Below are 55,565 nucleotides of genomic sequence, written 5' to 3'. Positions count from 1 at the left end.
GCCCAACTGCCCGCTGGTGCCCACGCGCCCGCCGGGAGTGCAACCAGCGACCCAGTCCCCGGCTGCCGTCGGGTCGTAGGTGAGCAGGCAGTCGCCTTCCTCCCCGGCCACGAGGTAGAACTCGGCGCCCTCGTGGATGGCCAGCAACCGAGAGCTGTCGGCATCCCAGCCGTACTCCGCGGCATCGATCTCCGCGGGAAGCGTGTCGTCCTCGGTCTGCTCGCCGGCGTACAGGTCGACCGAGTCCTGCGAGCAACCAGCGACGACGAGAGCGATCGTCACCGCCGGCATCGCGCGCGTGCACCGGGTCATCATCTGCTGCTCCTTCGCTTCACCGACACAAGCCTCCGATGCCTTCGACCGTCTCACGGAGGGCGCGTCGAGGGGCTGAGGCCACGCCCGGTAGGGCAGGTGTCTCCGCCCCGGTGTTCGAGCACGAAATGCTCGCCTGCTCGCGGCCCTCAGGTCGTGCGGGTCGGCCGCGGTAGCGGAGGTGTGACGGGTGTCGAGGTGGATGGGGAGTACTGCTTCGAGACCGGAAGGTTGCTGGTGCTGGAGATCCGGGCCACGGGCCGCGTCGCGGTGAACGTCCCCGGTCCCACCCGCTTCGCCGCCGAGGCGAAGATGCTCTCCGTGATGGACCCGCTGCCGCTGGGCCGGCTCGGTTCCGACCTGGACAGCGAGGTTTGCCGTTGGCCGGTGGGCCCTGATGACTTCAACGCCGAGGACGCGCTGAAGGTCCGCGCCTCCTAGGGGGCCGGAAGCGTTTCGAGGACATCTCTCGAGCAATCCTTCGGCTCGAGCGGCGAACGCGGCCAGACGCTTACCGGCTCTTGAAGGCTCGTTGTCGCCGTCGGGACGACTGCTACGGTGCGACCAGCAGGCACCGGGCGAACACGTCGCTCACCGCCTCCGACTCCCCGAGGAGCACCGCGCGATGAGCACCCCCACCTGGCAGAACCCTGAGATCCTCGCCGCCGCGGCCGGTCCCCAGGGCCCGCAGGTCCATGCCGTCTTCGAGAAGGCTGCGGACATCGGCCTCGAGCAGTCGCAGGCGCTGCGCAAGGCCGCCGAGCTCCACCGGAAGTTCGTCACCGACAACACCCCCGTCGAGGTGGACTACGACGCGCTCGGTCAGGCTGCCGTGAAGCTGGCGGTCGGCGCCGCGGCCGCCGCCGGGCGCCAGGACGCCCTGGACCTGATCCTCGGGTCGTGGCGGAGCCTGTCGCAGGCGATCGCCACCGACTTGTTCCTCCTGATGCACCGGCACACCCGCCCCGACTCCGCTCCCCCGTCCGGAGACGCCCTGGAGCGCGCCGCCGAAGCCACCGCCACCAGCTTTCAGATGCCCGTGGCCCACGCCCTGATCGCCCTCGCCGCCCGGGACCTGATCGACGCCGACGGCTTCCCGCAGGACGCCTACGACTTCCTGACCACCCCGTGGAACTGGGCCTTCGGCGCCGCCCACCCCGACGACGACACCGGGCAGACGGTGAAGAGCTCATGAGCGAGGACCTGGCCGCCTGGGCACAGTCCCGCCCGCAGTCGCTGCCCGCGGTGCAGTCGCCGGCCGACGGGCGGATGACGCCGATCGAGCTGAAGGTCGTGCGCGAGGACGTGGAACGGATCGAGGCGTACACCGCCGAGGTCGCAGATCACCTGGCCGCCCACCTGCTCGAGCACACCGGGCCCGACCCGGTCTTCGAGGTCTACGACCGCGACGCCGACATGCCGGCCCTCGATCTGCCGGGCGCACCGTTGCCGCTCACGGCCAGGTGGTGGCGGGCCGTCGCCTACCAAGTCGCCGAGGATGTTCCGGGCCTGCGGATCGTCGAGGCGCCGAAGTAGTCCAGGCAATCGGCGTCGCAGCACCACATGCTTGTGCACAGAAGTGGGGCTGCCGGGGTGCGGTCAGGCTCTCTAAGCTGAAGCTGTCGGTGAGCAGCTCACGAGCGGCCCGACACAGCGCAGGCCACGTCGGGGGGCGTGGCCGCGCAGCACGCAACGCCCCTGTCGGCGCGCGCCGCCCGTGGCGAAGGCGATCAGTCCCCGGACATCAGGAAGCCGCCGGCGGCCAGGAACAGCGCGGCCGAGACGGCGAGCAGCACCGGGTAGCAATGCTCGGCCAGAATGACCTCATGGTGGAAATCGTCGGCGTCGAGCCTCGCGTCGAGCCTGGTGGAGTGCTTTTTGGACTGCCAGTCGGATGGCGACCGCAGAACGCGCTCCCACCGGACCTCGAGCCGCCTCTGGTGCAGATTCCATGTCGAAAATGGAGGCCAAATGGCGAATCGGCCCCAAGTGACGGTGAGCAACTCCGCTAGTCTGGGCGGATTGCCAACGATTCTTCGTGCCCCCAGTCAGACTCGAACTGACACTGAGCGGATTTTAAGTCCGCTGCCTCTGCCGATTGGGCTATGGGGGCCGGTCCCGGACGCGTCGCAGGGACGCCGCCCACCCTATCGCCTCGTCCCGCTCCCACCACCAGGACGGGCCGGGGCCGCGGCCGGGAGCCGCGCCTGTCGGCCGGGCGCAGGATCCAGTACGCTGGCACGGTGGTCGAGCAGCCGGCCGCGATGTCGTCGCATCCGCAGGAGGCTGCTCCCGTGCACCACCCCGCTCTCCCGTCCCACCGGTTCCTGCCGGGATCCGGACGTCCCCCCGTCCCCGCCCCGTGCGGGTGCACCCCGATGCCGTTCCGGACGACCGCGGCATGAGCGAGGTCGTCGCCCGGCCCACCGGCAGGACCTACCTGGCGCCGGAGGACGCGTTCCCCGCCGACCTGACCGAGCTGTCCCTGGCCGAGCTGCACGTCCTGCACAGCAGGGTCGGCCGGCAGCTCGACCTCGAGTACCTCGGCAGCGCGTCCGGCGCCCACCCGGTCACGCTCGAGCGCCACCAGGAGCTGAGCGTGGAACTGGACGCCCGCGAGATCGCCCACCCCCGGAACACCCACTGACGGACGGGCGGCCTGACGGCCCCGGGGCAGGCGCCACGGGGGCCGGGCCGGGGGCGTCACGGCCCCGTGGAACGGCTCGACCCCGCCGCGGCACGTGGCCGGGACGGGGTCGAGCGGTGGACGGATCGGATCAGAGGTTGGCCTTGCGCGGGGCAGGGGCCTTGCCGGCAGCGGTCTGGAACCGCGTGCGCGGGTCCCGCTCGTGGCGCAGCGTGGTGGTGTCCCGGCCGAACACGAAGTTCAGGGCCCACTCGGTGAAGACGCGGGCCTTGCGGTCCACGGTGGGGATCGCGTAGCCGTGGTAGAGCCGGTGCATCGCCCACGCGGCGACGCCGGAGAACTCCAGGCCCTTCGCCGGCAGACCGGGGAGGCCCTTGATGCTGGCCACGCCCTTGTAGAGGCCGAGCCCGGCGACCGCGCCGAGGTTCTCGTGGTAGTAGTCCTCGAGCGGCTTGCCCGCGCGGGCGGCCATGATGTTCTTGGCCATCGTGTGCGCCTGGCGCACCGCGTGCTGGGCGTTGGGGACGCAGAACCCGCCGACTCCCCCACCGGTGAGGTCCGGGACGGCGGAGACGTCGCCGGCGGCCCAGGCACCCTCGAGGGGCCCGTCGTCGCCGGTGATCCGCAGGTCGGCCCCGGCACGGACGCGGCCGCGCTCGTCGAGCGGGAAGTCCGTGCTCATGACCAGCGGGTTCGCCTGCACCCCGGCGGTCCAGATCAGGGTGTCGGTGCCGAACTCGCCGGCCGGGGACTTGTCCTGCATGTTGACGAGCTTCAGGTGCTTGTCCACCGCGGAGGCGAGCGACGTGTTGAGCAGCACCTCGATGCCGCGGCTGCGCAGGTGCGCCACGACCTTCTCCGCGCGCTCCTCGGAGACCTCGGGCATGATCCGGCCCATGGCCTCGATGAGCACGAAGCGCAGGTCGGAGACCGTGAGCCGCTCGTTGCGCTCGACGGCGCTGCGGGCCATGTCCTCGATCTCGGCGATCGTCTCGGTGCCGGCGTAGCCGCCGCCGACCACCACGAAGGTCAGCGCCCGGCGCTTGGCCTCCTCGTCGGTGGTGAGGGAGGCGACCTCGATGCGCTCGAGCACCCAGTTGCGCACCGCCACGGCCTCCTCGATGGTCTTGAGGCCGATGCCGTTCTCGGCGAGGCCCTCGATCGGGAAGGCGCGGGTCACGGAGCCGCCGGCGATGACGACCTCGTCGTAGGTCAGCTCGAAGGTCTCGCCCTCGTCGATGCCCTTGACGGTCGCGGTGCGGTTCGCGTGGTCGACGCCGAGCACGTGCCCGGTGACGATCTCGCAGTCCTTGAGGTGCTGCCGGTGGGGCACCACCGCGCTGCGGGCGGAGACGTTGCCGCCGGCCACCTCGGGCAGGAAGGGGAGGTACATCATGTACGGGTTGGGATCCACCACGGTCACGACTCCGCCGGAGTCCTTGATCCGCTTCTGCAGTTCCTGCGCCACGGTGAAGCCGACGTAGCCGCCGCCGACGATCAGAAGGCGCGGACGGTCCTTGGCCAGTTGAGTGAAAGACATGCCCCCGAGTCTACTCAGAACGCTGTCGATATCGGTTCTCGTCCGGGGCCTCCGCGCCGTGTTCCGGCGCACGCCTCAGGGACGGCCGCCCGGGCCCCCGTCCGGGTCGGCGGCCACGATGCGGCGGATGTGCACCACGGCACCCGCCGTGAGGCCCAGCACGAGCAGCCCGAACCCGGCGAGCACCACGACGGGCAGCAGCCCGGTCTCGTCGATCGGGGCGACGGGCTCGGGCGGGGCGACCTCCGCCTCGACCTCCTCCGTGACGGGCGCCGAGCTCTCGGCCGGGCCCGCCGTGGGGGTCGCCGCGGCGCTGCGGCGGTGCACCCGCACCCACTGCTCCATGCTGCCCAGGGGACTGCGGTCGACCTCGGGGACGTCCTCCGTGAGCGCGGCCTCGACGTCCAGCACCCCGTACCCGTAGAGCGGGTCCTTGCCCGGCGAGCCGGTGTCCCGGGCGGTGGAGACGATGCGGTTGGCGATCTGGGCGGAGCTCATCTCCGGCCACTTCGCCTTGATCAGCGCGGCGGTGCCGGCCACCACCGGGGCGGACGCGGACGTCCCGGCCCACGAGGCGTAGCGGTCGCCGGGGATGGCGCCCACCATGTCCTCGGACGGGCCGGCCACGGCGATCGAGATCCCCTGCGAGGAGGACTCCCAGCTCGCCTCTCCCGTGCGGCCCACGCCGCCCACCGTCAGCACGCCGGGGATGGTGGCGGGGGCGCCGACCTGGACGAGCCCCGACCCCCGGTTGCCCGCGGAGGCGACGACGAGCACGTCCTTCTCCTCGGCGTAGAGGAAGGCCTCGTCCCAGCTCTCGGGCCACGAGGTGGCGTTGGAGCCCACCGACATGTTGATGACGTCCGCCCCGTTGTCCACGGCCCACCGGACGGCGTCCGGGAGCTGCTCGTCGACGCTGCGGACCTCCGGGCTCTCGTCGCCCAGCCAGGTGGACACGGCGAGCACCTCGGCGTCCGGGGCCACGCCCACGATGCCGGCGGGCCGGCCCGGGGCGTCGTCGTCCCGACCGCCCGGGGGCACGTGGCCGCGGCCCGCGGCCACGGACGCCACGAGGGTCCCGTGCTCGGGCTCGGTGCCGAGACCCTCCTGGCCGTCGGCGGAGCCGCCGCCCGAGACGTCGGTGCCGGCCACCACGGCGCCCTCCAGGTCCTGGTGCGAGCCGTCCACCCCGGTGTCGATGACGGCGATGCGCACGCCCTCCCCCGTGGACTCCGCCCAGGCCTCCCGCACGCCGTACTCGTCCAGCCAGTACTGCAGCGGACGGATCCCGTCCTCGGCGATGCGGGAGGTGTCCGGGGCGGGGGTGGCGCCGTCACCGGGTGGGGGTGCCACGCTGACGGGGTCCTCGAGCGGGATGCTGGGGGCGGGGCCGGGCTCCGGGGGCCGGGCCTGCGCCGGCCCCGCCCCGGGCAGGACCAGCGCGCCGGCGCCGACCACGGCCGAGGCCGCCCCCACCGCGCCCCACCGGGTGAGGGCGCGGTGGCGCGGGGGGCGGGGGCGGGGTGCGCTGGAAGACATGTGTCCTTCCGGGTCGGGGGGTCCGGGCGGGTCAGCCGACCTGGGACAGGGCGATCCCGTCCAAAATATCGTGCTCGCTCGCGATCGCCGAGTCCACCCGCCCACCGGTGGCGGCGCCCACCCGCTCGACGATCCGCCGCCACACGAGGGCGCCGCCGCCGATGACGTCGACACGGCCCTCGTGCATGTAGGGCAGCGCGGCGCGCTCCGCGCGGGTCATGGCCGTGAGCTCCCGGCACGCCTGCGCGATCCGCTCGGCGGGCAGCTCGGCGCCGTCGATGGCCGCGGGGTCGTAGGCGGACAGCCCGAGGGCGTGCGCCGTGACGGTCGTGATGGTGCCCGCGACGCCCACGAGGTGGGTGGCCTCCGTGAGGGGCACGGTCTGCAGGACCACGTCCACGGCGTGGTCGACGTCGCGCAGCACGGCCTCCTGCTGGGCGGCGGTGGGCGGGTTGGAGCCGAGGTGGCGCTCGGTCAGGCGGACGCAGCCGATGTCCACGCTGCGCTCCGCGCGCACCCCCTGGGCATTGCCCAGCACGAACTCGGTCGACCCGCCGCCGAGGTCGATCACCAGGACCCGGTCCTCCGGATCCGCGCCGCCCACGGCGGCCGCGGCGCCGCGGAAGGACAGCTCGGCCTCCTCGTCGCCGCTGATGACCTCGGGGGTCACGCCGAGGCGCTCGCGGATCCCGGCGAGGAAGACGTCCCGGTTGCCGGCGTCGCGGGTGGCGCTCGTGGCCACGAAGCGCAGCTGCTCCACCCCGTGCTCCGCCAGCAGCCGGGCGTACTCGTCCGTGGCCGCGAACGTGCGCTCGAGCGCCGCCTCTGCCAGCCACCCGGTGGCGTCCACGCCCTGGCCGAGCCGGACCACGCGCATCTCGCGCACCACGTCGTCGAGCACCGTGCGGCCCTGCTCCTCCCGGGTGTCGGCGATGAGCAGTCGGATGGAGTTCGTGCCGCAGTCGATGGCGCCTGTGCGCATGGGGAGTCCTCGGGGGTGTCGGGGGCGGGTGGGTCTCAGGCCTCGCGCCAGGCGGGGTCGCAGTGGCAGGCGTCGGGGGTCCACCACTCGGCGATGGCGGCGAGGGTCTCGTCGCCGAGCGAGTTCACGCCGGGCCCGGCCGCGAGCGCGTGGCCGGCGAGCACGTGCAGGCACTTGACCCGCACGGGCATGCCGCCGGCGGAGATGCCCTCGATCTCGGGTACGGGTCCGGTGCCGGCCGCGGCACCGATCCGGGCGCGCTCGGCGAGGTAGTCCTCGTGCGCGGCCCGGTGGGCTGCGGCCAGCGCCTCGTCCTCGGCGATGCGGTCCGTCATCGTGTACATCAGGCCGGCGGCCTCGAGCCGGGACACCGCCGCGGTGATCACGGGGTGGGCCAGGTAGAACACCGTGGGGAACGGGGTGCCGTTGGCCAGCCGCGGCGCGGTGGCCGCCACGAGCGGGTTCCCGCACGTGCAGCGGGCCGGGATCTCGACGACGTCGCGCACGGGACGCCCGAGCTGCCGGGAGAGCACCTGGAGGTCCAGGGCCGTGGGCTCGACCGTCGCGGCCGTCACGCCGAGTCCCCGGGGTGCGGGGGCCGGCCGGTCGCCGGGCTCGTGTCCGTGCTGGGGGTTCACGCCGTTCCTCACTCCGCGGCGCTGCCGCGGCTGTCCGTCGCCGCGTCCTGCGGCGCGCCGGCCCCGTCCGCCGGGGCGGCCGGGACGCTCTGCTCTGTCTGCTCTGCCTGCTCGGTGGTGCCGGGGTCCTGGCCCGCGCCGGGCTCGTCCGTGGTGCCCGGCTGTCCGGGGGCCGCGGGCTCGTCGGTGCCGCCCGGCTCGGCGTCGGTGCCCGCGTCCTCGGCGGTGTCCGCGTCCTCGCTGCCGGCCGGTTCCCCGCCGGCGTCCGCGTCCCCGGCGGCGTCCGTGTCCCCGGCGTCTCCGGTGCCCGCCGCGGGACGGGCGTCCTCGTAGGCGGAGGCCACCACGGACTGCCAGAGGGCGTCCACCCAGGCGGGCTTCTCGGCCTCGACCTGCGCCGCCGAGGAGTCCACCACGGCGCCGTCCATCTCCTCGGCGCCCACCACGAGGTAGGACCGCTCCCCCGGCATCACGTAGAGGAGCCGGTCCCGGGCCTGCTGCTTGACGTAGGTCTCGTCCGACCACTGGTCCACCTGGTCCTCCAGGGAGGCCTGCTGGGCCTCCATGGCGGCGATGGCGCGCTCGAGCTGGGCGATCTCCGCCCGCTGCTCGAGGAAGATCTTGGTGGTCGGCGCCGCCAGGAACACGATGAGCACGGCCACGAGGGTGAGGATCAGGAACCGCCCGCTGAAGGTGCGGGCGGGGACCGGCGACCCCACGGCGCTGGACCCGCCGCCCGGCCCGTGGCCCGGGCCGCCGCCCGTCCCGCCGTCGCGCCCGCGGGTGCCCGGCGCGGCGTCGCGCCCGCCGAGCAGGCGGGTGGTGCGCGGGCGGGGAGCGGGCATGGCGACCTCACGGGGGAAGGGCGGGGACGGGGACCAGTGTAGCGCTCACGGGGGGAGCGGCCGCCGGGAACGGCCGCTCCCCCCGCACGACGACGGACCGGCGGGGCCGGTCAGCCGCCGGTGGTCACTTCGCGGTGTAGCGCGGGAACGCGGAGGCCCCCGCGTAGCGCGCGGCGTCCCCGAGCTCCTCCTCGATGCGCAGCAGCTGGTTGTACTTGGCCACGCGCTCGGAGCGGGCCGGCGCCCCGGTCTTGATCTGCCCGGCGTTGGTGGCCACCGCGATGTCCGCGATCGTGGTGTCCTCGGTCTCGCCCGAGCGGTGGGAGATCATGCAGTGGAACATGTGCCGCTGGGCCAGGGAGATGGCGTCGAAGGTCTCCGTGAGGGAGCCGATCTGGTTGACCTTCACCAGCAGGGCGTTGCCGGCGCCCTCGTCGATGCCGCGGGCCAGCCGCTCCGGGTTGGTGACGAACAGGTCGTCGCCCACGATCTGGACCTGGGTGCCCACGGACGCGGTGAGGGCCTGCCAGCCCGCCCAGTCGTCCTCGTCCAGCGGGTCCTCGATGGACACGATCGGGTAGTCGCGCACGAGCTCCTCGTAGTAGGAGGTCATCTCCGCGGCGCTGAGCTGCTTGCCCTCGAAGCTGTACTTGCCGTTCTCGAAGAACTCGGAGGAGGCCACGTCCAGGGCGAGCGCCACGTCGGTGCCCACGGTGTACCCGGCCTTCTCGATCGCCTCGGAGATGAGGTCGAGGGCGGCACGGTTGGACTCGAGGTTCGGGGCGAAGCCGCCCTCGTCGCCCAGCCCGGTGGCCAGGCCGCGCTCCTTGAGCACGCCCTTGAGGGAGTGGTAGACCTCCACGCCGGTGCGCAGGGCCTCGGAGAACGTCGCGGCGCCGATCGGGGCGATCATGAACTCCTGGATGTCCACGTTCGAGTCGGCGTGGGAGCCGCCGTTGAGGATGTTCATCATGGGCACCGGGAGGACGTGGGCGTTGGGCCCGCCCAGGTACTTGTAGAGCTCGAGGTCGGAGGCGTTGGCGGCGGCGCGGGCCACGGCCAGGGAGACGCCCAGGATGGCGTTGGCGCCGAGGCTGCCCTTGTTGTCCGTGCCGTCGAGGTCGAGCATGGTGCGGTCGACCAGCCGCTGGTCGGTCGCGTCGAGACCGATCACGGCCTCGGCGATCTCCTCGTCGACGGCCTTCACGGCGTCAAGGACGCCCTTGCCGAGGTAGACCTTCTTATCGCCGTCACGGCGCTCGACGGCCTCGAAGGCACCGGTGGAGGCGCCCGAGGGCACCGCCGCCCGGCCGTAGCTGCCGTCCTCCAGCAGCACCTCGACCTCCACGGTCGGGTTGCCGCGGGAGTCGAGGATCTGGCGGGCGTGCACTGCGGTGATCATGGCCATGGGTTGCTCCTGACGTTGGTGCTGAGCTTGTCGCTGACGTGGGTGGAACGTGTGTGGTGGGGCGGTCGGGGCCCCCGTGCGGGGCACCGGCCGAGGGTCCGCACCGGCGGGGCCGGGCGCCCCCGGCGGCTCCAGCCTAGCGACTCGGCGCCGGTGGCGGCCGCGGGGGCGGCCCGTGACGGGATCAGTCCCCGTTCCGGGCGGCGGCGTACGCGCGGGCGGCCCCGCGCAGGGCCCGCTCTGCGTCCAGCCCGCGGGCGGAGGCGGAGCGCACGAGCGCGAACAGCGCCTCGCCCAGCTCCTCCTCGGTGCGCGGGCCGCCGGGCTCCTCCGCGGCGGGGACCGCGGGCTCGAGGTCGTGCTTGCGGGCCCGCGCGAGGGTCTTCTCCGCGAGGGCCAGGGCCGGCAGGTGCGGCGGGATGCCGTCGAAGGGCCCGGTCCGCTCGGGCTTCTCGGCCCGCTTGAGGTCCTCCCAGCGGGAGTGCAGCTGCTCGAGGGTCTGCTCCCCCGCGACGTCCCCGGTGGCGCCGGCGCCGAAGACGTGGGGGTGGCGGCGGACCAGCTTGGCGGTGATGGCCTCGAGCACGTCGGCCACGTCGAAGCCGCCCTCGGCGCGCGGGCGCTCCTGGGCGACCCGGGAGTGGAAGACCACCTGCAGCAGGACGTCCCCGAGCTCCTCGACGAGCAGCCCGGCGTGGGCCGCCGGCCCGCCCTCGGCCTCCACGGCCTCGACGACCTCGTAGGCCTCCTCCACGAGGTAGCGCACGAGGGACTCGTGGGTCTGCTGCCCGTCCCACGCGCACCCGCCCGGGGAACGCAGCCGGTCCATGACCGCCACGAGCTCCGCGAAGCGCTGCCCGGTCCGCTCCGGGACGCCGAGCCCCGCCGCGACGTCGTCGGTGCCGTGCCCCTGGCTCATGCGTGCATCCCCTCGAAGCCGTCGGTGATCATCCCGTCCAGGGCGGTGCGGTCCTCGAGCGGGAGGAAGGCGGCGGCCGCGGCGTTGCGCTGCAGCCGCTCCAGGTCCTCGAGCCCGTAGCCGAAGTGCTTCACGAGCAGGGCCAGCTCGTCCGTGACCGTGGTCCCGCTCATCAGCCGGTTGTCCGGGGAGATGGTCACCGTGAAGCCGGTCCGGTAGAGCATGTCCACCGGGTGCCGCTCGGGACCGCCGCCGAACGCCGCCACGGCCCCGGTCTGGAGATTGGACGTGGGGCACACCTCGAGGGCGATGCCCCGGTCCCGGACCCACTCGGCCGTGCGGCCGAGGTCGACGACGGCGACGTCCTCCAGGTAGTCGATGTCGATGTCCTCCGCGATGCGCACCCCGTGGCCCAGGCGCAAGGCGCGGCCCGTGGCCAGCGCGTCCCGGATCGACTCGATGCCGGCGGCCTCCCCGGCGTGGAGGGTGACGGGCACCAGCTCGTCCGCGAGCAGCTCGAGGGCGGCCCGGTGGCGGGCGGGCGGGTAGCCGTCCTCGGGTCCCGCGAGGTCGAAGGCCACCACGCCGCGGTCCCGGTTGTCCACCACGAGGCGGGCGACCTCGAGGGAGCGCTCGGCGTGGCGCATGGCGCAGAGGATCTGGGTGACGGACACGATGTGGCCCGCGTCCTCCGCGGCCAGCACGCCCTCCGAGAGCCCGAGCCGGACGGCCTCGACGGCCTCCGCCATCGACAGGCCGCCGGCGGTGTGCTGCTCCGGGGCCCAGCGCACCTCGGCGTGGACCACCCCGTCCGCCACGAGGTCCTCGACGTACTCCCGGGCGCAGCGCACGAGCGCCTCGGGGGTCTGCATCACGGCGACCGTGTGCTCGAAGGTCGCCAGGTAGCGCAGCAGCGAGCCGGAGTCGGCGCTCTCCCGCACCCACCGGCCCAGCGCCTCGGGGTCCTCGGCCGGCAACCGGTGCCCGGCGGCGGCGGCCAGCTCGACCACCGTGGCCGGGCGCAGGGCGCCGTCGAGGTGGTCGTGCAGGCACACCTTGGGCAGGTCGCGCAGGACCCGGTCCGGCACGCGGCCCGGGTGCTGTTCGGCGGAGGTCAGCATCACGGTCGGGACGGCCCCTGTCTCGGTCGGTCTCAGTAGTTCCAGTCCTGCAGGGCCTCGTTCATGTGCTGCGGGATGTGCGCCCCGGTGCGGGGGTACATGCGCAGCTCCTCGAGGTAGTTCTGCGCGGGCAGCCGGTCCTCGTAGCGCACGAAGGCCTCCTCGTCCGCGTAGTCGAATGACACCTCCGGGGGGATGCCCGGGCGGAAGCGGAACATCATCGCCAGCGGGGCCCCGTTGCCCTCCACGTAGGACTCGTCCTTGAGCTCCTGCACGTGCAGCAGCTCCTCGGGGACGAGGTCGAAGGTGCGGCGCTGGTCCCAGAAGCCGTTCTTCCGCACGTGGGTCAGGGCGTCGTAGTAGGTGCCCAGGGCCCGCACCCGCACGAGCACGGTGGAGACGTCCATCGCCGTGCCGTCCTCGCCGAACAGGCGCCGCTGGGCGTCCGCGAGCCGGCGCAGGACGTCGACCTCCTTGAGCACGAGGTTGCCCTCGGCCAGCTTGTCCTGGGAGGGCCGGTCCTGGGCCCCCGCCGGGGCCCGGTAGGACGGGGAGACGTCGGTGGAGACCGCGGTCTCCGGGGCGGAGGAGTCGTGGTCGTCCCCGGCGGCGGTGCCGGCGGCGGCCGCGGCGGCCGTCGCGGCCGCCGCCCCGGTGGGCGCGGCCGGCTCGACGTCCTCGTGCCACTCCTCGTGGTCGACGTGGTCGGGGACCTCGTGCTGGGCGGTGCCGTGGTCGGGGACGTCGTGGGCGGTGGCCTCCCGGTCGGCGGTGCGGTGCTCGTCCTGCTCCCGGCCGGCCGCGGGGGCCTCCGTGGCGGGAGCGGCCCCGGGAACGGGCTCCGCCCCGGTGGTCGGCTCGGTGATCGGCTCGGCGGCCGGCTCAGCGCTCCGCGCGGAGACCGGGACGCCGGTCGGCTCGGAGACGGGGCCACGGGCGGCGCCGGCCGCGGAGGACCCGGCCCCACCGGCAGCGGCGGCCGCCGCGGCGGCGGGGACTCCCCCGGCCGAGTGCTGCGCGGCCGGGCCCGTCGGCTCCGATGCGGCGGGACGGCGCTCGTCGTCGGACCGCTCCCCGGTGGGGCGCTCACCGGCGGGCCGGTCCTCGGCGGAGCTCGTCTCCGCAGTGGACCGCGTGCCCGCGGCAGCGGCGCCCGGCACGGGCCGCCCCGACCGCCAGGTGCGGACGTCCTCGCTGCCGTCGGCGAAGCCGTAGGTCGTCACCACGGGGCGGACCCCGTCCTGCTCCGGGCCCACCTCGATGCGGGCGTTCTGCCACGCGCCGCGGGGCGAGGACATGGCCTCGCTGTAGAGGTCGGCCACGGGGTCGAAGAGCGGTGAGTCCTGGTCCACGGTGCCGGACTCCACGGACGGGTCGGCGTCCCCCACGGACTGCTGGGTCTGGTGGGTCATGGTGTTGCCGCGCTGGACGAGCGTGAGCACGGCGCGGTCGGCCCCCCGGGACGTCAGCCGGTCCACGAGGAAGGGCAGCGGTCCGCGGTCCGGCAGCGGCCGGACCTCCTCCGGGCCGCGCTCCTCGTGACCGTGCCCGTCCGGACCCCGGGAACCGGTGCCCCGGTCGCCGTCCCGGCCCGTTTCCCGGGTCCCGGTGTCGGGGCCGGCGGTCGGACCGGCCGGCTGCTCGGGCCGTCCGGTCTCGTGGCGCGGTGTGCTGTCCTCGGTGTTCTTCCGGAAAATGCCTCGCAGACCCAACTGGACCCACCCTTCCGAGCGTGTGCGCACGCCCTCGGTTCTCGTTTCGCGCTGGTTCTCTCCGCAGTATAGGCGGGCCCGGCATCCGGCCCCGGCGCTTCAGCGGCCGGCGATCACCGCACGGTCTCCAGGACCACGGCGCGGTCCGGCCGGGACGCCGGCGCCTCCGGGGCGATCACGGCGGCGCCCTCGAGGGCCTCCCGGGCCCGTGCGAAGCGCTCGGGGGTGTCGGTGAGCAGGGTCAGCAGCGGCTGCCCGGCCCGGACGGCGTCCCCGGGCTTGGCGTGCAGCAGCACGCCGGCGCCGGCCTGGACGGGGTCCTCGCGCCGGGCGCGGCCCGCCCCGAGGCGCCAGGAGGCCACCCCCACCCGGTGGGCGTCGAGCTCGGCGAGCACGCCGTCGGCCTCGGCCACCACGGTCTCGGACTCCCGGGCCCGCGGCAGCGGGGCGTCGGGGTCGCCGCCCTGGGCGGCCACCATGGCCCGCCACACGTCCATGGCCCGGCCGTCCCGCAGCGCCTCCGCCGGGTCGGCGTCCGGGACCCCGGACGCGGCGAGCATCTCCGCTGCGAGCGCCACGGTGAGCTCCACGACGTCGGCCGGGCCGCCGCCGGCGAGCACCTCGACGGACTCCTGGACCTCCACGGCGTTGCCGACCGCCAGGCCGAGGGGCGTGGACATGTCGGTGAGCAGGGCGGTGGTCGTGACCCCGGCGCCGGTGCCGAGGTCGACCATCGTGCGGGCCAGCTCGCGGGCGGAGGCCAGGTCCTTCATGAACGCCCCGGAGCCCACCTTGACGTCGAGCACGAGGGACTGGGTGCCCTCGGCGATCTTCTTGGACATGATGGAGGACGCGATGAGCGGGATCGACTCGACCGTCCCGGTGACGTCCCGCAGCGCGTAGAGCTTCTTGTCCGCGGGCGCCAGGCCGGAGCCCGCGGCGCAGATCACCGCGCCCACGTCCCGCAGCTGGGCCAGCATCTCCTCGTTGGACAGGGCCGCCCGCCAGCCGGGGATGGACTCGAGCTTGTCCAGGGTGCCGCCGGTGTGGCCGAGGCCGCGCCCGGACAGCTGCGGGACGGCCACGCCGTACACGGCCACGAGCGGGGCCAGCGGCAGCGTGATCTTGTCCCCCACCCCGCCGGTCGAGTGCTTGTCCGCGGTGGCCGAGCGCGCCCCGGAGCGCACGAGCGCGGAGAAGTCCATCCGCTCGCCCGAGGCGATCATCGCCCGCGTCCAGGCCGCGATCTCGTCCCGGTCCATGCCCCGCAGGAAGATCGCCATGGCCAGGGCGCTCATCTGCTCCTCGGCCACGACACCGCGGGTGTAGGCGTCCAGGACCCACGCGATCTGCCCGGGCGAGAGGGCACCGCCGTCGCGCTTGGTCCGGATGACGTCCACGGCGTCGAACTGCTCGGTCATGTGGGGTCCTTTCGGGGACTAGAGGTTCTCGGGGCCGAAGGCGTCGGGCAGCACCTCGGCCATGGTGCGCACCCCGGAGACGGTGAGCAGCCGCAGGCCGGGCGCGCGGTGCTCGTGCAGCAGCTGCCGGCACCGTCCGCAGGGCATGAGGACGTCGCCGTTCCCGTCCACGCACACGAACGCGACGAGCCGCCCGCCGCCGGACATGTGCAGCGCGGACACCAGGGCGCACTCGGCGCACAGGGTCAGGCCGTAGGAGGCGTTCTCCACGTTGCACCCGGAGACCACCCGCCCGTCCTCGGTGAGGGCTGCCGCGCCCACGGGGAAGCGCGAGTACGGGACGTAGGCGTGCTCGCGGGCGGCCACGGCCGCCTCCCGCAGTCGGTCCCAGTCGATCCGGGGCCCGTCGTCGGTCGCCTCGCCGCCGGGGCGCAGGGGCTCGTTCACGGGGCGCTCACTCCTTGGTGTAAGGCTTGCCGATGGCCGCGGGACCGCGGGAGACCCCCACGAGCCCGGCCACGGCCAGGATCGTGACGACGTACGGGAGCATGGCCAGGAACTGGCTGGGCACGGGCGTGCCCAGGAAGGACAGGATCGACTGCAGGTTGGACGCGAAGCCGAACAGCAGGGACGCGAGCAGTGCCCCGACCGGGTTCCAGCGGCCGAAGATCAGGGCGGCCAGCGCGATGTAGCCGGCGCCGGAGGTCATGTCCCGGGTGAACGCGGAGACGGAGACCAGCGTGTAGAAGGCGCCGCCGAGACCGGCGACCATCCCGCCGAGCAGCACGTTGCGGAAGCGCAGGGCGTTGACCTTCACGCCCAGGGTGTCCGCGGCCTTGGGGTGCTCCCCCACGGACCGGGTGCGCAGCCCCCAGCGCGTCCGGTAGAGCGCGAACCACACGAGCGCCACCGCGGCGTACATCAGGTAGCCGATCACGGACTGGTCGAAGACGATCGGCCCGATCAGGGGGATCTCCGAGAGCACGGGCACGGCGAAGCGCGGCAGCCGCGGCGGGGAGTTGAACACGCCCGGGTCCGACTCCAGCACCGTGGCGAAGAGGAAGCCGGTCAGCCCGGACACGAGCACGTTGAGCACCACGCCCACGATCACCTGGTTGACCCGGTAGGTGATCGAGAAGACCGCCAGGACGAGCGAGACGAGCCCGGCCCCCAGCACGGCGGCGAGCAGCCCCACCCAGGCGCTGCCGGAGAGGGAGCCGGCCACGGCCGCGGAGAACGCGCCGAACAGCAGCTGGCCCTCGATCGCGATGTTGATCACGCCGGAGCGCTCGCACAGCAGGCCGCCCAGGGAGCCGAAGATCAGCGGGATGGCCAGGGCCACGGACCCGGCCAGCAGCCCGGACAGGGACACGTCCGGGCTGCGCGCGCTGCCCACGACCCACACGAGGAAGCCGCTGACGAAGAAGAAGCCGAACACGAGCACCGCCCACCGGGGCAGGTGCGCCCCGGCCCGGGCGCGCAGGACCGCGAGGACCGTCAGCCCGGCGAGCACGGCCACGGTGACCCAGCCCCACAGCACGCCGTGCACCACGAGGTCCGGCACGCGGAAGAGGTCGCCGGCCTCCGAGACGCGGAAGCTCACCGTGTTGTCCGGGGCGTTGAGCCCGAACAGCAGCAGGGCCACGAGGCTCAGGAGGCCGAGGACCACCGGGGTGCGCCAGCTGGTGACGCCCACGACCTCGTTGGCCGCGGTCGTGGACAGCTCCGCCTCGGCCGGCGGGGGCAGGGTCGTCGCGGCGGTGACGCCGGAGTCCCAGGGCGCCTGCTCGGGGCGCGGTTCCGGATGCTGCGAGCTCATGCCCGGCCTCCCTCGGTGGCGGTGGCGGCCGTGGTGGTGGCGCTCCCGCCGCGGCGGGAGCGGACCCGGTCCTGCCCGGTCCGCACCAGCGGCGGCAGGGCGATGAACAGGACGATCAGGGACTGCACGACCAGGACGATGTCGATGTTCGTGCCGGTCATCGACTGCATGGTGACGCCGCCGGCGCGGAACCCGCCGTAGAGCAGGCCCGCGAAGAACGTGCCCCACGGCTTCGACCGGCCCAGCAGGGCCACCGTGATCGCGTCGAAGCCGAAGGACGCGGCGACGCCCGCGGTCAGCGCGCGCTCGGTGCCGGAGATCTGGGCCACGCCCGCGAGTCCCGCGAGGGCGCCCGCGAGGACCATGACGACGACGAAGCCGCGCGTGACCGAGATGCCGGCGGTCCGGGCCGCGCGCGGGTTGGCGCCCACGGCCCGCAGCTCGAAGCCGATCGTGGAGCGCTTGAGCAGCCAGGCGACGAACACCGTGGCGAGGACCGCGAGCACGAACCCCCAGTGCAGCCGGAACTGCTCGCCCAGCAGCTTGGGGAACATCGCGGTGTCCGCGACCTGGGGGCTGACGGGGTTCGAGGAGCCCGGGCGCAGGAACGCCGGGCGGGTGAGCAGCCAGGCGACGAGGTTGAGCGCGATGTAGTTGAGCATGATCGTCAGGATCACCTCGTGGGCGCCGGTGCGGGCCTTGAGCACGCCCACGACCGCCCCCCACAGCGCGCCGCCGAGGGCCCCGGCGAGGATCACGGCGAGCAGGTGCACGCCCACCGGCAGCTGCCAGGAGAAGCCGACCCAGGCGGCCAGCGCCGCGCCGATCAGCAGCTGCCCCTGGGCGCCGATGTTGAACAGCCCGGCCTGGAAGGCCACGGCCACCCCGAGCCCCGCCAGGATCAGCGGCGTGGCCACGGTGAGGGTCTCCGCGAGCGGGTAGACCCGCTGCGCGAACGTGCTGCCGTTCGGGTTGTAGACGGCGCCGTAGAACATCGCCTCGTAGGCGGAGGACGCGGCGGCCCACATGGCCGCGACCGTGTCCCCGGGGCGGGCGAAGAGGTAGCTCGCGGCGTCGGCCACCCGGTCGTCGGTCAGGGCGATGAGGAGCCCGCCCAGGAGCAGGGCGGCGACGATCGCGAGCACGGACTGCACCGCGGAGCCGGTCCAGTCCCGCCGGGAGCTCCCGGGGGCGACGGCTGTGGGCGGCGGCGCCTTCTGCTGGTCGGCGGCCGCGGGGGCCGCTCCGGTGGCACTCATGCCTGCTCCTTCGGGTGCTGCGCCGTGGCCTGCGGGGCGCCGGCCTGCGGGGCATCGGTCGGTGGGGCGCCGGTCTGCGGGGGGACGGCCGGCTGCGCCCCGGTCCGCCGCGCGCCGTCGGGCCGGACGCCGGCCGCGCCGAGCTCCTCGGCGGTGGCCCCTGCCATCATCTGGCCCAGGACGTCGCGCGGGGTGTCGGGGCCCACGATCCCCATGATCCGGCCGTGGAAGAACACGGCGATCCGGTCCGCGAGCGCGTACACCTCGTCGAGCTCGGTCGAGACGATGAGCACGGCCACGCCCTTGTCCCGCTCGGCGACGATCTGCTCGTGGATGAACTCGATGGACCCCACGTCCACCCCGCGGGTGGGCTGGGAGGCGAGGAAGAGCTCGAGGGGCCGGGAGAGCTCCCGGGCGATGACGACCTTCTGCTGGTTGCCGCCGGAGAGGGTCTGCACGGGGGCGTCCACGGAGGGGGTGCGGACGTCGAACTGCTCGACGGCGCGGCGGGCGTTGGCCTGGACCTCGCCCAGCCGCAGGGACGGGCCGCGGGAGAAGCGGTCGTCGCCGTAGAGGTCCAGCACGAGGTTCTCGGCGACGGTGAACGGGCCCACGAGCCCGTCCGTGGAGCGGTCCTCCGGGACGAAGCCCACGCCGGCGTCGAGGACCTGGCGCACGGACTTCCCGAGCAGCTCCGTGCCGCCCAGCCGGATCGAGCCGGTGGCCCGCTCCCGCAGGCCGAGGATCGCCTCGGCCAGCTCCGTCTGGCCGTTGCCCTGCACGCCGGCCACCGCGAGGATCTCCCCGCGGGCCACGTCGAACCCGACGTCGTCGAGCAGCTTCACGCCGTTGTCCGCGACCACGGTGAGCCCGGAGACCTCCAGGGCCCGCTCCCCCGGCTCGGCCTCGCCCTTGGCGACGGTCAGGGACACGTCCCGGCCCACCATGAGGGCCGCGAGCTCGGAGGTCGAGGCCTCCGGGGACGTCTGGCCCACCACCCGGCCCCGGCGGATCACCGTGATGACGTCGGAGATCGCCTTGACCTCCCGCAGCTTGTGGGAGATGAACAGGATCGACTTCCCGGACCCGCGCAGCTGGCGCATGATCTCGAGCAGCTCGTCGGTCTCCCGGGGCGTGAGCACCGCGGTGGGCTCGTCGAGGATGAGCACCTGCGCCTCCCGCACGAGGGCCTTGATGATCTCGACCCGCTGCTGCACGCCCACGGGCAGGTCCTCGACCACGGCGTCCGGGTCCACGTGGAAGCCGTAGCGCTGGGAGATCTCCCGGATCCGGCGGCGGGTGGTCTCGAGGTCGAGGGTGCCGCCGCGGGTGCTCTCCGCGCCGAGGGCCACGTTCTCCGCGACGGTGAACACCGGCACCAGCATGAAGTGCTGGTGCACCATGCCGATCCCGGCGGCCATGGCGTCCCCGGGGCCCCGGAAGGACACCTCGGCGCCGTCCACCAGGATGCGCCCCCCGCTCGGCCGGTACAGGCCGTAGAGGACGTTCATCAGGGTGGACTTGCCCGCCCCGTTCTCGCCGAGGAGGCAGTGGATCTGCCCGGGCTCCACGACGAGGTCGACGTCCTCGTTGGCCGCGAAGGAGCCGAACCGCTTGGTGATGGACTGCAGTTCCAGCTTCATGGTGGGGTGGTCCTCCTCCTGGGCCGTCCGCCGGCCCGGGGCGGGCACGCCACCGCCGCCAGCTGCGGCCGGGGCCCTCGCTGGCGGCGGTGGGTGCGGTGGTCGGTGTCGTCCGGGATCAGGCCTGCGGCGAGTTCTCGGACTCGACGGTGACCGTGCCGTCGATGATGTCCTGGCGCAGCTGCTCGACCTCGGCGGCGAGCTCCTCGCCCACGGCCTCCTCCTGGTCGTGGAACGGGGCGATGCCCACGCCGTCGTTCTCGAGGGTGCCGACGTAGGGCTCGTTGCTGAACTCGCCCTCGGCGGCCGACTCGACGACGTCCTGCACGGAGGTGCTCATCTGCTTGAGCACCGAGGTGAGCTGGTACTCCTGGCCCTGGTCGAGGGTCTCGTAGCCGTCGGCGTCGACCCACACGAAGCGGACCTCGTCGCCGCCCCCGCCGTTGGCCTCGACCACGGCGTCGAGGGTGCCGAGGGCGGCCTGCCCGGCCACGGGCAGCACGATGTCCGCGCCCTCGTTGATGAAGTTCTGCGTGGTGGTCTTCGCCGCGGAGGTGTCGGTGAAGCTGTTGACGAAGGTGCCGTCCTGGGAGTCCTTGTCCCAGCCCAGGAGCCGGACGTCCTCGCCCTTGGTCTCGTTGTAGTGGTCGATGCCGTCGGCGAAGCCGTCCATGAACACCGTCACGGTGGGGATGTCCATGCCGCCGTAGGTCGCCACGGTCCCGCTCTGGGTGCTGCCCGCCGTCACGAAGCCGGCGAGGAACGCGGCCTCGGCCGTGTTGTAGACGAGCGGCTTGACGTTGTCGAGCTCGATCGAGGCGTCGTCGACGATCGCGAAGTTGGACTCGGGGTTGGCCTCGGCCACGGCCCGGGTGGCGTCGGCGAGGAGGAAGCCCACGGACAGCGTGAGGTCGCACCCGGACTGCACCATGGACGTCAGGTTGGGCTCGAAGTCGGTCTCGGCCTGGGACTCGGCCTGGTTGACCTCGATGCCCATGGACTCCTCGACGGCCTGCAGGCCCTCGTAGGAGTTCTGGTTGAAGGAGCGGTCCTGGAACCCGCCGGAGTCGGAGACGATGCAGCCGGTGAAGTCGGTGGCCTGCTCCTGCGCCTCGCCGCCCTCCTCGGGGGCCGCGCCGCAGCCGGCGAGCACGAGGGCGGAGGCGCCGAGCAGCGCGGCGGCGGAGAGCGGGCGGGTTCCTCGGGACGTCCGGGGCGGGAAGGTCATGGTTCCTCCAGGAGACGGGCGCGGCCGGGCGGTGATCCCGGTCACGCGGCAAGCGCGACGTGGTGCCACTCTACCCACGGGTAGTGGCGGGGCGCCGGAGGCCCGCGTTAATTCGTGGTGACGTCCGGCCGTGTCTGCCGGGAGTGCAGCCGGATGGCGCGCAGGGCCGTGTTGGTCATGACCTGGATGCCGCAGCCGATCGCGGCCTCGTCCGCCACGTAGTCCGACTGGTGCAGGTCGTAGGTGTGCCCGCCCCGCGTGCGCGTGCCCAGCCGCATCATCGCCCCGGGCACCTCCTGGAGGAACCACGCGAAGTCCTCCCCGCCCATCGACTGGTGCACCAGCACCACCGCGTCCTCGCCGAGCTCGGCGCGGGCGGCGTTCTCGATGAGGGTGGTCTCCACCTCCCCGTTGACCACGGGAGGGACGCCGCGGATGTGCTCCAGCTCCACGTCCACCCCGTAGGGCGCGGCCACCTGGTGCACGACCTCGTCGAGCAGCGTGCCCGCCCGGTGCCAGGCGTCGGCGTCGAGGCAGCGCATCGTCCCGGACATGAACCCGGTGGCGGGGATGGCGTTGGGCGCCACGCCGGCGTGCATCTGGCCCCACACCACGGCCACGCCGGAGCGCACGTCGATCCGCCGGGAGAGCACGGCCGGGACGTTGACGGCGATCTGGGCCATCGCGTAGACGAGGTCCTGCGTGAGGTGGGGGCGGGAGGTGTGCCCGCCGCGGCCGGTGAACTCGATGCGCACGGTGTCGGAGGCGGACGTGATCGCGCCGATCCGGGTGCCGACCTGGCCGACGTCGACCTTGGGCTCGCAGTGCAGGGCGAACATCCGGGGCACGCCCTCGAGGACGCCCTGGCGCAGCACGGTGAGGGCGCCGCCGGGCAGCTGCTCCTCGGCGGGCTGGAAGACGATCCGCACGGTCCCGGCGATGTGTGCGGTCCGGTGCAGGTCCGCGAGCACCTTCGCCACGCCCACCATCACCGTGGCGTGGATGTCGTGCCCGCAGGAGTGCGCCACGCCGTCGTTGACGGAGGAGTACTCGAGGCCCGTGCCCTCCTGGATCGGCAGCGCGTCGATGTCCGCCCGCAGGCCCACGCCGATCGGGCCGTGCCCGATGTCCACGTAGCACCCGGTGTCCGAGAGCCGCACCGGGGACAGGCCCATGTTCTCCAGGGCGCCCACGATCCGGTCCGTGGTGCGGAACTCCTGGTAGGACAGCTCCGGGTGGCGGTGCAGGTCCCGCCGGAAGGCGATCAGGTCGGGCAGGTAGCGCTTGAGCAGGGGGCCGATGGCGGGCGGGAGGCCGGCCTCCAGGGCCGCGGCGGAGGATGGCGCGTCAGGCATCTGTCCAGACTACTCCCGGGCGCGCGCCGCCCCCGACGCTCACAGGACGTCCGTGTTGCCGCTCTGCTTGAGGGAGGCCACCGCGTCCTTGACGCGCTGGGCGTGCTCCCGGGTGGTCACCAGCAGCGCGTCGTGGGTGTCGACGACGACGATGTCCTCGACCCCGATCAGCGCGATCAGCCGGCCCGTGTCCGAGACGACGATGCCGCTGGAGCTGTCGGAGAGCACCCGGCTGTTGTCGCCGAGGACCGTGACGTCGGGGTCGGTCTCGGGGTCGACGTGGTTGAGCCGCCGGATCGCGGCGAAGTCCCCGACGTCGTCCCAGGTGAAGCTCGCCGGGACCATGGCCACGTCCCCGGCGGCCGCCGCGGGCTCGGCCACGGCGTAGTCGATCGCGATCTTGGGCAGCCCGGGCCACACCCGGTCCACCACCTCGTCCTGGGCGGGCGTGCCCCAGGCGTCGGCGATCTCGGTGAGCCCCGCGTGCAGCTCCGGCTGGCTCGCGGCGAGGTGGCGCAGCATCAGGGACGCGGGCGCCACGAACATCCCGGCGTTCCACGTGTAGTTGCCGCTCGCCACGTAGTGCCGGGCGGTGTCCTCGTCGGGCTTCTCGACGAACTCCTCGACCTGCAGGGCGTGGGGCGCGTCCGGCAGCCCGAGCTGGGCGCCGGCCCGGATGTAGCCGAAGCCGGTGGCCGGGGAGCTCGGCGGGATCCCGATCGTCACGATCCGCCCCGAGGCCGCCGCGGCCACGGCCTCCCGGACCACGTCCTGGAAGGCGCCGGCGGGCTCGATCACGTGGTCGGCCGCGAAGGACCCGATGATCGCCTCGGGGTCGCGGCGCTGGACGAGCATGCAGGCCAGGCCGATGGCCGCCGCCGAGTCCTTCGGGGACGGCTCGAGCACGAGGTCGCCGGTGGAGAGCTCCGGGAGCTGGCGGCAGACCGCGGCCGCGTGCGTGCGCCCGGTCACGACCATGACCGGGCCGTCGCCCAGGCCCGCGAGCCGGTCGTACGTGGCGCGGAGCAGGGAGGAGCCGGAGCCGGTGAGGTCGAGCAGGAACTTGGGGGCGTCGGCCCGGGAGAGGGGCCACAGCCGGGAGCCCACCCCTCCGGCAGGGATGAAGGGGTGGAAGTGCGCGAGTGGGGAGGTCACGGAGAACACCATACGACGTCGCCCGGGAGCCCGCGGAAAACGACGTGCGCGCGCGGCGGAACCCGTGCGCCCGTGCGGGACAGCCTGTCAGTAAACACCGGTCGTGCTGGTATCGTGGGAGGGAACTCGCGCATCATCCGACACAGAGCCGGAGGGCTCCGCTCACGTCGTGCGCAGTGCGAATTCCCGAACATTTCTAGAGCGCACGACGGCGAGCGACTCAGGGAGGTTTTTCAGTGGCGAAGACATCCAAGGGCACCCTGTACCGCGGCCAGGCTCATGGCCAGTGGTCCTGGGTGGCCCATCGCATCACCGGCGTGGCCATCTTCTTCTTTCTCTTGGTCCACGTCCTGGACACGGCGCTCGTGCGGGTCTCCCCCGAGGCCTACAACGCGGTCATGGCGACCTACAAGAACCCGGTCATGGGCCTGGGCGAGGCCGGCCTCGTGGCGGCCATCGTCTACCACGCCTTCAACGGCCTGCGCATCATCATGGTCGACTTCTGGTCCAGCGGCACCAAGTACCAGAAGCAGATGCTCTGGGGCGTCCTGGCCCTGTGGGTCGTCGTCATGATCCCCTTCCTCATCCGTCACCTGTCCCACGTCTTCGGGGGTTAATCACTATGAGCACTCCGCTCAAGGCAAGCATCTCGGTCCCCCGGAGCAAGGACCTCGAGGTCAACGGCATCAAGTACAACCGCTCCTCGTCCCGCCGCAACAACTTCGAGATGTTCGCGTGGCTGTTCATGCGCCTGTCCGGCGTGATCCTGCTGGTGCTCGTCTTCGTCCACCTCTGGGTCAACCTCGTGGGCCCGGAGGGCGGCGTGAACGCCGTCGACTTCGCGTTCGTGGCCGGCAAGTGGGCCAGCCCGTTCTGGCAGGTCTTCGACATGCTCCTGCTGTGGCTGGCGATGCTGCACGGCACGAACGGGCTGCGCGTGATCATCGACGATTACGCGGAGAAGGACCGGACCCGGTTCTGGCTGAAGGTCTTCCTCTTCACCACGTCCGCCTTCGTGATCCTGCTCGGCACCCTCGTCATCTTCACCTTCGAGCCCTGCCCGGCCGGCGCGGACCCCGCGCTGCTCGCGAGCTTCTGCACCGCGGGCTGATCCCTGCCGGAGACGGCCCGCCCCGCGGCGGGCCGTCTCCGCCGTCCGGTCACAGGCGACCGGGCCCCAGCACATCCGACGGAACACCCAACAGAAAGAACAACCGGTATGCAGGTTCACAAGTACGACGTGGTCATCATCGGCGCCGGTGGTGCCGGTATGCGCGCCGCCATCGAGGCCGGTCAGCGCTCCCGCACTGCCGTACTGACCAAGCTGTACCCCACGCGGTCCCACACCGGCGCGGCGCAGGGCGGCATGTGCGCGGCCCTCGCCAACGTCGAGGAGGACAACTGGGAGTGGCACACGTTCGACACCATCAAGGGCGGTGACTACCTGGTCGACCAGGACGCCGCCGAGGTGATGGCCAAGGAGGCCATCGACGCCGTCCTCGACCTCGAGAAGATGGGCCTGCCGTTCAACCGCACCCCCGAGGGCAAGATCGACCAGCGACGCTTCGGCGGCCACACCCGCGACCACGGCAAGGCCCCCGTGCGCCGCGCCTGCTACGCCGCGGACCGCACCGGCCACATGATCCTCCAGACGCTGTACCAGAACTGCATCAAGCACAACGTGGAGTTCTTCAACGAGTACTACGTCCTGGACCTGATCATGACCGAGGTCGACGGCCAGCGCCGCGTCGCCGGCGTCGTCTCCTACGACCTCGCTTCCGGGGAGCTGCACGTCTTCCAGGCCAAGTCCGTGGTCTTCGCCTCCGGCGGGGCGGGCAAGGTCTACAAGACGACCTCCAACGCCCACACGCTCACCGGCGACGGCATGGCCATCGCGTTCCGCAACGGCCTGCCCCTCGAGGACATGGAGTTCATCCAGTTCCACCCCACCGGCCTGGCCGGGCTGGGCATCCTCGTCTCCGAGGCCGCCCGCGGCGAGGGCGGGATCCTGCGCAACGCCGACGGCGAGCGGTTCATGGAGCGCTACGCCCCGACCATCAAGGACCTCGCCCCTCGCGACATCGTGGCCCGCTCCATGGCCAACGAGGTGCGCGAGGGCCGCGGCGCCGGGCCGAACAAGGACTACGTCCTGCTCGACCTCACCCACCTGGAGCCGGCGCACATCGACGCGAAGCTGCCCGACATCACGGAGTTCGCCCGCACGTACCTGGGCGTGGAGCCCTACACCGAGCCCGTCCCGGTGTTCCCGACCTGCCACTACGCCATGGGCGGCATCCCGACCAACATCAAGGCCGAGGTGCTCCAGGACAACGAGAACGTGGTCCCGGGCCTGTACGCCGCCGGCGAGGTCGCCTGTGTGTCCGTGCACGGCTCCAACCGCCTGGGCACCAACTCGCTGCTGGACATCAACGTGTTCGGCAAGCGCGCCGGCATCTACGCCGCCGAGTACGCGCAGCGGGCCGAGTTCGTGCCCGTGCCGGACACCGCCCTGGACAGCACCGTGGCGCTGCTCGACAACGCCCGCAACGGCACCGGCACCGAGAAGGTCGCCGCGATCCGCAAGGACCTGCAGGACACCATGGACCTCAACGTCCAGGTGTTCCGCACCGCCGACACCCTGCAGACGGCGCTGGACGACATCGCCGCCCTCGAGGCCCGGTACGCGAACATCTCCATCCAGGACAAGGGCAAGCGCTTCAACCTGGACCTGCTGGAGGCCGTGGAGCTCGGCTTCCTCCTGCAGCTCGCGAAGGTCATGACCGTGGCCGCCCTGCACCGCACCGAGTCCCGCGGCGGGCACTTCCGGGAGGACTTCCCGGAGCGCGACGACGCCAACTTCATGAAGCACTCGATGGTCTACCTCGACCCCTCCTCCCCCACCGCGGGGATCCGGCAGGAGACGAAGCCCGTCATCTTCACCCGCTACGAGCCCATGGAGCGTAAGTACTGATGTCTACCGCACACACTCCCGACCGGCCCGAGGACGGCCGCGACGACGACCCCCAGGACCGCGCCCCCGAGCACGGCCACGCCCCGGGCCACGCCCAGGACGACCGTGCCGGCTACAAGACCGACGCGGACGCCGGGTCGGTCGACGAGCGCGACGAGGCCGCGGCCCCGGCCGTGGACCCCGCCGCCGAGAACGCCGAGGGCGGGGAGCCCGCCGCGCGCGTGGACCTGCCCGAGGAGCAGCAGGGCAGCGACGAGATCCCGACCTTCGACCTCACCCTGCAGATCCGCCGCTACAACCCGGAGGTCTCCGACGAGGTCCGCTGGGACGAGTACAAGCTGACCATGTACGGCACCGACCGCGTGCTGGACGCCCTGCACAAGGTGAAGTGGGAGATCGACGGCTCGCTGTCCTTCCGCCGCTCCTGCGCGCACGGCGTGTGCGGCTCGGACGCCATGCGCATCAACGGCCAGAACCGCCTCGCCTGCAAGGTGCTGCTCAAGGACCTCGACCTGTCCAAGCCCGTCACGGTGGAGCCCATCAAGGGCCTGCCGTGCGAGAAGGACCTGATCGTGGACATGGAGCCGTTCTTCCAGTCCTACCGCGAGATCATGCCGTTCCTCGTGGCCGGCGGCAACGAGCCGACCATGGAGCGCTACCAGTCCCAGGAGGACCGGGCGCGCTTCGACGACACCACCAAGTGCATCCTGTGCGCCGCGTGCACGTCGTCCTGCCCCGTGTTCTGGACCGACGGCCAGTACTTCGGTCCGGCGGCGATCGTCAACGCGCACCGGTTCATCTTCGACTCCCGCGACGACGCGGGGGACCTGCGCCTGGAGATCCTCAACGACAAGGAGGGCGTGTGGCGCTGCCGCACGACCTTCAACTGCACCGAGGCGTGCCCGCGCGGCATCCAGGTCACGAAGGCCATCGCCGAGGTCAAGAACGCCATCCTGAGCCGCTCCATGTGAGCGTGCCCCCGGACCGCCGCGGCCCGTTCCCTGCACGGCAGGGGGCGGGCCGCCGTCGTCCGTGCGCGGCGGCGGCTCAGCGGCGCCCGGTCAGGGTGGCCATGGGCACCACGGTGATCGCCACGTTCTCGCCGTCGGGGTGCACCCGCCCGCCGCGCTGGTCCGCGTGCACGATCGCCCCGATCGCGGCCGAGAACAGCAGGATCTGGTTGAACAGGTAGAACCACAGGAGCACGCCCACCACGAGGGCGACCGAGAGCAGGTACGGGTTGGTGGTGGCCCCGGCGACCACCGTGCCCCCGATGTAGCGCAGCGCGAAGCTGCCGGCCGCCGCGGCGAGCACGGTGACGGTCAGGGCGCGGCGGGTGATCCGCAGCCCGGCCACGCCCCGCACGAGCTCGAGGGCGAACAGGGCGTCCAGCACGACGACGAGCAGGGTGCTCAGCGCCCAGGTCAGCCCGGTGCGCAGCCAGTCGGGGCCGCTGCCCCAGCCGAGCTCGCCGGCGGTGTCCAGCAGGAAGCCCAGGAGGCCCGAGGCCGCGCCGTTGGCCACGACCGAGAGGGCGAGCAGCACGCCCAGCAGCAGCAGCCCCAGCAGGTCCCGCGGCACGGCCGCGATGGGCAGGCCCTGCGCGGGGGGCACCTCGAAGAGCCGGCGGAACGCGAGCCGCACCCCGGAGACCCAGCGCCAGCCGGAGAAGAACAGGACCGCGGCGCCGATCACCGTGGCCAGGGTGAAGGGCCGGGTGTCCTCGAGCAGCTCGAGGGGGACCACTCCCCCGTCCCCGGTGTCCAGCAGGCCGGGGACGCGCTCGGTCACGGCCTCCACCACGGCGTCGCGCACCAGGGGGTCGTTGCCGAGGAACACGCCGATCACGGAGAAGCCCATCACCAGCAGGGCGGTGGACGCGAAGATCAGCACGAAGGACAGGCCCGCCGCCATGAGGGGCCCGCCGTGGAAGAGGTAGTGCAGGACCACGCGGACCGGCATCCGCCGGTAGGTCTCGGCGAGCGCCACGGCGAGCACCGAGCCGGCCAGCCCTAGGGCGCCGGCGCCGGCGGCCCGCTTCTCGCGCAGTAGCGCCCGCTGGCGCAGGGCCTCGCGCCGCATGCCGTGGCGGTCGATCGCGCGCGGCGGCAGCTCGGGGGCGGGGCCGGTGCGGGGGCCGGCGCGGGTGCTCATGGCCGGGCGGCTCAGCGCCGGTCGCGGTCGCGCCCCGTGAAGGGGAACTCCTCGCGGATCCGCCAGACGCCCCGGCCGTCGAGCTCGTAGAGACCGATCCGGTCCACGAGGAACCCGGCGCGGTAGGTCCGCAGCATCTCCTGGGCGCGGTCGAGGTCCTCCTCCTCCACGGCCTGGGCGATCGTGACGTGGGGGTGGAACTCGAAGGGGGACGCCGAGACGAGCTGCTCCTCGTGCAGGGCGTCGTGCAGCGCGCGGCACTGCTCCTCGCCCTCCTGGATGCGCAGGTAGACCACCGGGCTCACGGGGCGGAACGTGCCGGTGCCGTTGATCTCCACCCGGAACGGCTCCCACTCGCGGGCCACGGCCCCGACCCGCTGCACGACGTCCGCCCAGCGCTCCGCCTGCGGGGCGATCATCAGCGTGATGTGCGCCGGCACGGCGTAGGAGGCGGGGTCCCCGAAGGACGCGCGCCAGTCCTGGAGCTCCCGGCCCACGGGCTCGGGCAGCTCGATCACCACGCCCGCGTACACCTGGCCGGGGCGGATGGTGGGGGACTGCTGCGTTCGGGTCAACTCAACTCCTCACAGGACGGGACCCAGCCTAGCCCAGCCCCCCGGACCCGCCCAGGCGCGGCAGGAAGCCCATCCGGTCGTAGACCCCCGCCAGGGTCCGGACGGTGATCTCGCGGCCCTTCTCGGCGCCCCGGGCGAGGAGGCGGTCCAGCTCCGCGGGGTCGTCCAGCAGCTCCTGGGCGCGGGCCTGGATCGGGTCCAGGGTCTCGGTGACCACCTCGGCCAGCCCCACCTTGAGGTGGCCGTAGAGCTTCCCCTCGTACTCCGCCACGAGGTCGGCCACGGGCCGGCCGGTGAGCGCCGAGTACACGGTCAGCAGGTTGGCGATGCCCGGCTTGGCCTCGCGGTCGAAGCGGATCTCCGTGCCGTCGTCGGTGACCGCGGACTTGATCTTCTTCGCGTTCTTCTTGGCCGGGTCGAGCAGCCGGATCAGCCCGCTCTCGGACGCGGCGGACTTGGACATCTTGGCGGTGGGGTTCTGCAGGTCGTAGACCTTGGCGGACTCGGCGAGGATCTTCGCGTCCGGCACCACGAACGTGTCCCCGAAGCGGGTGTTGAAGCGCTGGGCGAGGTTGCGGGTCAGCTCGAGGTGCTGGCGCTGGTCCTCCCCCACCGGGACCTGGTGCGCCTGGTAGATCAGGATGTCGGCGGCCATGAGCACCGGGTAGGCGAACAGGCCGACCGTGGCGTTCTCGGCGCCCTGCCGGGCGGACTTGTCCTTGAACTGCGTCATCCGGGACGCCTCGCCGAAGCCCGTGATGCAGTTGAGCGCCCAGGCCAGCTGGGCGTGCTCGGGCACGTGGGACTGCACCAGCAGGGTGGAGCGCTCGGGGTCGATGCCCGCGGCGATGTACTGGGCCGCCGTGACACGGGTCCGCTGGGCCAGGGCGGCCGGGTCCTGCTCGGCGGTGATGGCGTGCAGGTCGGCCACGAAGAACACGCACTCGTTGTCGTCCTGCAGGTCCACCCAGTTGCGCACGGCCCCCACGTAGTTGCCCAGGTGCAGGGAGTCCGCCGAGGGCTGCACCCCCGAGACGACACGGGGTCTGCCGGAGGCGGTGGGGACGTCGAACGGTACGGGCTCAGGGGTCACGGTGCGGGGTCCTTCGATCGGGCGGGCGCCGGCGGGGGCGCGGAGCGGGCGAACGGGTCAGAGCTGGTAGTCGACCACCACGGGCGCGTGGTCGGAGAAGCGCGTGTCGTAGCTGGGGGCGCGGTCCACGGCGGCGGTCACCGCCCGGGCCGCGAGCCCCGGGGTGGCCATGTGGTAGTCGATGCGCCACCCGGCGTCGGTATCGAAGGCCTTGCCGCGGTACGACCACCACGTGTACGGCCCGGGGACCGGTCCGGCCAGCTCCCGGGCGACGTCCTTGTACCCGTGCTCGCCGAAGAAGCGGTCGAAGTAGGCGCGCTCCTCGGGCAGGAAGCCGGCGTTCTTGACGTTGCCCTTCCAGTTCTTGATGTCGAGCTCGGTGTGCCCCACGTTGAGGTCGCCGACGACGAGCACGTGCTCCCGCGTGCGGGCGAGCTCGGGCAGCCGCTCGCTCATGACGTCGAGGAAGCGGTACTTGTCGTCCTGGCGGGGGGTGCCGACCTCCCCGGAGTGGACGTAGGCCGAGACCACGGTGAGCGTGGTGCCGTCGGCCAGGTCGTGGTCCGTCTCGACCCACCGGCCCGCGGTCTCGAAGTGCTCGTGGCCGATGGAGTCGCGCCGCCGCACGGGCAGCAGGGACCCGTCCCGGGCGTCCCGGCGGGTGGCCACGGCCACGCCCGCCCGGCCCTTGTCGGCGGCCTCGGCGTGGTGGACGTCCCACACCTGCTCGTCGAGCAGGTCCCGGACGATCCGGTCGGGGGCCCGGACCTCCTGCAGGCACAGGATGTCGACGTCACGGCCCGCCAGCCAGTCGGCCATGCCGCGCTTGTAGGCGGCGCGGATGCCGTTGACGTTGACGGTGGCGACGCGCAGGACGTTCTCGGGGCGGGACATGCGGGGGCACCTGGCTTCCGGGTGGTGGTGAGCGGGGGTCGTGCTGCGGGGGTTCGTGCCGCGGGGCGGTCGGGGTCAGTCGACCACGGTGCCGCTGAGGGGCTCCTGGCGCAGCATGCTCATCCCGTTGCCGGCCGTGATGTCGATGGTGTCGAGGGCGCGGTCCAGCGCCTCGCGCTCGGGGCCCTCGACGGGCAGCGCGGCGAGCTCCTGCTTGATCACCTTGGACTGGACCAGGACGATCTGGAAGCTGTGGGAGAGCTTCTCGTCCCGCATGGAGCCGGCGGCGGCGGACCCGGTGACGGTGGGGGCGCGGCCGGAGCCGGTGCGCAGCTGCTCCCGGGCCTCGTCGACCTGCCGGCGGCCGAAGCGGGCGGCCTTGCGGACCATGAGCACCACCCAGGTGGCGAGCAGCAGCCAGCCGAGGGCGATGCCGGCGAGCGCCCAGCCCAGCCACGAGTTGGCGTTCGCGGCCTGCAGCAGCGCCACCACGAAGATCACCACGAGCACGGCCAGTCCGATCACCGTGCCCCACAGGGCGGTGCGGGAGGCGGGCTCGGCGGCCGGGGCGGTGGACGGGGTCGGGGATCCGAGGGAGCGCATGGTCCCCATTGTCTCAAATCCCGGCCCGGGCCACGAACCGGCGCGGGCGCCGTCCCCGCCCCGCGCCGGGGACGGCCGCGCCCCCGGGAGCGAGGGCTCCCGGGGGCGCGGCGCGGTGGACGGCGCTCAGCGGAGGCCGGCGTGCCGCTCCGCGGTCTCCACCACGTTGAGCAGCAGCATGGCCCGGGTCATGGGCCCCACCCCGCCGGGGTTGGGGGAGATCCAGGAGGCCTTCTGCGCGGCGGCCGGGTCGATGTCCCCGGTGAGCCTCTTCTTCCCGGTCCCGGGGTCCTCCACGCGGGAGACCCCGACGTCGAGGAGCACCACGCCGTCCTTGAGGCTGTCGGCCGTGATCATGTGCGGCCGCCCGGCGGCGGCCACGACGACGTCGGCCTGGGCCAGCAGCGCGTCGAGGTCCTGCGTGCCGGTGTGGGCGAGGGTGACCGTGGCGTTGATCTCCTTGCGGGTCAGCAGCAGCCCGATCGGCCGTCCGACGGTCACGCCGCGGCCCACGACGAGCACGTGCCGGCCCGCGAGCTCGACGTCGTTGCGGCGCAGCAGCTCGATCACCCCGTTCGGCGTGCACGGCAGCGGGGAGGTCATCGGCTCGGAGACGTTGAGCACGAGGCGGCCGAGGTTGGTCGGGTGCAGCCCGTCGGCGTCCTTGTCCGGGTCGATGCGCTCGAGGATCGCGTTGGTGTCGATGTGCCCGGGCAGCGGCAGCTGGACGATGTAGCCGGTGCACGCGGGGTCCGCGTTGAGCTCGTCGAGGACGCGCTCGAGCTCCTCCTGGGAGACGTCCGCGGGCAGGTCGCGGCGGATCGAGGAGATGCCGACCTCGGCGCAGTCCTTGTGCTTGCCGCCCACGTAGGAGTGCGAGGCGGGGTCCTCGCCCACCAGCACCGTGCCGAGGCCGGGGGTGACCCCCCGCTCCGCCAGCACGGCCACGCGCTCGGCGAGCTCGGTCCTGATGGCGGCGGAGGCCGCCCGTCCGTCGAGGATCCGTACGCCCACGCTCACCACTCCTCGAGGCCGTCGTAGAGCGGGAAGTCCGCGGCCAGCCGGTCCACGCGGGCCCGCAGGGCGTCGATGTCGGCCCCGGGCTTCAGGGCGGTGGCGATGATCTCGGCGACCTCCTCGAACTGCGGTGCGCCGAAGCCGCGCGTGGCCAGCGCGGGGGTGCCGATCCGCAGCCCGGAGGTGACCATCGGCGGGCGCGGGTCCCACGGCACGGCGTTGCGGTTGACGGTGATCCCCGCCCGGTGCAGGAGGTCCTCGGCCTGCTTGCCGTCCAGCTCGGAGTCGCGCAGGTCCACCAGCACCAGGTGCACGTCGGTGCCGCCGGTCAGCACGGACACCCCGGCCCGGGCGACGTCGTCGGCCCCGAGGCGCTCGGCGAGGATCCGGGCGCCCTCGACGGTGCGCTCCTGGCGGGCGCGGAACTCCTCGGTGGCCGCGATCTTGAAGGCCACGGCCTTGCCCGCGATGGCGTGCATGAGCGGGCCGCCCTGCTGGCCCGGGAAGACGGCGGAGTCGATCTTCTTCTTGAGCTCGCCCGTGGTGAGGATCACGCCGGAGCGGGGTCCGGCGAGGGTCTTGTGCACGGTCGAGGTGACCACGTGGGCGTGCGGCACGGGGTTGGCGTGCAGGCCCGCGGCCACGAGGCCGGCGAAGTGGGCCATGTCCACCCACAGCTTCGCCCCGACCTCGTCGGCGACCGCGCGGAACGCCTCGAAGTCCAGCTCCCGCGAGTACGCGGACCAGCCGGCCACGATGACCTGCGGGCGCTCGGCGAGGGCCTGCTCCCGGACCCTGTCCATGTCGATCGTGTAGGTGTCGGGGTCGACCTCGTAGGCCGCGATCTCGTAGAGCTTGCCGGAGACGTTGAGCTTCATCCCGTGGGTGAGGTGGCCGCCGTGGGCCAGGGAGAGGCCCATCAGCTTGTCGCCGGGGGTCATGAGCGCCTGCATGACGGCCGTGTTGGCCTGGGCGCCCGAGTGCGGCTGCACGTTGGCGTGCTCGGCGCCGAACAGGGCCGTGGCCCGGTCCCGGGCCAGGTTCTCGACGACGTCGACGAACTCGCAGCCGCCGTAGTAGCGGCGCCCGGGATAGCCCTCGGCGTACTTGTTCGTCAGCACCGAGCCCTGGGCCTCGAGGACCGCCCGGGGCGCGAAGTTCTCGGAGGCGATCATCTCGAGGGTGCCGCGCTGGCGGCCGAGCTCGTCGGCGATCGCCGCCGCGATCTCCGGATCGACCTCGGCGAGGGGCTGGTTGGTGACGGACGGGGACGTGCTCGTGGACATGCCGCTCCTGAAGTCGGGGACCTGGGTGGACCGTCTACGAGTTTAGGCGATGGCGGAGCACCCGGTCCCGTCCGGCGTGGGCGGCCCGGCCGACGACCCGCTCGAGGGGTCCCTGGCCCCGGGCGCGGTGCCACAGGACGGCGAACACGGTGCCCACCAGGACGTGCACGAGGAACCACAGCACCGGCTGCTCGTAGTGCAGCTCCAGGAAGAGCCCGAGCAGGTGCGCCGAGTACAGGGTGAGCGTCATCGAGCCGGCCGCGACCAGCGGCAGCAGCACGTGCCCGGCCCGGCGGGCCACGAGGAGGCACAGGCCGAGCACGAGGGCGCCGGTGCCCACCCCGCTCAGCAGGGCGAGCGGGGTGTTGGTGTGCGGCCCGGTCACGGCCAGCCACCACCAGGTGGCGGAGGGCAGGACGGGGTCCGGCCCGTACACGAGGACGTCCTGGACGTCCCCCCGGTCCAGGGAGGGGCTCGCGGCGAGCAGCCGCTCGATGCCGCCGAGGGGGTGCAGCAGCAACCAGGAGGTGACGGCGGAGAACACCGCTAGCGCGGCCCCGCCGATCGCGAGGCCGGCCTGCGTGCGCACGGCCGAGAGGTCCAGCCGGCCCAGGGCCAGGCCTGCGAGGAGGTAGACGAGGTACGTCACCCCGGGGTACGAACCGGTCACGAGCAGCTGGGCGAGGGTGGTGCCCGGCTCGGTGACGAGCTCGGCGAGGCCGGGGTTGTAGACGGTGAACCCGGGCAGCACGGGGCCGAGCGAGTGCACCAGCACGGGACCGAGCACGGCGAGCCCCGCCGCCCAGGCGAGCAGGGCGCGCACGGACAGGTGCAGGAAGGGCAGGGCGAGCAGGAAGAACACGCCGTAGTAGACCAGGATGTTGTAGGCGGGCGGGTCGCCGGGCGAGAGCTGGTTGATCAGCAGCCCCAGCGCGGTGATGAGCACCGCGCGCACGAGCAGGCCGGCCCGGTCGGCGGTCGCCCGCCGGCCCTCGTGCACCCGGGTCCCGCCCGAGCCGAGGGCCAGGCCCACGCCGGCGAGGAGGGCGAAGAGGGCGGCGGCCCGGCCCGAGAACAGCGTCCACTGGGCGGTGGCCTCGAAGGTCTCCGGGTCCCAGGACGGCAGGATGTGCACGGAGACCATGCCGAGCAGGGCGAGGCCGCGGGCCGCGTCGATCCCGACCAGGCGCCGGCGGGCGGGCGGGTCCGCGGACGGCGCCGCGGCCCGGGCCTGTCCGGCGGGGTGGCGGGTGTGCAGCATGGCGGTGGTTCCCCTCTCGTGGTGCCCCGCGGGCACCTGCCCGGGGGTCCGGGCCTCCGGGCCCGGTAGTGGATCCACTCCAGCAGACGGGGATGTGGCGCTCTTATCGGGTTCCTGTGCCGGGGCTGTGAAGTGCGTCCGCAAACGATCCGCAGGTGATCGGGGGCCGGTGCGGCGCTACGCTGAGGACGGTCCGAGGACGCCGGTGCCGCCGGCGGGGACCAGGAGGGATTCCGTCGTGACCGAGCCCGTGCAGCGGCCCACCGCCGTGGACCTCCCGCGCCTGCGGCACCCCGACGGGGCACCGGTGCGCGCCCTCGTCGTCGACGACGAGCCGCTGCTGGCCCAGATGGTGTCCATGGGGCTGTCGATGCTGGGCTGGCAGGTGCGCTCCGCCCACGACGGGGACGCCGCGGTGGCCGAGGCCCGCGGCTTCCGGCCCGACGTCCTGGTGCTGGACGTCATGCTCCCGGGCTGCTCGGGGGTGGAGGTGCTCGAGCGGATCCGCTCCTTCTCCCCCACCGTCCCGGCCCTGTTCCTCACCGCGAAGGACAGCACCGAGGACCGCATCACCGGCCTGGCGGCGGGCGGGGACGACTACGTGACGAAGCCGTTCGACATGGAGGAGCTGCTGCTGCGGCTGCACCGCCTGGTGCAGCGCGCGGGCATCGCCCACCCGGACGCCGCGGAGCTGGTCGTGGGCGACCTCGTGCTCAACGCGGACACCCGGGAGGTCAGCCGCGGGGGCGACGAGATCGCGCTGACGGCCACCCAGTTCGACCTGCTCCGCTGCCTCATGGAGAACGCGCGCCGGGTGCTGAGCAAGCCCCAGCTCCTCGAGCAGGTCTGGGGCTACGACTTCGGCGGCCAGACCAACGTGGTGGAGCTCTACATCTCCTACCTGCGCAAGAAGATCGACGCCGGGCGCCCGCCCATGATCCACACCGTGCGCGGCGCCGGCTACGTGCTCAAACCGGCCGAGTGAGCACCCGCCGAGGACGTGCCGCCCCATGAGCACCGGTCCCACGAGCACCGATCCGACCAGCACCGATCCGACCGCCACCGGCCCGACGGGCACCGGTCCCACGGACCCGGAGGCGACCGGGGCGCGGGCCCGGCCGCGGGGAGCGGGACGGGCGCTGCAGCTGCGCACCAAGCTGCTGCTGACGGTCCTGGCGCTGCTGACCGTCGCGTGCGCCGCCGTGGGCGCCCTGGGTCTCGCGGTCCTCAACGTGTCCCTGGGCGAGCAGCTGGACGGCCGGGTCCGGGACGCCTCGTTCCGCACGATCGAGTACGGGGTCCGTGCCGCCGCCGGGCCCTCGGAGGAGCTCGAGGCCATGATGGACGTCCCCGCGCAGGGCGCCGGCACCCTCAACGCCCGGGTCGTCGACGGCGAGGTGGTCCGCGCCGGGCTCTTCGCCCCCGACGGGACGCGGCAGGAGCTGACCGACGAGGACCGGCGGCGGATCGGGGAGCTCGTGACGGCGCTCGGCGCCGAGTCGGACGACGAGGGGGGCCGGCAGTGGGGCCCCGTGGACGTGGAGCTGGCCGTGGGCGGCTACCGCGTGCTGGTGGTCGACGACCCGTGGGACTGGGGCCTCGTGCTGACCGGTCTGCCGCTGGCCGACAAGGAGGACACCCTGCGCAGCTTCGGGGTGAGCACCGCGGCGATCTCGACCGGCGCCATCGCCGCCACGGGGCTGGTCGGGCTCGTCGTCGTCCGGCGCACCCTGCGCCCCGTGGAGCGGCTCTCCGACGTGGCGACCCGCATCTCTGAGCTCGACCTCGACCACGGGGAGGTGGTCCTGCCGGTGGGGGCCGTGGCGCCGGCCGCGCACCCGGACACGGAGGTGGGCCGGCTCGGCCACGCCTTCGGGCGGATGCTGGACAACGTCGCCCACGCGCTTGCTACCCGCCAGCGCAGCGAGACGCGCGTGCGCCGGTTCGTGGCCGACGCCAGCCACGAGCTGCGCACTCCCCTGGCCAGCATCCGCGGCTACGCGGAGCTGATCCGGCTCACGGAGCCGATGAGCGCGCAGGGCCGCAGCTCCCTGTCCCGGGTGGAGTCCGAGGCGGCCCGGATGACCGCGCTCGTCGAGGACCTGCTGCTGCTCGCGCGCCTGGACGAGGGCCGGGCCGTGGTCACCGAGGACGTCGACCTCCTCGAGCTGGTGGTCGAGACCGTCAGCGACCTCCGGGTCGCGGCGCCCGGCCACGTCTGGCGCCTCGAGCTGCCCGACGAGCCCGTGCTCGTGCGCGGGGACCCGGCCCAGCTACGCCAGGTGCTCATCAACCTGCTCGCCAACGCCCACCAGCACACGCCCGCGGAGACGACGGTCACGGCCTCGCTCGGGACGGAGGCGGGCGCCGGACCGGGGCCCGGCGGCGAGGCCGTGCTCGCCGTGGGCGACGACGGCCCCGGCATCGGCGCCGACTTCCTCGAGCACATCTTCTCCCGCTTCGCCCGGGAGGACCACGCCCGCGCCGCGAGCTCCCGCGGCGCCGGCCTGGGCCTCTCGATCGTCGACGCCATCGTGCGCGCCCACCACGGGCGGATCGACGTCAGCAGCGTCCCGGGCCGCACCCGGTTCACCGTCCGCCTCCCCCTGGCCGACCGCTGAGCGGACGCGGCTTGCCCCCGCGGCCCCCGGGCCGTTTAATGAGCTGGTCAGGAACCGTCGGCACGGACGGCCGTCCCCGCTCCAGTGCCAAACCGCAACGCCGCGTCCGGGGTCCGTCGCGTGCCGCGTGCTGGGGGTTTCTCCGTGCGGTTCCGAGGGGTCGCGGACGCCGCACCCACCTTCCGGAGGAACTCTCGTGAACGCACTGCCCACCGCCCCGTTCACCGCCTCCCTGCCGCGCATCCAGGGCGCGGACGCGCTGCCGCAGGCGGTCGACCAGCTGCGCATCCCCCACGAGGCCGTGATCTTCGACATGGACGGGGTGGTCACGGACACCGCCGCCGTGCACGCGACGGCCTGGAAGACTCTCTTCGACGCGATCCTGGCCGACGACCGGCTCGAGCCGGCCGAGGCCGGCACCACGGTGGACCGCCGACCCTTCGACGCCGACGCCGACTACCGCCACTACGTGGACGGGCGGCGGCGCGAGGACGGGATCCGCTCCCTGCTCGCCGCCCGGGGCGCCTGCCTGCCGGAGGGCGACGAGACGCCGGGGGCGTGGACGGTGCAGGGTCAGGCCGTGCTGAAGAACACCTACTTCCAGGACGCCCTGCAGGTCCAGGGCGTCCGGGTGTTCGAGAAGACCGTGGCGCTCATCGAGCGGCTGCGCGCCGCCGGGGTGCCGGTGGGTCTTGTCACCGCGAGCCGCAACAGCGTCCCCGTGCTGGCGGCGGCCGGGCTGCAGGACTCCTTCGACATCATCGTGGACGGCCACTTCGCGGCCGAGCACGGGCTGCCCGGCAAGCCGGCGCCGGACACGTTCCTGACCTGCGCGAAGATGCTCGGGGTGAACCCGGCCCGCTCCGCGGTGGTGGAGGACGCCGTGTCCGGGGTGCAGGCCGCCGCCGCCGGCGGCTTCGGCATGGTGGTGGGGATCCGCCGCCACGGCGAGCGCAAGGACCTGTACCGGGCCGGGGCCACGGTCGTGCTCAACGACGTCGGCGAGCTCGACCTCGGCGCCCGCCGCGACGACCCCTGGAAGCTGGTCTTCGAGGGCTTCGACCCGGCCACCGAGGCCCGGCGGGAGACCCTGCTGACGCTGGCGAACGGCTACATGGGCGTGCGCGGGTCGGCCTGCGAGTTCCCCGACAACGGGGTGCACTACCCCGGCAACTACCTGGCCGGCATCTTCAACCGGGTGGTGAGCCACCTGAGCGGCCGCGACGTCGAGCACGAGTCCATGGTCAACGCCCCCAACTGGACCCACCTGGACCTGCGGGTCTCCGGCGGCGACTGGTGGTCGGAGGGCGGGCTGCGCCCGTCCGAGGAGCGGATCGAGCTCGACCTGCGCCGCGGGCTGCTCATCCGGTCCCTGATCCTCACCGACCTCAACGGCGACCGGGGCGAGGACGGGGCCCACGCCCGGCTGGAGGTCGTCCAGCGCCGCCTCGTGTCGCTGCGCTTCCGCCACCTGGGGGCGCAGGAGACCACGGTGACGGCCCGGGGGTTCTCGGGGCGGCTGCACCTGCGCACGGGCATCGACCCCAGCGTGCGCAACAACGGGGTCGCGGAGTACCAGGACCTCAACGACCACCACCTGGTGGACCTCGAGTCGACCTCGCTGCCCGACGACCACGAGACCCTGCTCTCGCACGTGCGCACCACCCAGTCCAAGATCGAGATCACCACGGCCCAGCGCACCACCATCGAGGGCGGCCAGAACGTCCGGGAGCGCCGCGAGATCCGGCCCGGCGGCACCGAGTTCCGCCGCCACCAGGTCAACATCGCCGACGGCCGCCCGGTGATCATCGACTCGACCACGGCCGTGGTCACGAGCCGCGACGCCGCGATCGGCTCGCCCCGCGAGGGCGCCCTCGCGGAGCTCGACCGCAACCCCAGCGGCGTCCGGGGCCTGCTGCCCTCGCACGAGATCGAGTGGTCCCTGCTGTGGGACCGCTTCGACGTGGACGTGTGCCCGGACCCGGAGGAGCGCACCGGGGAGCTGGCCATCACCCAGCTGGCGCTGCGGGTGCACCTGTTCCACGTGGCCCAGACGCTGGCGCCGCACATGTCCCTGCGCGACGCCGGGGTCCCGGCCCGCGGCCTGCACGGCGAGGGCTATCGGGGGCACATCTTCTGGGACGAGCTCTACATCCTCCCGGTCGTCAACCTGCACCAGCCGCAGGTGACGCGCGCCCTGCTCTCCTACCGGTGGCGCCGGCTGCCCATGGCCAAGCACCGGGCCACCGAGTTCGGGCTCGAGGGCGCGGCGTTCCCGTGGCAGTCCGGCTCCGACGGCCGGGAGGAGACCCCGCCGGAGCTGTTCAACCACCACTCCAACCGGTGGCTGCCGGACAACTCGTGGCGGCAGTTCCACGTGGGCCTCGCGATCGCCTACAACGCCTGGATCTACTACGAGACCACCGGTGACCTCGACTGGCTGGCGGGGCAGGGCTCGGAGCTGATCATCGGGATCACCCGGCTGTTCGCGTCGCTCACCGACTACGACCCCGCGGACGGCCGCTACCACATCGCCGGCGTCATGGGCCCGGACGAGTACCACGACGGCCCGCGCGGCCAGCACGGCGGCGGGCTGAAGGACAACGCCTACACGAACGTGCTGGCGGCCTGGCTGTTCCGGCACAGCGCGCACATCTTCCACGACATGGTGGAGCACCAGCGCGAGGAGCTCTCCGCCCGCTTCGACCTCTCGGCCGAGGAGGTCGGGACCTGGCAGCGGATGGCCGAGCGGATGTTCGTGCCGTTCAACACGGACGGCACCATCAGCCAGTTCCACGGCTACGACGACCTCGACGAGCTGGACTGGGAGTACTACCGGGCCAAGTACCGCAACATCGGCCGCCTCGACCTCCTGCTGGAGAACGAGGGCGACATGACCAACAACTACAAGCTGGCCAAGCAGGCCGACACGATCATGCTGGTCTACCTCTTCGGTCCCGACGGCCTGGTCGAGGAGCTCGGCCGGATGGGCTACGAGGTGGACCACGCCGCCATCGAGCGCACCGTCGACTTCTACATCGCGCGGTCCTCGCACGGCTCCTCCCTGTCCCGGGTGGTCAACGCCTCGGTGCTCGCGTGGCTGAACCCGGACCGTTCGTGGTCCTCGTTCCAGGACGCCCTCCTGGTGGACCTCGACGACACCCAGGGCGGGACCACGGGCGAGGGCATCCACCTGGGCGCCATGGCCGGCTCCGTCGACGTCGTGACCCGCGCCTACGCGGGGCTGCGCGTGCGCGGCGGCTGGCTCGAGTTCGACCCGGCCCTGCCGAGCCAGCTGGACGCCGTCTCGTTCACGGTGCTGTACCGCGGCCAGGTGATCCGGGTCTGCATCGACCACCACGTCCTGGAGCTCGAGGGGGCCTCCCGGCGCGCGGACGACGTCACGATCCACGTGCACGGCGCGGAGTACGTGCTCAAGGGCGGCCAGAAGATCCGCGTGGCCATCCAGCACGGGCACCAGCGCGCCCCGCGGCCGGCCGTCACGCGGCAGGGCGTCTGAGCCGCGGGCGGCGGGCCCGCCGCTAGGCTGGGCCCATGGCACACTCCACGACGCCCGGCACGGTCCTCCCGCACGGGGGGCACGAGCCCCGGATCGACTCCTCCGCCTTCGTGGCCCCGACCGCCACGGTCGTGGGCGACGCCGAGCTGGGGCCGGAGTCCGGGGTCTTCTACGGCGCCGTGGTGCGCGGCGACCGCTCCCCCGTCCGGCTGGGCGCGCGGTCCAACCTGCAGGACAACGTGGTGGTCCACTCCGACCCCGGCCACCCCTGCACGATCGGCGCGGACGTGAGCGTCGGCCACGGCGCAGTGGTGCACGGGTGCACCGTGGAGGACGAGGTCCTGATCGGGATGAACGCGACCGTCCTCAACGGCGCCGTGATCGGGACGGGCTCGCTGGTGGCCGCGGGCGCCGTCGTCCTCGAGGGCACCGTGGTGCCGCCCCGCTCCCTCGTGACGGGGGTGCCGGGCAGGGTCCGGCGCGAGCTCACGGACGAGGAGCAGGAGAAGGTCCGTGCCAACGCGCGCACCTACGTCCGGCTCTCCGCCGAGCACCGCCGGCTCACCGCCTGAGCCGGGCCCGGCGGCCCGTCACTGCGCCGCGAGGGTGCGCGCGTAGTCCAGGTACGCGCCGTGGTCGAAGCCGGGCAGCAGGCAGGACTGCACCACCCAGCCCTGCAGCACCGAGAGGATGGCCTGGGCGAACATGCCGGCCCACTCGCGGGCCGCGTCGTCGTCGAGGCCCAGCTCCTCGACCGCCCACCGCCCGTAGCGCTCCTCCACCCGGTCCCGCACGCGCCCGAGGTGCTCCCCGGCCAGCGCGGCCAGACCGGGGTCGCTCACCGCCCCGCCCCACGTGATGAGCAGCAGGCGGGTGGTGGCGGGATCCGCGGCCAGCCGCTCCAGCAGTCCCACGACCCACGCCGCGGGGTCGGTGCCGGGCTCGTCCTCCGCGGCGGCGAGGACACGGTCCAGGGCCGCGCGGGCGGCCGCGGCCACGAGCTCCTGCTTGCTCGGGAAGTGGTTGTAGAGCGCCCCCGCGGACAGCCCCGTGGCGGCGATGATGCGGTGCATCGACGCCCCCTCGTAGCCGTGCTCGAGGAAGCACTCGCTGGCGGCCGCCACGATCTCGCGGCGGCGCTCGTCCTTGTACTGCTGGCTCACCCGGGGCACGCCCTCAGCCTACGCCACGAACGGTCGTTCGATCGGAGTCGGCGGACGGGGACCCGGCGCCGGGCGGCGTGGCAGAATGCGCCCATGCCTGCCCAGACCCTCAGCCCGTTCGTCGACGCCTCCCTCGACGCCGCCCACCTGGACGACCCCGGCACCGCGACCGGCCGCACGCTCGGATGGGGCGTGGTCAGCACCGCCGACATCGCGGAGAAGGTGGTCCCGGACATCGCGGCGCTGCCCGACGCCCGGCTCGTGGCCGTGAGCTCGCGGGACCAGGACCGCGCCGAGGACTTCGCCCGCCGGCACGGGGTGGAGCGGGCCTACGGCGGCACCGCCACGAGCACGGGACTGGACCGGCTCGCGGCCGACCCGGACGTGGAGATCGTCTACGTGGCCACCCCGCACGGCTACCACCACCGGGACGTCTCGGCGCTGCTGCGGGCCGGCAAGCACGTGGTGTGCGAGAAGGCCCTCGCCATGACCGCGGCGGAGGTCCGCGACCTGCTCCGCCTGGCCCGCGAGCACGGCGTCTTCCTCATGGAGGCCGTCTGGACCCGCATGACCCCCGGCTTCCGCACCGCGATGCGCTGGGTCCGGGAGGGCCGGCTCGGCCGGGTCCGCTCGGTCGAGGGGTCCATCGGCACGCACCGGGCCCTGGACCCGGCCCACCGCCTGTTCCGCCGGGCCGACGGCGGCGGGGTGCTGCTGGACATGATGGTCTACCCCCTGACGTGGACCGCCGCGGTCCTGGGGGCCCCGGAGCGCTGGAGCGCCCGCGCGGAGCTCGGCGCCACGGACGTGGACCTGGACACCGCCCTGACCCTGGACTTCGGGCACGGCCGGGCGCACGTGAGCGGCACCCTGTCCGCCACGGTCCCCCACCAGGTGACGATCAGCGGCACGGACGGCTGGCTGCGGGTGGACGGACGGATCAACTGCCCGACCACCCTGGTGCTGCAGACCGCCGAGGGCGCCCGCACGGGCGCCGCCCCCCTCGTGGAGCGCGTGGACGTGGCGGGCGCCGGATACGTGTTCGAGATGCGCGAGGCCACCCGCTGCGTGCAGCAGGGCCTGCTCGAGTCCCCCGTGATGCCGTGGGCCGACTCCCTCGAGCTCGTGGAGCTCTTCGACCGGGTGCGGGCGCAGATCGGCGTGCGGTATCCCCACGACGCCCGCTGAGGGCGGTTCGCCCTGGGCGATGGGGGCCGGGACCCGTTGAAGACCGCGGGGAGCGGGATTATCATGGTCAACAGTTGAGTTGATCGGACTCAACTAAATGTCGAAGACATTGCTCATATGGTTGAGGAGATGATTGACGTGGCCACGATGTTCACCCCGTTCAACGATTTCGACCGGCTCGCCGCCTCGCTGTTCGCCCGGCAGGGCCTGCGCGAGATGCCCATGGACCTGTACCGGGACGGCGACCAGTACATCCTCCGGGCGGACCTGCCCGGCATCGACCCGGAGAGCGTCGACGTCGACGTCGACGGCCAGCTGCTGACGATCCGCGCGGAGCGGGAGCTGCCCGAGGTGCAGGACGTCCAGTGGATCACCCGGGAGCGGCAGAGCTCCTCGTTCGTCCGCCAGCTCAACCTGGGCCAGGGCATCGACATCCAGAACATCGCCGCGAACTACGACAACGGCGTGCTCACGGTCACGATCCCCGTCTCGGCGCAGGCCAAGCCGCGCAAGATCCAGGTGGTCTCCGGACAGGGCGAGCAGCAGGCCCTGGGCGAGGGCCGGGACGAGTCCGGCGACCGCGTGATCGGCGAGGGCGAGCTCGTCAACGGCGCCGGGTCCACCCAGTCCACGGAGGGCTGAGCCCGGCCCCCGGCACCGGCACGCCCCCGGGCGGGGCCCCACGGCCACGGGCCCGTTCCCCGCGGGGAACGGGCCCGCCGCCGTGCCCGGGCCGCCCGCGGCCTCCGGCCGGACGGCGGGCCCGGCCAGCGGGCGGGGCGCCGCCTCGGGTATCTTGGCACCAGGAAGCACCACCACCGATCCGACGACATCCTGGGAGACAGCCCGCACATGGCCAAGATCATCTACACCCGCACCGACGAGGCGCCCCTGCTCGCCACCTACTCCTTCAAGCCGATCATCGAGGCCTACGCCTCGACCGCCGGCGTCGAGGTGGAGACCCGCGACATCTCCCTGGCCGGGCGCATCATCGCCGCGTTCGGCGACCGCCTCCCCGAGGAGCAGCGGGTGGACGACGCCCTCGCCGAGCTGGGCGAGCTGGCCAAGAAGCCCGAGGCCAACATCATCAAGCTGCCCAACATCTCCGCCTCCGTCCCGCAGCTGAAGGCCGCGGTCAAGGAGCTGCAGGAGCAGGGCGTCGCCCTCCCCGACTACCCGGACGAGCCCCGCACCGAGGAGGAGAAGGAGACCCGGGCCCGCTACGACAAGATCAAGGGCTCCGCCGTCAACCCGGTGCTGCGCGAGGGCAACTCGGACCGCCGCGCCCCCGCCTCGGTCAAGAACTACGTCCGCAAGAACCCGCACCGCATGGGCGAGTGGACGGCGGAGTCGAGGACGAACGTCGCCACGATGGGCGCCGACGACTTCCGGGACAACGAGAAGTCCGTGGTCATGGACGGCGACGACACCCTGACGATCCGCCTGGTGGCCGAGGACGGCAGCACCACGGTGCTCAAGGAGTCCGTCCCCGTGCTGGCCGGCGAGGTCGTCGACGGCACCGTGATGCGGGCCGCCGCCCTGGACGCGTTCCTCGCGGAGCAGGTCGAGCGCGCCAAGCGGGAGGACGTCCTGCTCTCGGTGCACCTGAAGGCCACCATGATGAAGGTCTCCGACCCGATCATCTTCGGCCACGTCATCGAGGCGTTCTTCCCGGAGCTCTTCGCCGCCCACGGCGCGGCCCTCGAGAAGGCGGGTCTCTCCCCCGCCAACGGGCTCGCGGCGATCCTCAACGGCCTCGACGCCCTGCCCGCCGACGTGCGCGACGACGTGCGGGCCGCGATCGACAAGGGCCTCGCCGAGGGCCCGAAGCTCGCCATGGTGAACTCCGACAAGGGCATCACGAACCTGCACGTGCCCTCCGACGTCATCGTCGACGCGTCGATGCCCGCCATGATCCGCACCTCCGGGCACATGTGGGGTCCCGAGGGCGAGGAGGCGGACACCCTCGCGGTGCTGCCGGACAGCTCCTACGCCGGGGTCTACCAGGTGGTCATCGACGACTGCCGCGCCCACGGCGCGTTCGACCCGACCACCATGGGCTCCGTGCCCAACGTCGGCCTCATGGCGATGAAGGCGGAGGAGTACGGCTCCCACGACAAGACCTTCGAGATCCCCGTGCAGGGCACCGTCCAGGTCGTCGACTCCTCCGGCGCCGTGCTCATCGAGCACGAGGTCTCCCCCGGGGACATCTGGCGGGCGTGCCAGACGAAGGACGTCGCGATCCGCGACTGGGTCAAGCTCGCCGTGACCCGCGCGCGGGCCTCCGCGACGCCGGCCGTGTTCTGGCTGGACCGCACCCGCGCCCACGACACCAACCTCATCGCGAAGGTCGAGCAGTACCTGACCGAGCACGACACCGAGGGCCTGCAGATCGAGATCATGTCCCCCGAGGAGGCCACCGCGTTCTCGATCGAGCGGATCCGCCGCGGCGAGGACACCATCTCGGTCACCGGCAACGTGCTGCGCGACTACCTGACGGACCTGTTCCCGATTCTCGAGCTGGGCACCTCCGCGAAGATGCTCTCGGTGGTCCCGCTCATCAACGGCGGCGGGCTCTTCGAGACCGGCGCCGGCGGGTCCGCGCCGAAGCACGTCCAGCAGCTGGTGGAGGAGAACCACCTGCGCTGGGACAGCCTCGGGGAGTTCCTCGCCCTCGCCGCGAGCCTCGACCACCTGGCGACCACGGCCGACAACGAGCGCGCCCGGATCCTCGGTGAGACCCTCGACCGGGCCACGGGCACGTTCCTCGAGGAGAACAAGTCCCCGAGCCGGAAGGCCGGCGAGATCGACAACCGCGGCAGCCACTTCTACCTGGCCCTGTACTGGGCCCAGGAGCTGGCCCGCCAGGACGAGGACGCCGAGCTGGCGCAGGCCTTCGCCTCCGTGGCGGAGCAGCTGGCGGCCAACGAGGACGCGATCAACGAGGAGCTGCTCTCCGTGCAGGGCCGTCCCGCCGACATCGGCGGCTACTACCGCCCGGACGACGCCAAGACGTTCTCGGTGATGCGCCCCTCGGAGACCTTCAACCGGGTCCTCTCCTCGCTCAGCGCGTGAGCTGAGCGCCTGAGCGGAGCGCGCGGGCCGACCGCGCGCTCCGGCACGGGCAGCACGCACGGCAGCGGCCGCACTCCCCGCGGGGAGTGCGGCCGCTGCCGTGCGCGGGGCATGCCGCCCCGGAGACGGCTCAGTGGAAGAAGTGCCGGGACCCGGTGAAGTACATCGTCACGCCGGCGGCCTCGGCCGCGGCCACGACCTCCTCGTCCCGGATCGAGCCGCCGGGCTGGACCACGGCGCGCACGCCGGCGTCGAGGAGCACCTGGAGGCCGTCCGCGAACGGGAAGAACGCGTCCGAGGCCGCCACGGCGCCGCGCGCGCGCTCGGCGCCGTCCTCGCCCAGGGCGTTGGCCCGCTCCACGGAGAGCTTGCAGGAGTCCACCCGGTTGACCTGGCCCATGCCGATGCCCACGGACGCGCCGCGGTCGGCGAGCAGGATCGCGTTGGACTTCACCGCCCGCAGCGACGTCCACGCGAAGGCGAGGTCGGCGAGCGTCCGCTCGTCCGCCGGCTCCCCCGCGGCCAGCGTCCAGCCGGCGGGGTCGTCGCCCGCCGCGTCGAGCCGGTCCGAGACCTGCAGCAGCGCGCCGCCGGAGATCTGCCTGTACTCGAGGACGTCCCGCTCGAAGCCCTCGGGCAGCTCGAGCAGGCGGATGTTCTTCTTGGCCTGCAGGATCTCCAGGGCCGCCGGCTCGAAGCCGGGGGCCACGACGACCTCGGTGAAGATGTCCTGCACGGTCTCGGCCATCGCCCGGGTCACGGTCCGGTTCGCGGCGATGACCCCGCCGTAGGCGGAGAGCGGGTCGCACGCGTGGGCCTTGCGGTGGGCGTCGGCGATCGGGTCCTCGGCGCCGGGGGTGGCCACGGCCAGCCCGCAGGGGTTGTTGTGCTTGACCACGGCCACGGCCGGCTCGTCGAAGTCGTAGGCGGCGCGCAGCGCGGCGTCGGCGTCCACGTAGTTGTTGTAGGACATCTCCTTGCCGTGCAGCTGGTCGGCCTGGGCGATGCCGGGGGACGCGGCCTCGTCCACGTAGAGCGCCCCCTTCTGGTGGGGGTTCTCGCCGTAGCGCAGGGAGGCCGAGCGCTGCAGGGCCAGGCCGGCGTAGGGCGGCCAGAAGTTGGCGTCCTCGTCCCGCTCGAACTGCTGGGCCGTCCAGGTGGCCACCGCGGTGTCGTAGGCGGCGGTGTGCGCGAACGCCGCGGCGGCCAGCCGGCGGCGTGCCCGCAGGTCGAAGCCGCCCGAGGCCGCCGCCTCCACGACCGCGTCGTAGGAGGACGGGTCCACGACCACGGACACGGCCGCGTGGTTCTTCGCAGCGGCCCGGACCATGGAGGGGCCGCCGATGTCGATCTGCTCGACGACCTCGTCCTGGCCCGCGCCGGAGCGCACGGTGTCCACGAACGGGTAGAGGTTCACGACCACGAGGTCGAACGGCTCGATCTCCAGCTCGGCGAGCTGGTCCATGTGGTCCTGCTTCCGGCGGTCCGCGAGGATGCCCGCGTGCACCCGCGGGTGCAGGGTCTTGACCCGCCCCTCCAGGCACTCCTGGAACCCGGTGACCTCCGCGACCTCCGTCACCGGCACGCCCAGGTCGGCGATGCGCCGTGCGGTCGAACCGGTGGACACGATCGCGACGCCGGCCCGGTGCAGCCCCGTGGCGAGACCCTCCAGCCCGGTCTTGTCGTAGACGGACACCAGCGCCCTCTTGAGGGGCACGCGGTCAAGCTGGGTGGGGCTCACAGGTTCTCCAAGCGTTCGAGGTCTGGGGTTGCCGGCGGGATCCGCCGGGAACCATTTTACGGACCCTCGCCGGGCCTGCTCACCGGGCGTCGTGCAGGGCTCCCTGCCGGGCCGCCGCGCCGAGCGTGCGCACGAGCAGCTCGCGCTCGGCGGCCTTGATCCGCTCGTGCAGCTGCGCCTCGGTGTCCCCCTCCTCCACGGGCACCGCCGCCTGCGCCAGGATCGGACCGGCGTCGACGTCGGCCACGACCTCGTGGACGGTGACGCCGGTGACCTTCACCCCGTGCGCGAGGGCGTCCCGCACCGGGTGCGCCCCCGGGAAGGACGGCAGCAGCGAGGGGTGGGTGTTGACAATGCGCCCCGCGAACGCCTCGACGAACTCGGCGTCCACGATCCGCATGAACCCCGCGAAGACGATCCGGTCGGGCTCCCGGGCGGCCACCGCCTCCTGCAGGGCACGGTTCCACCGCGTCCGGTCGGGGTGGTCGCCGGGCCGGACGAGGAACGTCTCGACGCCGGCCTCCCGGGCCCGCTCCAGGCCGGTGCAGGGCTTGTCCGCGCCCACGGCGGCGATCTCGACGTCGATCCGGCCCTCCCGGACGGCGTCGAGGACCGCCTGCAGATTGGTGCCGGAGCCGGAGACCATGACCACGATGCGCATGCCCCCGAGTCTAGTCGGGCGGGCGGGGAGGGGCCCCCGGGGTGCCCTAGAGTGAAGGGCATGACCCCTCCCCGCCCGACCCCCGAGGCAGCCCCCGCGGACGCACGACGCGCCGCCGCGACCCGCACGGCAGGGGGCGCGCTGGTGTGCGCGGCGGTCGCCCTGGTGCTCGTCGGCTCCGCCCTGTGGCCGACCGTGGCCGGGGTCGTGCTGGCCGTCCTCGGGATCGGGCTGGGCGTCGCGGCGCTCGTGCGCTCCCGCGGGACCGGCACGCGCCGGCTGCTGGTGCTGAGCGCGGTCGCCGCGATCGTGCTGGGCGCGCTGAGCCTGCTCACCGGCGGGGCCCGTCTGGCCCTGTGGCCGGTGGCCGAGGCCTACCAGGAGTGCGTCGCCGGCACCCTCACCCTCTCCGGGGCGGCGCAGTGCCAGCAGGAGCTCGAGGACGGGATCTGGAGCTATCTCTCCGGCGGCCCGGCGGCGCCGGCGTCGGAGGACGCCGCGGGTGCCTCGGCCGCGTCCACGTCGAACGCCTCCGCGGACCCGGTCTCCGCCACGGCCGGCCCCTGAGCCGCCCACGGGCCCGCGTCCCGGTGCCCGTCCGCGGTGCTGCGGCCGGTCCTGGGCCCGTCCGCGCCGTGCCCCTCGGTCCCGTGCTGGTCGGCCCCGTGCCCGCGTGCGGGCCGCGGCCTCCGCCGGCCGGCCGAGCGCATGGCGCGCCGGGCCGCGGTCTCCTCCCGGCGCCGCCGGCGCGCTGCCCGCCGGCCGGCCGGCGTCCGGTCCTCGCCGTCCTCGCCGCCGCGGGGCGGCGCGAACGGCGGCTCGTGCTCGAGCCACGGTCCCAGCACACAGCCGACCGCCGCCCCGACGGCCACCTCGGCGCCGCACAGCAGCAGCACGGCGGGACCGTCCGGTCCCACGTCCGTGAGCCGCCCGAGCCCCAGCGAGCCGTGCGCGAGCCAGCTCAGCAGCATCACCAGCACGCCGGCGACGGCGCCCACGAAGACCCCGGTCAGCAGCGTCGAGAGCGGGTACGTGATCCAGCGCGCGGGCAGCCGCAGCGCCATCCAGTCGTCCAGGTGGTTCTCCCCCTCGCGCAGGAACCACCAGCCGGCGAGGACGCCGGCCAGGACCGGCAGCACGACCACCACGAGCGCCCAGGCCGGGAGCTCGGCGGGCGGCAGCGCGGCGAGCGCCGGGAGCAGCGGCACAGGCCCGGCCTCGGTGCCCAGCGGAGAGGCGTGCGTGCCGGAACCGAGCTCGAAGCCCGCGCCCGTGGCCCAGGCCAGGGCGTAGACCGCGAGGTTGGGCAGGTAGCCGAGCTGGAGTCCCGTCAGCGCGGTGTCCCCCGGCACGCCGGTGCCCAGCCGCTGGTAGACGCCCACCACGTCGTTCCAGTTCCAGAACAGGGCGGCGGCCAGCAGGGCGGCCCCGGCCCCGACCCCGGCCACGGCCGCGACGAAGCCGGCGCGCAGCACCGCCCACACGTAGGACCCGGCCCAGCGAGAGTACTGGCTCGTGCGCTCGACCCACGCGGCGGCGTTGACGCCGATCAGTCCCGGCAGCGACCGGGAGGCCCGGTACGCGCCCACGAAGCCGCCCAGGGCCACGGGGACGAGCGGGAAGACGGCGGCCGCGGCCGGGCTCGCCGAGACCTCCCCTCCGCTGAAGAGCAGCGCGGCGGCGGCGCCGAACGCGGAGTAGGCGGCCAGTCCGCTGAGGTACGGCTGCCAGAACTGGCCCTCCCAGCAGGCGCGGGCCAGCCGTCTCCCGGCGTGCCAGGAAAGGGCGAACGGCACCAGGGTGAGCCCGAGCGGGACGAGGTTGAGCGTCCCGGTGGTCGCGGGCAGCCCTGCGCCCGGGTCCAGGGCCACCTGGAGCGGGGTGAGGTGGGCGAGCAGCCACACGTGACCGGAGAGCACGAACCCGCCGGTCAGGCCGAGGGTGTCGAAGCCGTCGGCGAGCCACACCATGAGGACGGTCAGCAGGACCAGCAGGTAGGACACCACGGCCACGGAGCCGAGTTCCAGCACGCCCTGCAGCCACAGCGGCATGGGCACACCCCGGCGGTCCGGGCGTGCAGCGGGGGAGGACAGGCCTTGGGAGTTCATCACCGACCATCCTCCCACGCCCGGGCGGCACCCCGGCCGAGGCTTCACGGCGCCTTCACCGGCGGGCCACGCCCCGCTCGCCGTCCGGTCGCCCGGCCCCGGCAGGCTCGGGAGCATGAGAGTCGCCGTGGTCGCCGAGCAGTTCCTCCCCCACCTCAACGGAGTCACCCACTCGGTGCTGCGGGTCGTCGAGCAGCTGGTCGCCGGCGGGCACGACGTCGTGGTCGTGGCGCCCTCCTACGAACCCGCGCCGCTCGGGCGCCCGGCGGAGCAGGTCGTCGAGGACCTCGACGGGGTGCCGGTGCACCGGCTGCCAGCCGTTCCGCTCACCGGCTACCCCGCCGTGCGGGTGGCCGGCGGGACCGTGGCCCGGGTGCGGCGGCAGCTGGAGCGCTTCCGGCCTGACGTGGTCCACGTGGCCTCCCCGTTCGTGCTGGGCCGCCGGGCGATCCTGGCGGCCCAGCAGCTCGGGGTGCCGTGCGTGGCGGTCTACCAGACCGACGTGCCCGGCTACGCGGCCAAGTACGGGGCCCCGTTCCTCGAGCAGCTCCTGTGGGGGCACGTGCGCTCCATGCACAACCTCGCCACGCTCACGCTCGCGCCGTCCACCGCGGCGGTCCGGCAGCTCACCGAGCACGGCGTCCAGGACGTGCACCTGTGGCGGCGCGGGGTGGACACCACCCGCTTCTCCCCCCGGCACCGCGACGAGCGGTGGCGGGAGGAGGTCGGCGGCGGCCGGCGGATCGTCGGCTACGTGGGCCGGATCGCCCCGGAGAAGCAGGTCGAGGACCTCTCCGCGGTCGCGGACCTGCCCGGCACCCGCCTGGTGGTCGTGGGCTCGGGCCCGGAGGAGGACGCCCTGCGCCGCCGGCTCCCGCAGGCCCACTTCACCGGGCGCCGCAGCGGTGCCGACCTGGCGCGCATCATGGCGTCCTTCGACGTGTTCGTCCACCCCGGCGAGTTCGAGACGTTCTGCCAGACGATCCAGGAGGCCATGGCCTCGGGGGTGCCGGTGGTCGCGACCGGCCGGGGCGGTCCCCTCGACCTCGTGGACCGGTCCCGCACCGGCTGGCTCTATCCCCCGGGCGACCTCGGGGCGCTGCGCGGGCACGTGGCGGATCTCCTGGGCGACGAGGCGAAGCGGGCCGCGTTCGGCGTCGCGGCGCACGCGGCGGTCCAGGGCCGGACGTGGGACGTCCTGGTCGGGCAGCTGCTCGAGCACTACGAGCGCGCCGTGGCGCTCTCGGCGCAGGGGCAGGGGCGCAGCCGCCGGCACCGCCGGGCCGTCTGAGGGCTACCGGCGGGCGGGGGACGCGTCCAGCACGGGCGCCCCGGTGCCGGCGTACCGCCCCGGCTCCGCGGTCAGCACGGTCAGCCCGTGGACCAGGGCCGTGGCCGCGGTGAGCCCGGCGAGCGGATCGGCCGCCCCCGTCGCGGCCAGCGCTCCCCACGCCCGGGCCACGGCGGCGTCCGCGGGGAGGACCCGGCCCGGGAAGCGCAGCTCGAGCTGCTCCGCCCACAGCGTCTCGTCGGGCCGCTCGGCGAGCAGCTCCCCGAGCACCGTGGCGGGCAGGAACAGCCGCCGGTGTCCGTGCCGGCGCAGGACCTCGGCCAGCTCGGGGCAGCGCTCCGGGGTGCGCACCCCCAGCAGCACGGAACGGTCCAGGAGGAGGTCCACGGCGGCGGGCCTCAGGCCGCGGCGGCGAGCTCCCCGCGGGCCGGAGCCAGCAGGAAGTCCACGAACTCGGTGCGGACCTGCACCACGCGGGCGTAGTCCTCGACGCTCATGGCGGAGACGCTGATCGCCGGGACGCTCGGCGCGGGGTCGCGGCGGGTCCCGTCCCCGGTGGCCGGGACGGCGTGGGAGGGCTGGGGGAACGCGCCCGTGCGGGCGGCGGAGTGGCGGGGGTCGGACATGACCGGGATCCTTCGTGCGCTCTTGCTCGCACCGGGTACCGCTGCTGCGGCGATGCGAGCCGCTTCGTCATCCGAACCACCCGTGAACATGGGGTTGGTGCCCGGTCAAGTCGGAGCTTGCCGACCGGGTCTCTTGAAGCTCTCCCCATTGAACCACATCGGCCGAACAGTGTCCGCGTGCGGCGACCCGGCCGGATCCGGTGCCCCCTCCTGTGCACAGGCCTTCCCCGGGGTGTCACCGCCCGGACATCTCGACGACACATCGTTGCGCTGGAATGGGTCCCGTAGTACCGGGGACGGCGCAGGCGACGGCCCCGCGCATTACGTTTCAGTGACACAACTCACGACTCGCTTGTCGAGGTGTCGGTGCCGCGGGGTAGCCTGAACCTGCTTCTCGAGATGCGGCGTCCACGCCCTCGGCCGGAGATCGACGATCCCCGGCGGAACCGTGGAGGGGCTCCGACCCGCTGCGCGCCAACCCGATGTTCCCGGGTGGATCGGATGACGAAGCGGCGGGCAACGCCATCGGATGCCTGCAAGAACGTCAGGAGAAAACATGACCATGTCCGAAGAAAGAACAGCCATCACCACCGACCAGCGCGAGGAGTGGATCGACGTGACCGTCACCGCCCTCCCCGATCTCCACCTCGTCCGTCTCACGTCGACCGACGGGGACGTGCAGGAGTACCTGAGCCCCGAGGCCGACGACCTGGCCGCCGCGGCGGAGCACACGGAGGGTACGGCGCAATGGTGCGCCAAGTACCGCCAGCTCCTCGTTCCCGGAGCCCTCGCGGCGACCGGACGGCACCCGTTCTTCAAGCTCCACCCCTCGTCCCTCCCGCTGTCGGCATAGCCGGCGGACAGGAGCGCACGGAGGCCGCAGCCCGTCGGGCTGCGGCCTCCGTCGTGCGGGAGGACGGTGACGTCCGGAGCGCCGGTGGGACCCGCGGGGTGCTCACTCGAGGCCGTAGTCCCCCGCCGAGCCCCAGCCGCCGCCGGCCTCGTCGGCGGAGCCGTCGAATCCCCACTCGGAGGCCTCGACCTCGAACGGCACGGAGACGTCCAGCTCGGCGTCGGAGACCCGGTTCACCACGAAGGGGTCCTCCGGCTCCTCCGCGGCGGGGAGCGGATCGGGAACGGTCACGGCGCTTCCTCCCGGTGCTGCTCGGCGGGTACGACGACAGAACCGCCGCCGGGCGCAGCCCGACGACGGTTCTGGAGGATCAACGGGCCGGAGCCCGCGGAAGATCCTTAGGAGATGACGTTGATGTTCGCAGCCTGGGGGCCCTTGGGGCCGTCCTGGGTCTCGAACTCGACGCGGTCGTTCTCGTTCAGCGAGCGGAAGCCGTTCGAGTTGATCGCGGAGAAGTGGGCGAAGACGTCCTTGGAGCCGTCCTCGGGGGTGATGAAGCCGAAGCCCTTGTCAGCGTTGAACCACTTGACGATACCGGTAGTCATGGGAGACCTGATCCTTCATGAGATGAACGTTTCCCGACGTTCGAGAAACAAAACAGTTGCGATGCATGGAAAACGTCTTCTCAGAAAAACTGCTGCACCCGAGTGGGCCGAACTGCTTGAAAGACAAAAACGAACCTCAACAACTGCGGACTACTCTACACGAGATCCGGCGCCGCACCACCCGGGACGGGGCGCCGGACCCGGCCCGGCACCGGGGACCGCTCAGACCGGCGGGGCGCCGAGCTCGATGAGGAGCACTCCGCCGGCGATGAGGGCCACCCCGGCCGCCGTCACCCAGGTGAACGGCTCGCGGAACAGGACCCGGCCGGCCAGTGCCGTCAGCGCCACGCCGGAGGCCGACCAGATGCCGTAGGCGACGCCCAGCGCCATGCCCTCGGCCAGGACGAGGCTCAGGCAGGTGAACGCCACCAGGTAGCCGACGGCCACGGCGGCGTACCAGCGGCGGCGGCCCCGGGCGGCCATCCGCAGGGACAGGGTTCCGGCGACCTCGGTGAGGATCGAGACACTGAGGAAGAGCCAGGCCATCAGGCCGCCTCCTCGGTCTCGGGGGCGGGGCGGCGGGAGCCGAGCTCCACGCAGAGCACGCCGGCCACGACCAGCACGATCCCGGCCAGCACGGCCGGGCTCAGCCGCTCACCGTAGACCACGGCCGCCGCCAGAGCGGTGAGCATCACCCCGAGGGCGGCCCACACGCC

At 73.3% G+C, this 55,565-nt stretch carries 55 protein-coding genes, 1 tRNA gene and 1 riboswitch (2 of these 57 only partly in view); of the genes, 18 read left to right on the top strand and 38 right to left on the bottom strand.

Translation table 11 applies throughout. The annotated features are described in order from the left end of the window. A protein-coding gene (locus E7Z53_RS14400; protein ID WP_109149400.1) for a hypothetical protein crosses the window boundary here: on the bottom strand, window positions 1-315 show its 5' portion. 93 nt of this gene lie to the left of the window's left edge; the window shows 315 of its 408 coding nt (coding positions 1-315); it begins with the start codon at window positions 313-315; the stop codon falls past the left edge of the window. 180 nt (window positions 316-495) lie between these two features. Between E7Z53_RS14400 and E7Z53_RS14395 the strand changes: the two genes are divergently transcribed. The 3 genes from E7Z53_RS14395 to E7Z53_RS14385 all read left to right on the top strand — a co-directional run bounded on the left by E7Z53_RS14395 (window position 496) and on the right by E7Z53_RS14385 (window position 1,848). Then, window positions 496-753 carry a hypothetical protein gene (locus E7Z53_RS14395; protein WP_109149401.1) on the top strand — a complete coding sequence of 86 codons (258 nt, stop codon included), beginning with the start codon at window positions 496-498 and terminating at the stop codon, window positions 751-753. Window positions 754-937: 184 nt separating this feature from the next. Then, window positions 938-1,507: a hypothetical protein gene (locus tag E7Z53_RS14390; RefSeq protein WP_176338024.1), complete on the top strand. Its 570-nt coding sequence runs from the start codon at window positions 938-940 to the stop codon at window positions 1,505-1,507. After that, complete coding sequence (locus E7Z53_RS14385) at window positions 1,504-1,848, top strand: hypothetical protein (RefSeq protein WP_017832202.1); 345 nt, start codon at window positions 1,504-1,506, stop codon at window positions 1,846-1,848. Before E7Z53_RS14390 ends, E7Z53_RS14385 begins: the two co-directional genes overlap by 4 nt. Before the next feature lie 194 nt (window positions 1,849-2,042). Here E7Z53_RS14385 and E7Z53_RS14380 read toward each other — a convergent pair whose 3' ends face one another. Both E7Z53_RS14380 and E7Z53_RS14375 read right to left on the bottom strand, forming a co-directional pair. Beyond that, entirely contained in the window at window positions 2,043-2,315 is a 273-nt protein-coding gene (locus E7Z53_RS14380) for a hypothetical protein (protein WP_176338023.1), read from the bottom strand. Between the two features lie 36 nt (window positions 2,316-2,351). Continuing rightward, window positions 2,352-2,425: transfer RNA gene (locus E7Z53_RS14375), tRNA-Leu, on the bottom strand. Between the two features lie 288 nt (window positions 2,426-2,713). Between E7Z53_RS14375 and E7Z53_RS14370 the strand changes: the two genes are divergently transcribed. Further along, the gene (locus E7Z53_RS14370) at window positions 2,714-2,959 is read left to right on the top strand and encodes a hypothetical protein (protein ID WP_017832201.1); all 246 of its coding nucleotides are present in this window, start codon (window positions 2,714-2,716) and stop codon (window positions 2,957-2,959) included. A 130-nt stretch (window positions 2,960-3,089) separates the two neighbouring features. Here E7Z53_RS14370 and E7Z53_RS14365 read toward each other — a convergent pair whose 3' ends face one another. From E7Z53_RS14365 to E7Z53_RS14285, 17 genes are all read right to left on the bottom strand, one after another. Continuing rightward, window positions 3,090-4,499 carry an NAD(P)/FAD-dependent oxidoreductase gene (locus E7Z53_RS14365; RefSeq protein ID WP_176338022.1) on the bottom strand — a complete coding sequence of 470 codons (1,410 nt, stop codon included), beginning with the start codon at window positions 4,497-4,499 and terminating at the stop codon, window positions 3,090-3,092. A 75-nt stretch (window positions 4,500-4,574) separates the two neighbouring features. Beyond that, window positions 4,575-6,038 (bottom strand): S8 family serine peptidase, encoded by a 1,464-nt coding sequence (locus tag E7Z53_RS14360; RefSeq protein WP_017832199.1) that lies wholly within the window; start codon window positions 6,036-6,038, stop codon window positions 4,575-4,577. A gap of 31 nt (window positions 6,039-6,069) precedes the next feature. Beyond that, window positions 6,070-7,020, bottom strand: coding sequence for a Ppx/GppA phosphatase family protein (locus E7Z53_RS14355; protein WP_035927032.1), 951 nt, complete (start codon window positions 7,018-7,020; stop codon window positions 6,070-6,072). A 35-nt stretch (window positions 7,021-7,055) separates the two neighbouring features. Continuing rightward, on the bottom strand, window positions 7,056-7,658 hold the full coding sequence (locus tag E7Z53_RS14350) for a DUF501 domain-containing protein (RefSeq protein WP_369597993.1): 603 nt from the start codon (window positions 7,656-7,658) through the stop codon (window positions 7,056-7,058). 8 nt (window positions 7,659-7,666) lie between these two features. Further along, window positions 7,667-8,503 (bottom strand): FtsB family cell division protein, encoded by an 837-nt coding sequence (locus E7Z53_RS14345; RefSeq protein ID WP_176338021.1) that lies wholly within the window; start codon window positions 8,501-8,503, stop codon window positions 7,667-7,669. A gap of 124 nt (window positions 8,504-8,627) precedes the next feature. Beyond that, window positions 8,628-9,911, bottom strand: a complete 1,284-nt coding sequence (gene eno, locus E7Z53_RS14340; RefSeq protein ID WP_017832195.1) for a phosphopyruvate hydratase — start codon at window positions 9,909-9,911, stop codon at window positions 8,628-8,630. 184 nt (window positions 9,912-10,095) lie between these two features. Then, window positions 10,096-10,830 (bottom strand): MazG family protein, encoded by a 735-nt coding sequence (locus tag E7Z53_RS14335; RefSeq protein ID WP_017832194.1) that lies wholly within the window; start codon window positions 10,828-10,830, stop codon window positions 10,096-10,098. Next, complete coding sequence (locus E7Z53_RS14330; protein WP_176338072.1) at window positions 10,827-11,951, bottom strand: adenosine deaminase; 1,125 nt, start codon at window positions 11,949-11,951, stop codon at window positions 10,827-10,829. The genes E7Z53_RS14335 and E7Z53_RS14330 overlap by 4 nt, the downstream gene beginning before the upstream one ends. Before the next feature lie 32 nt (window positions 11,952-11,983). Next, a complete protein-coding gene (locus tag E7Z53_RS14325; RefSeq protein WP_176338020.1) occupies window positions 11,984-13,693 on the bottom strand; it encodes a hypothetical protein in 1,710 nt (569 codons plus the stop codon). 83 nt (window positions 13,694-13,776) lie between these two features. Continuing rightward, entirely contained in the window at window positions 13,777-15,084 is a 1,308-nt protein-coding gene (locus tag E7Z53_RS14320; RefSeq protein ID WP_017832192.1) for a thymidine phosphorylase, read from the bottom strand. A gap of 18 nt (window positions 15,085-15,102) precedes the next feature. Further along, on the bottom strand, window positions 15,103-15,531 hold the full coding sequence (locus E7Z53_RS14315; protein ID WP_017832191.1) for a cytidine deaminase: 429 nt from the start codon (window positions 15,529-15,531) through the stop codon (window positions 15,103-15,105). A gap of 7 nt (window positions 15,532-15,538) precedes the next feature. After that, complete coding sequence (locus tag E7Z53_RS14310) at window positions 15,539-16,903, bottom strand: ABC transporter permease (RefSeq protein WP_035927021.1); 1,365 nt, start codon at window positions 16,901-16,903, stop codon at window positions 15,539-15,541. Beyond that, window positions 16,900-18,162, bottom strand: a complete 1,263-nt coding sequence (locus E7Z53_RS14305; RefSeq protein WP_176338019.1) for an ABC transporter permease — start codon at window positions 18,160-18,162, stop codon at window positions 16,900-16,902. The genes E7Z53_RS14310 and E7Z53_RS14305 overlap by 4 nt, the downstream gene beginning before the upstream one ends. Then, window positions 18,159-19,805 (bottom strand): ABC transporter ATP-binding protein, encoded by a 1,647-nt coding sequence (locus E7Z53_RS14300; RefSeq protein ID WP_095650476.1) that lies wholly within the window; start codon window positions 19,803-19,805, stop codon window positions 18,159-18,161. Before E7Z53_RS14300 ends, E7Z53_RS14305 begins: the two co-directional genes overlap by 4 nt. A 118-nt stretch (window positions 19,806-19,923) precedes the next feature. Continuing rightward, window positions 19,924-21,033 carry a BMP family lipoprotein gene (locus tag E7Z53_RS14295; protein WP_176338018.1) on the bottom strand — a complete coding sequence of 370 codons (1,110 nt, stop codon included), beginning with the start codon at window positions 21,031-21,033 and terminating at the stop codon, window positions 19,924-19,926. 107 nt (window positions 21,034-21,140) lie between these two features. Continuing rightward, window positions 21,141-22,388 (bottom strand): amidohydrolase, encoded by a 1,248-nt coding sequence (locus tag E7Z53_RS14290; protein WP_017832186.1) that lies wholly within the window; start codon window positions 22,386-22,388, stop codon window positions 21,141-21,143. Window positions 22,389-22,427: 39 nt separating this feature from the next. Beyond that, window positions 22,428-23,555 (bottom strand): mannose-1-phosphate guanylyltransferase, encoded by a 1,128-nt coding sequence (locus E7Z53_RS14285; protein ID WP_017832185.1) that lies wholly within the window; start codon window positions 23,553-23,555, stop codon window positions 22,428-22,430. A 224-nt stretch (window positions 23,556-23,779) separates the two neighbouring features. Here E7Z53_RS14285 and sdhC point away from each other — a divergent pair, with 224 nt between their 5' ends. The 4 genes from sdhC (at window position 23,780) to E7Z53_RS14265 (ending at window position 27,485) form a co-directional block, all read left to right on the top strand. Further along, window positions 23,780-24,160: a succinate dehydrogenase, cytochrome b556 subunit gene (gene sdhC / locus E7Z53_RS14280; protein ID WP_017832184.1), complete on the top strand. Its 381-nt coding sequence runs from the start codon at window positions 23,780-23,782 to the stop codon at window positions 24,158-24,160. A 5-nt stretch (window positions 24,161-24,165) separates the two neighbouring features. After that, the gene (locus E7Z53_RS14275; protein ID WP_017832183.1) at window positions 24,166-24,654 is read left to right on the top strand and encodes a succinate dehydrogenase hydrophobic membrane anchor subunit; all 489 of its coding nucleotides are present in this window, start codon (window positions 24,166-24,168) and stop codon (window positions 24,652-24,654) included. A gap of 108 nt (window positions 24,655-24,762) precedes the next feature. Beyond that, window positions 24,763-26,514 (top strand): succinate dehydrogenase flavoprotein subunit, encoded by a 1,752-nt coding sequence (gene sdhA, locus E7Z53_RS14270; RefSeq protein ID WP_017832182.1) that lies wholly within the window; start codon window positions 24,763-24,765, stop codon window positions 26,512-26,514. Continuing rightward, entirely contained in the window at window positions 26,514-27,485 is a 972-nt protein-coding gene (locus E7Z53_RS14265) for a succinate dehydrogenase iron-sulfur subunit (protein ID WP_017832181.1), read from the top strand. The genes sdhA and E7Z53_RS14265 overlap by 1 nt, the downstream gene beginning before the upstream one ends. A 76-nt stretch (window positions 27,486-27,561) precedes the next feature. On the opposite strand, the gene E7Z53_RS14260 is transcribed toward E7Z53_RS14265, so the two are convergent. From E7Z53_RS14260 to E7Z53_RS14225, 8 genes are all read right to left on the bottom strand, one after another. Further along, window positions 27,562-28,668: a YihY/virulence factor BrkB family protein gene (locus tag E7Z53_RS14260; RefSeq protein WP_017832180.1), complete on the bottom strand. Its 1,107-nt coding sequence runs from the start codon at window positions 28,666-28,668 to the stop codon at window positions 27,562-27,564. Window positions 28,669-28,679: 11 nt separating this feature from the next. Continuing rightward, entirely contained in the window at window positions 28,680-29,243 is a 564-nt protein-coding gene (locus tag E7Z53_RS14255) for a 2'-5' RNA ligase family protein (protein ID WP_017832179.1), read from the bottom strand. Window positions 29,244-29,271: 28 nt separating this feature from the next. Further along, the gene (gene trpS / locus E7Z53_RS14250) at window positions 29,272-30,336 is read right to left on the bottom strand and encodes a tryptophan--tRNA ligase (RefSeq protein ID WP_017832178.1); all 1,065 of its coding nucleotides are present in this window, start codon (window positions 30,334-30,336) and stop codon (window positions 29,272-29,274) included. A gap of 57 nt (window positions 30,337-30,393) precedes the next feature. Continuing rightward, complete coding sequence (locus E7Z53_RS14245) at window positions 30,394-31,230, bottom strand: exodeoxyribonuclease III (protein ID WP_017832177.1); 837 nt, start codon at window positions 31,228-31,230, stop codon at window positions 30,394-30,396. Between the two features lie 75 nt (window positions 31,231-31,305). Further along, window positions 31,306-31,833 carry a hypothetical protein gene (locus E7Z53_RS14240; protein ID WP_031282329.1) on the bottom strand — a complete coding sequence of 176 codons (528 nt, stop codon included), beginning with the start codon at window positions 31,831-31,833 and terminating at the stop codon, window positions 31,306-31,308. Window positions 31,834-31,959: 126 nt separating this feature from the next. Next, window positions 31,960-32,847 (bottom strand): bifunctional methylenetetrahydrofolate dehydrogenase/methenyltetrahydrofolate cyclohydrolase, encoded by an 888-nt coding sequence (locus E7Z53_RS14235; RefSeq protein WP_176338071.1) that lies wholly within the window; start codon window positions 32,845-32,847, stop codon window positions 31,960-31,962. A 2-nt stretch (window positions 32,848-32,849) separates the two neighbouring features. Further along, window positions 32,850-34,136, bottom strand: coding sequence for a serine hydroxymethyltransferase (gene glyA / locus E7Z53_RS14230; protein ID WP_017832174.1), 1,287 nt, complete (start codon window positions 34,134-34,136; stop codon window positions 32,850-32,852). 34 nt (window positions 34,137-34,170) lie between these two features. Then, window positions 34,171-35,397, bottom strand: a complete 1,227-nt coding sequence (locus E7Z53_RS14225; RefSeq protein WP_176338017.1) for a heparan-alpha-glucosaminide N-acetyltransferase domain-containing protein — start codon at window positions 35,395-35,397, stop codon at window positions 34,171-34,173. A gap of 238 nt (window positions 35,398-35,635) precedes the next feature. Here E7Z53_RS14225 and E7Z53_RS14220 point away from each other — a divergent pair, with 238 nt between their 5' ends. The 4 genes from E7Z53_RS14220 (at window position 35,636) to E7Z53_RS14205 (ending at window position 42,110) form a co-directional block, all read left to right on the top strand. Next, window positions 35,636-36,382, top strand: a complete 747-nt coding sequence (locus E7Z53_RS14220) for a response regulator transcription factor (RefSeq protein WP_017832172.1) — start codon at window positions 35,636-35,638, stop codon at window positions 36,380-36,382. 25 nt (window positions 36,383-36,407) lie between these two features. After that, entirely contained in the window at window positions 36,408-38,018 is a 1,611-nt protein-coding gene (locus E7Z53_RS14215) for a sensor histidine kinase (RefSeq protein ID WP_176338015.1), read from the top strand. Window positions 38,019-38,214: 196 nt separating this feature from the next. Beyond that, complete coding sequence (locus E7Z53_RS14210; RefSeq protein ID WP_176338014.1) at window positions 38,215-41,538, top strand: beta-phosphoglucomutase family hydrolase; 3,324 nt, start codon at window positions 38,215-38,217, stop codon at window positions 41,536-41,538. Between the two features lie 35 nt (window positions 41,539-41,573). Beyond that, complete coding sequence (locus E7Z53_RS14205; RefSeq protein ID WP_109222547.1) at window positions 41,574-42,110, top strand: gamma carbonic anhydrase family protein; 537 nt, start codon at window positions 41,574-41,576, stop codon at window positions 42,108-42,110. Window positions 42,111-42,128: 18 nt separating this feature from the next. Here E7Z53_RS14205 and E7Z53_RS14200 read toward each other — a convergent pair whose 3' ends face one another. After that, window positions 42,129-42,710: a TetR/AcrR family transcriptional regulator gene (locus E7Z53_RS14200; protein WP_031282322.1), complete on the bottom strand. Its 582-nt coding sequence runs from the start codon at window positions 42,708-42,710 to the stop codon at window positions 42,129-42,131. A gap of 84 nt (window positions 42,711-42,794) precedes the next feature. On the opposite strand from E7Z53_RS14200, the gene E7Z53_RS14195 reads away from it, so the two are divergent. From E7Z53_RS14195 to E7Z53_RS14185, 3 genes are all read left to right on the top strand, one after another. Next, complete coding sequence (locus E7Z53_RS14195) at window positions 42,795-43,889, top strand: Gfo/Idh/MocA family protein (protein WP_176338013.1); 1,095 nt, start codon at window positions 42,795-42,797, stop codon at window positions 43,887-43,889. A 117-nt stretch (window positions 43,890-44,006) separates the two neighbouring features. Beyond that, window positions 44,007-44,531 carry an Hsp20/alpha crystallin family protein gene (locus E7Z53_RS14190; RefSeq protein ID WP_255219585.1) on the top strand — a complete coding sequence of 175 codons (525 nt, stop codon included), beginning with the start codon at window positions 44,007-44,009 and terminating at the stop codon, window positions 44,529-44,531. A gap of 210 nt (window positions 44,532-44,741) precedes the next feature. Further along, complete coding sequence (locus E7Z53_RS14185; protein WP_017832165.1) at window positions 44,742-46,964, top strand: NADP-dependent isocitrate dehydrogenase; 2,223 nt, start codon at window positions 44,742-44,744, stop codon at window positions 46,962-46,964. 130 nt (window positions 46,965-47,094) lie between these two features. Here E7Z53_RS14185 and purH read toward each other — a convergent pair whose 3' ends face one another. After that, entirely contained in the window at window positions 47,095-48,705 is a 1,611-nt protein-coding gene (gene purH, locus E7Z53_RS14180) for a bifunctional phosphoribosylaminoimidazolecarboxamide formyltransferase/IMP cyclohydrolase (protein ID WP_035926988.1), read from the bottom strand. Window positions 48,706-48,784: 79 nt separating this feature from the next. Beyond that, window positions 48,785-49,366 carry a phosphoribosylglycinamide formyltransferase gene (gene purN, locus E7Z53_RS14175; RefSeq protein WP_176338012.1) on the bottom strand — a complete coding sequence of 194 codons (582 nt, stop codon included), beginning with the start codon at window positions 49,364-49,366 and terminating at the stop codon, window positions 48,785-48,787. 60 nt (window positions 49,367-49,426) lie between these two features. Between purN and E7Z53_RS14170 the strand changes: the two genes are divergently transcribed. After that, entirely contained in the window at window positions 49,427-49,933 is a 507-nt protein-coding gene (locus tag E7Z53_RS14170) for a hypothetical protein (RefSeq protein WP_109268814.1), read from the top strand. Here E7Z53_RS14170 and E7Z53_RS14165 read toward each other — a convergent pair. Beyond that, on the bottom strand, window positions 49,822-51,474 hold the full coding sequence (locus E7Z53_RS14165; RefSeq protein ID WP_255219584.1) for a cell division protein PerM: 1,653 nt from the start codon (window positions 51,472-51,474) through the stop codon (window positions 49,822-49,824). The genes E7Z53_RS14170 and E7Z53_RS14165 overlap by 112 nt on opposite strands. Window positions 51,475-51,589: 115 nt before the next feature. Here E7Z53_RS14165 and E7Z53_RS14160 point away from each other — a divergent pair, with 115 nt between their 5' ends. After that, entirely contained in the window at window positions 51,590-52,765 is a 1,176-nt protein-coding gene (locus E7Z53_RS14160; RefSeq protein WP_172604338.1) for a glycosyltransferase family 4 protein, read from the top strand. A 3-nt stretch (window positions 52,766-52,768) separates the two neighbouring features. Here the strand turns inward: E7Z53_RS14160 and E7Z53_RS14155 are convergent, their stop codons facing one another. Together E7Z53_RS14155 and E7Z53_RS14150 are read right to left on the bottom strand one after the other, a co-directional pair. Next, complete coding sequence (locus E7Z53_RS14155; RefSeq protein ID WP_017832159.1) at window positions 52,769-53,152, bottom strand: PIN domain-containing protein; 384 nt, start codon at window positions 53,150-53,152, stop codon at window positions 52,769-52,771. 11 nt (window positions 53,153-53,163) lie between these two features. After that, window positions 53,164-53,391 carry a hypothetical protein gene (locus tag E7Z53_RS14150; RefSeq protein ID WP_095650861.1) on the bottom strand — a complete coding sequence of 76 codons (228 nt, stop codon included), beginning with the start codon at window positions 53,389-53,391 and terminating at the stop codon, window positions 53,164-53,166. 13 nt (window positions 53,392-53,404) lie between these two features. Continuing rightward, window positions 53,405-53,530: riboswitch (SAM riboswitch) on the bottom strand. Window positions 53,531-53,947: 417 nt separating this feature from the next. Between E7Z53_RS14150 and E7Z53_RS14145 the strand changes: the two genes are divergently transcribed. Then, window positions 53,948-54,244, top strand: a complete 297-nt coding sequence (locus tag E7Z53_RS14145; protein WP_017832157.1) for a hypothetical protein — start codon at window positions 53,948-53,950, stop codon at window positions 54,242-54,244. Between the two features lie 102 nt (window positions 54,245-54,346). Here the strand turns inward: E7Z53_RS14145 and E7Z53_RS14140 are convergent, their stop codons facing one another. The 4 genes from E7Z53_RS14140 to E7Z53_RS14125 all read right to left on the bottom strand — a co-directional run. Then, complete coding sequence (locus tag E7Z53_RS14140) at window positions 54,347-54,535, bottom strand: hypothetical protein (protein ID WP_017832156.1); 189 nt, start codon at window positions 54,533-54,535, stop codon at window positions 54,347-54,349. Window positions 54,536-54,642: 107 nt separating this feature from the next. After that, window positions 54,643-54,849, bottom strand: a complete 207-nt coding sequence (cspE, locus tag E7Z53_RS14135; RefSeq protein WP_017832155.1) for a transcription antiterminator/RNA stability regulator CspE — start codon at window positions 54,847-54,849, stop codon at window positions 54,643-54,645. A 222-nt stretch (window positions 54,850-55,071) separates the two neighbouring features. Then, window positions 55,072-55,395 (bottom strand): DMT family transporter, encoded by a 324-nt coding sequence (locus E7Z53_RS14130; protein ID WP_017832154.1) that lies wholly within the window; start codon window positions 55,393-55,395, stop codon window positions 55,072-55,074. Further along, window positions 55,395-55,565, bottom strand: the final stretch of a protein-coding gene (locus E7Z53_RS14125; RefSeq protein WP_017832153.1) for a DMT family transporter. Its footprint extends 177 nt past the window's final position; only the last 171 of its 348 coding nucleotides appear in the window; the start codon falls outside the window, past its right edge; it ends in the stop codon at window positions 55,395-55,397. The genes E7Z53_RS14130 and E7Z53_RS14125 overlap by 1 nt, the downstream gene beginning before the upstream one ends.

This window comes from Kocuria salina, from assembly GCF_013368965.1.
GTDB classification, from domain to species: Bacteria; Actinomycetota; Actinomycetes; order Actinomycetales; family Micrococcaceae; genus Kocuria; species Kocuria rosea.
Note: the sequence above shows the minus strand (reverse complement) of the source record. Positions and strands in the feature narration are given on the sequence as shown.

Bases quoted from the DNA above. Each gene is read 5' to 3' on its own strand.
- E7Z53_RS14205 (WP_109222547.1), top strand. From the start codon at position 41,574: ATGGCACACTCCACGACGCCCGGCACGGTCCTCCCGCACGGGGGGCAC.
- E7Z53_RS14150 (WP_095650861.1), bottom strand. From the start codon at position 53,391: ATGTCCGACCCCCGCCACTCCGCCGCCCGCACGGGCGCGTTCCCCCAG.
- sdhA (WP_017832182.1), top strand. From the start codon at position 24,763: ATGCAGGTTCACAAGTACGACGTGGTCATCATCGGCGCCGGTGGTGCC.
- glyA (WP_017832174.1), bottom strand. From the start codon at position 34,136: ATGTCCACGAGCACGTCCCCGTCCGTCACCAACCAGCCCCTCGCCGAG.
- E7Z53_RS14365 (WP_176338022.1), bottom strand. From the start codon at position 4,499: ATGTCTTTCACTCAACTGGCCAAGGACCGTCCGCGCCTTCTGATCGTC.
- E7Z53_RS14265 (WP_017832181.1), top strand. From the start codon at position 26,514: ATGTCTACCGCACACACTCCCGACCGGCCCGAGGACGGCCGCGACGAC.
- purN (WP_176338012.1), bottom strand. From the start codon at position 49,366: ATGCGCATCGTGGTCATGGTCTCCGGCTCCGGCACCAATCTGCAGGCG.
- E7Z53_RS14290 (WP_017832186.1), bottom strand. From the start codon at position 22,388: ATGCCTGACGCGCCATCCTCCGCCGCGGCCCTGGAGGCCGGCCTCCCG.
- cspE (WP_017832155.1), bottom strand. From the start codon at position 54,849: ATGACTACCGGTATCGTCAAGTGGTTCAACGCTGACAAGGGCTTCGGC.
- E7Z53_RS14345 (WP_176338021.1), bottom strand. From the start codon at position 8,503: ATGCCCGCTCCCCGCCCGCGCACCACCCGCCTGCTCGGCGGGCGCGAC.
- E7Z53_RS14275 (WP_017832183.1), top strand. From the start codon at position 24,166: ATGAGCACTCCGCTCAAGGCAAGCATCTCGGTCCCCCGGAGCAAGGAC.
- E7Z53_RS14310 (WP_035927021.1), bottom strand. From the start codon at position 16,903: ATGAGCTCGCAGCATCCGGAACCGCGCCCCGAGCAGGCGCCCTGGGAC.
- E7Z53_RS14225 (WP_176338017.1), bottom strand. From the start codon at position 35,397: ATGCTGCACACCCGCCACCCCGCCGGACAGGCCCGGGCCGCGGCGCCG.
- E7Z53_RS14330 (WP_176338072.1), bottom strand. From the start codon at position 11,951: ATGCTGACCTCCGCCGAACAGCACCCGGGCCGCGTGCCGGACCGGGTC.
- E7Z53_RS14215 (WP_176338015.1), top strand. From the start codon at position 36,408: ATGAGCACCGGTCCCACGAGCACCGATCCGACCAGCACCGATCCGACC.
- E7Z53_RS14165 (WP_255219584.1), bottom strand. From the start codon at position 51,474: ATGAACTCCCAAGGCCTGTCCTCCCCCGCTGCACGCCCGGACCGCCGG.
- E7Z53_RS14170 (WP_109268814.1), top strand. From the start codon at position 49,427: ATGACCCCTCCCCGCCCGACCCCCGAGGCAGCCCCCGCGGACGCACGA.
- E7Z53_RS14195 (WP_176338013.1), top strand. From the start codon at position 42,795: ATGCCTGCCCAGACCCTCAGCCCGTTCGTCGACGCCTCCCTCGACGCC.
- E7Z53_RS14185 (WP_017832165.1), top strand. From the start codon at position 44,742: ATGGCCAAGATCATCTACACCCGCACCGACGAGGCGCCCCTGCTCGCC.
- E7Z53_RS14320 (WP_017832192.1), bottom strand. From the start codon at position 15,084: ATGACCGAGCAGTTCGACGCCGTGGACGTCATCCGGACCAAGCGCGAC.
- E7Z53_RS14390 (WP_176338024.1), top strand. From the start codon at position 938: ATGAGCACCCCCACCTGGCAGAACCCTGAGATCCTCGCCGCCGCGGCC.
- E7Z53_RS14295 (WP_176338018.1), bottom strand. From the start codon at position 21,033: ATGACCTTCCCGCCCCGGACGTCCCGAGGAACCCGCCCGCTCTCCGCC.
- E7Z53_RS14240 (WP_031282329.1), bottom strand. From the start codon at position 31,833: ATGCGCTCCCTCGGATCCCCGACCCCGTCCACCGCCCCGGCCGCCGAG.
- E7Z53_RS14335 (WP_017832194.1), bottom strand. From the start codon at position 10,830: ATGAGCCAGGGGCACGGCACCGACGACGTCGCGGCGGGGCTCGGCGTC.
- E7Z53_RS14370 (WP_017832201.1), top strand. From the start codon at position 2,714: ATGAGCGAGGTCGTCGCCCGGCCCACCGGCAGGACCTACCTGGCGCCG.
- eno (WP_017832195.1), bottom strand. From the start codon at position 9,911: ATGGCCATGATCACCGCAGTGCACGCCCGCCAGATCCTCGACTCCCGC.
- E7Z53_RS14245 (WP_017832177.1), bottom strand. From the start codon at position 31,230: ATGTCCCGCCCCGAGAACGTCCTGCGCGTCGCCACCGTCAACGTCAAC.
- E7Z53_RS14355 (WP_035927032.1), bottom strand. From the start codon at position 7,020: ATGCGCACAGGCGCCATCGACTGCGGCACGAACTCCATCCGACTGCTC.
- E7Z53_RS14190 (WP_255219585.1), top strand. From the start codon at position 44,007: ATGGTTGAGGAGATGATTGACGTGGCCACGATGTTCACCCCGTTCAAC.
- E7Z53_RS14300 (WP_095650476.1), bottom strand. From the start codon at position 19,805: ATGAAGCTGGAACTGCAGTCCATCACCAAGCGGTTCGGCTCCTTCGCG.
- E7Z53_RS14305 (WP_176338019.1), bottom strand. From the start codon at position 18,162: ATGAGTGCCACCGGAGCGGCCCCCGCGGCCGCCGACCAGCAGAAGGCG.
- E7Z53_RS14145 (WP_017832157.1), top strand. From the start codon at position 53,948: ATGACCATGTCCGAAGAAAGAACAGCCATCACCACCGACCAGCGCGAG.
- E7Z53_RS14285 (WP_017832185.1), bottom strand. From the start codon at position 23,555: ATGGTGTTCTCCGTGACCTCCCCACTCGCGCACTTCCACCCCTTCATC.
- E7Z53_RS14360 (WP_017832199.1), bottom strand. From the start codon at position 6,038: ATGTCTTCCAGCGCACCCCGCCCCCGCCCCCCGCGCCACCGCGCCCTC.
- E7Z53_RS14260 (WP_017832180.1), bottom strand. From the start codon at position 28,668: ATGAGCACCCGCGCCGGCCCCCGCACCGGCCCCGCCCCCGAGCTGCCG.
- E7Z53_RS14160 (WP_172604338.1), top strand. From the start codon at position 51,590: ATGAGAGTCGCCGTGGTCGCCGAGCAGTTCCTCCCCCACCTCAACGGA.
- E7Z53_RS14130 (WP_017832154.1), bottom strand. From the start codon at position 55,395: ATGGCCTGGCTCTTCCTCAGTGTCTCGATCCTCACCGAGGTCGCCGGA.
- E7Z53_RS14385 (WP_017832202.1), top strand. From the start codon at position 1,504: ATGAGCGAGGACCTGGCCGCCTGGGCACAGTCCCGCCCGCAGTCGCTG.